This window comes from Nonlabens sp. (assembly GCF_965657255.1).
GTDB lineage: Bacteria > Bacteroidota > Bacteroidia > Flavobacteriales > Flavobacteriaceae > Nonlabens.
In genome coordinates, this window is the sequence record NZ_CBFHNM010000004.1 from 230,686 (window position 1) to 285,633 (window position 54,948).

Here is a 54,948-nt window from a genome sequence, read left to right on the forward strand (position 1 = left end):
GAAGGTGAAAATGTTACTATGCTGGTAATGCCAGTAATGCTTAATCAGTAACAGAATTATTCATTAAGGTTTCAAAAAAAATGCTCGCTTAAAGCGAGCATTTTTTTTTATAAGCACAATAACTAAGCATGCTGTTTTTCATGCTTTCCTTCCATTACTTCTTCTACTAATTTTGCATTAAACACTTCAAGATCTTCTGGTAACCTACTAGTTGTGAATCCTTCATCAACGACAACTTCTTTATTTACCCATTTTCCACCAGAATTTTCAACATCCTTACGTAAAGACGGAAATGATGTCAACTTTCTTCCTTTTAATACTTCTGCATCAATTAAAGGTTGTATTCCATGGTAAATAGCGCTTACTGGTTTCTTTTGTTTAAAAAAGCTTTTAATAAATTTTATAGAGTTCTCATCTTGTCTTAATTTATCAGGATTCATAACTCATCCAGGCAACATTAAATCTTGATAATCAGTTGACTGAACATCACTTATATGTTTATCTACCTGATATGAATCTGACCAATTATTATTATTCCAGGCTTTAATAGAATGTTTATTTGGACTTATGATATGAACCTCTATTCCTGCATCTTCTAATGCCTTCTTTGAACTAGTTAATTCAATTTCTTCAAATCCGTCTGTGGCTAATATTGCTAGTTTCTTTTTCATATCTATGTATTAACTATTTCGAATTAATGTAAAGATGTTACATTGACATGGACATAAATAATAAAAGCCTACTAAAGAATTCTTTGTAGGCTCTTATTATTGTAATTTAATTCAAAAATTAACTTAAATAACGTTGCATAATAACATTTTCATGATGCATATTATGACCAGCAATTATAAAAGGAATCACTCTAGCCGTCATCGTTTTATTGCTAGCATTACCTTTAAAAATTAATGATGCATCGTTTACGTTTCTAAACAATCCTATGGTAGCTAATCTTATTGTTTTTAAAGATTTTAGAAGATCCGCTTTCGCGAAAGCGTAACCTTTCATACTATCTACAAAAACATCTTGATCAAAACCTGATAAAGCTGTAGAATCTCCCCTCATGAATCTTAACGCACGATATGCAAATACACGTTCTGTATCAATATTATGTTGTATAACCTCACCTATTGTCCATTTATTAATGGCATAAGAATAATCCATAGGTTTTTCTATAGAATCAATAAAATGTAGTGATGAATCGAGAGACTGTTCTAAAACTGTCATTAAATCGATTTTTGAATCTACAAGATTTAAGTACGGAGTGTAATAAGAAGGATATTCATCTTTTTTAATATCATCAAATGTAATCATCTATAAATCTTGAAAAACTTTGTGTAACAACCTCTTCTTATCATTAATACTTTCTTCAAGGCTTATCATAGTCTCTGTGCGACTTACACCGTCAATATCATCTAACATAAAAATGATCTTCTTTGCATGCGTAGTGTCTTTAGCACGTATTTTACAGAAAATATTGAATTTCCCTGTAGTAATGTGAGCAACGGTTACAAATGGGATTTCCTTTATTCTACTCAACACAAATTGTGTAGTACTTGTTTTCTCAAGGAACACACCTATATAAGCAATAAAAGTATAACCTAATTTGTAATAATCAACAGTTAATGAAGAACCATGTATAATACCAGCTTCTTCCATTTTTTTTACTCTTACATGAACAGTTCCAGCACTAATATTAAGCCTTTTTGCTATATCTGTAAACGGCGTTCTTGTATTCTCTATAAGAACATCGAGAATTTGCTTATCTATTTCATCAATTCTTGCCATAACCTTATCTTTTTCTAACTATTTTTTGCAAAATAAAGACAAAAGCTAACAATAAACTAACAAAACAGGTGATTTTACAATTAATTAGCAAATATTTTAATATTTAGAGATGTAGATGAAATCTGTAAATTACTATCTATTACAATATCATTTTTAAAATTAGCTACCTTATTTAAATCCACAACTCGATGTCCATTCAAAACATCAGATCTATTGACTCCTACAAGAATGGGAACAAAATACAGAACTTCATCTTCTATTTGTTCATGATACTGTATACACAAAGATTGCTTTCCAGCAGCAGATGAATAATTTTTAATTAAAATATCCGTATAACATGTTGACATTTGGGGTATTTTCAAATAATTTGATAAAATGAGTTCCTTGTCTGACTTCTCAATATTAACAGATTTTAATGCAATTCTAATAGCTTTAATCATGATTTCTGTAACCTCATTTCTTGAATAGTCATCACCAGCATGACCTGCTTCAAACAATACTGTTGGCACCTCTTTACTCATCATAAAATCACCAACACAATTGATATTGAAATCATCATTATACCTACCTATAATTCCTGAAACGTCGTTCTTAAGATATTGATACATTTCATTTATAACATTCATGGATCTTAAACGTGCATCAGTAACTTCTTTGTTAAGATCTCCAGCTGGAGCTAGAAATGAAATCTGAGCAGGAACACTACCATCCTGTGAACCATAAATCGTTCTTTGACCATGAAGATTAAAACAATAATCAGGTTGAAATTCTTCAAATATCCTATGCAACACTAGACTTTCTGGCTGCGATAAAGAAATAGAATCTCTATTCAAATCAATATTATTTACATTTACCCTTGTCCAATTTTCAGCACCATCAGGATTCAATACGGGAATTATATACAATTCAATATCCTTAAGAAGACTATCCATATTTTCAAGTTCTAATAGATCACAAATTGCTCTTGTAGTAGTTGATTCATTACCGTGCATTTGAGACCAAGCTAATACTTTTGTTTTGCCTTCACCGATCCTGATTCCGTAAATAGATTTATTAAGAACTGATTTACCGATTTCCATTTCATGCAATGGAACAGGAGTAAAGGTTTTAATAAGCGACCGCAAATGGTCTTCAAATTGAGAATAAGTATAATATCTGGAGAGCATAACAATAAGGTTTAGACTTAGTCTAAAAACTGATTTAAAAACAGTTTTTCTATAGCTGTACAAATGTAAACTCTTTAAGGTTAACAAACGTAAACAACATTCTTGTTACAATTGTAAATATGTCAATATCCTAACTAGTTTACAATTGTAACGAATTAAAATAACGTATTAAACAAGAATTAACATAATCCGCATAATATTTTTATACGTGAGCTCTATGACAACCTTTGTACACTTAATATCAAGTATATAATTATTTTTATATAAACTATTAATTCATCATAAATCGCCTATATAAGCAACTATTATTAACTATATTTTATCAATGTTTACATTTATAAACATATTTATGAGCTTTAAATTGTTTACTTTTGTAACCTATGGTAGATTCAGCAGATTTTTCAAAAAGGTTGCAAAAAATTATGGATAGAAACGATTTAAACGCTTCTTCATTTGCAGAGCGCATCCATGTAACTCGCAGTTCTATATCTCATATTCTTTCTGGTCGCAACAAGCCTAGTCTTGATTTTGTAATCAATACGGTAAAGGAGTTTCCAGAAGTAGACCTATACTGGTTACTAAATGGTAAAGGAACTTATCCAAAAACTGAGGTTACTACCACTGGTCCTACTCATGCAAATAGCGTTCCTTCACCAATTATAAAAACCCATGTCAACCCAGTTTCAACTGCTATAAATGAGAATGAAAAACCAGTTTCAAATGATCTGTTTTCAACCGTTGAAAATGATGTAGAAACTACTTTAAAAAATATAAATAAGGGGAAAAATATACAAAAGGTAATTTTACTTTATGATGATGGAAGTTTTGAATATTTTATACCTTAAATAAATGATCGTGAAGTAACTTTGTGAAAAAGTTAAAGATGAAATACTCCATCCTATTTATAGTTATCCTACTCTTCACAACTAGTTGTTATGAAAACAAAAGAGAGTGCCAAGATTTTCAAGAAGGCACTTTTATCTGGAAACAAGAAAGTGGTGGTAAACTTTTAAAAACAGAATTTACGCGTACTAAAGATTTACAAATCGAACGTTTTGAAAGTAAAGTGGATACTTCACGCATTGAATGGGTCAATGATTGTGAATGGAGAGTAATTCCTATTGATCCAGAAACTAATTCAGAAAGTCGCGCCTATTTATTTAAAATTTTGAGAACAGAAGAAGATTCCTATACTTTTGAATTTAAACAATCTGGTCGAGATCAAATTTATATAGGCACTGCATATAGAAAATAAAAAAGTGTCAGTATAGTCCTAACTATAACTTTGTATGTTTCCTCTTAAGAAAATTTAACGTAAGAATAAGTTCCCTAGTGAATTAAATTATTTCTACGGTTTTATTTAGCCTTTAACAATGCATTTTGCTCTTGCATTAACTCTTTGAGGTCATTCAACAATTCAATATCCTTAGGCGTCACTACTTCTTTGTTTTTTGGGTCTTGTGCATTATTACGCAGTTTATTCATAAGTTTAATAACTATAAATACTACAAAACCAATTACTAGAAAGTCTATAGTCACATTGATTAATTCACCATAACTTATAGCTATTTCCTTTGAACGATCTCCTGTAGCGCCCTTTATCGCTTCTCTCAGAATATACTTTTTATCTTCAAAATTCACACCATTAGTAAGGTATGAAAGAGGTGGAAGAACGATTTTCTTCACTAGCGTTTGTACTACATTATTAAAAGCTGTACCGATTATAATACCTACAGCCATATCAATCATATTACCTTTTACCGCAAATTCTTTAAACTCTTTTAATAATACCATAGTGGGGAAATCTTATTTATAGTTTGTGTTGTTTTCGCTTTCGCAGAAGCGATATTAAAATTAAAAAAGCGATAAATATAAAATTTATCGCTCTTATTGTTTTTGTAATAGTAGTTTAAAATAAACTGGACTGTCCTGTATCGTCAATTTCTGGATCTGGCAAATCTGGGTCTATCTTTTCACTAGTAGCTTTTACTGAATTTAGCGATTCATTATCATTTTTAGTAATGGTTTCTTCATGGTTTACTTCTAAGTCTTGAGCAGGAACTGTTTCTTCAGGTTGATAAGGTAAAGGCTCTAACAGATTGATTTGCTTAATCTTACTCTTAGTAAGCATGTTACCTTGCGCTGTAATGCCTTTTACGGCGATAAATTCTTCTAGTAAAATTTGTTCATTATCTGGCTGTTCTTTGCCACGAGGTTTTACATGAACAAGCTCTGCAACTGGCTTATAGTCTGTGGATATTACTTCAAGATATGATTTTTCATGTTCTGGAACAAAATCCTCTTCACGTTCTTCATTTTCGATTAAAAAACGTTTTACATAAAATAATTCACGTTCTCCATTAAAATAAATTGCCGTAATAGGTTTATTAGGTATCCATTTCTCGAGAACAATCATATCATCATCAAAACGGGCAGTTACTTCTGGTATAATGGTTTTAATAATACCTTTTTGAGTGGCAACTAAAAGGCGGTCTTCACCTCTAAATTCTCCAAGTAATTCTCCTCTTCCATCCACATTAAGTCTTTGCACGGTATCATCAAACCAAATTTTACGTGGCTTTAAAGTTGAAACTCCTTCTTCTTTTAGCTCTACTTTTTTAATGTTGTATTTAGTAACCTGGTTTCCTCTAGAGGTTCTACTCTTGATGAGAATGTCTGAAAAATCAATGTCCCATTTAAGCTTTTTAATGCTTCCTTGCTGGCGCAAATTAACCGTTACAATCTCTGCCTCACCATTAGGATTAGAGCTGAAATAATGTATTTGCGAGCCTTTTTCGGCCTTGCCCATAGGATATTCTCGATCTCTAGTCACACTTGTTACCGCAAATCTTTTGATATAACTAGGTCCTGTTTTACCATCGCGATAAATGACATTATAGATGGTGCGTTTATCTTTTTTCTTAAAAACAGCAACATGTACGATGTTTTTACCAATAAATGTCTTTGCATCTACTTTAGTTACCATCATGGTACCTTCTTTGGTAAAACAAATAATATCATCAATATCAGAAACGTCGCCTACATATTCATCACGTTTTAAAGCAGTTCCTACAAAGCCTTCTTCTCTATTTACATAAAGTTTTGTGTTACGTATTACTACTTTAGAAGCAACTATATCTTCAAAGTTTTTTAATTCTGTTTTACGCTCGCGATCTTTTCCGTAGTCTTTCAATAACTTAGTAAAATAATCAATCGCAAACTGGATCAAGTTTTCTAAGTTATGTTTTAGCTCTGCAATGCGGTCTTCTAGAGCATCAATTTTTTGTTGCGCCTTATCAATATCAAATTTTGAAATACGTTTGATACGTATTTCAGTTAATCTTACGATATCTTCTTCGGTAATGGTTCTTTTTAAATGCTTTATATGAGGTTGTAGCCCTTTATCGATGGCACTTATAACGCCTTCCCAAGTTTCTTCTTCTTCTATATCACGATAGATACGATTCTCGATAAAAATACGCTCAAGAGACGCAAAGTGCCACTGCTCTTCTACCTCGTGTAATAAAATTTCTAACTCTGCTCTTAGTAATTCTACTGTGTGATCTGCACTACGGCGCAACATTTCAGAAACGCCTACAAAAAGAGGTTTGTTATCTTCAATTACACAACCTAACGGTGAAATACTTACCTCACAATTCGTAAATGCATATAATGCATCTATGGTTTTATCAGGTGATAATCCAGATGGCAAATGGATCATGATCTCCACATTTGCTGCTGTATTATCTTCTATTTTCTTGATCTTAATCTTTCCTTTCTCATTAGCTTTGAGAATAGAGTCAATCAATGTACTGGTTGTAGTAGAAAATGGAATCTCTGTAATAACTATCGTACTCTTGTCTGGCGAGTGCATTTTTGCTCGCACTCGCACTTTCCCGCCACGCATTCCATCATTGTAATTAGAAATGTCTGCAGCACCACCAGTTGGAAAATCTGGATATAGCTTGAAACGTTTGCCTTGTAAATGTTTTATAGAAGCTTCAATCAACTCTACAAAATTATGTGGCAATACTTTTGTAGAAAGTCCTACGGCAATACCTTCTGCACCTTGAGCAAGGAGTAAAGGGAATTTGACTGGTAAATTAATAGGTTCTTTACGACGACCATCATAACTGGATTGCCACTCGGTAATTTTTGGGTTAAAGAGAACCTCTAGACCAAATTTTGAAATACGGGCTTCAATATAACGAGAAGCCGCAGCAGGATCACCAGTGAGAATATTACCCCAGTTTCCTTGCATATCGATTAATAAATCCTTCTGGCCTATTTGCACCATAGCGTCACCTATACTGGCATCACCATGAGGATGATACTGCATCGCATGACCAACGATGTTAGCCACTTTATTATAACGCCCATCGTCTAGATCTTTCATAGACTGCATGATACGACGTTGTACTGGTTTAAAACCATCTTCAATCGCAGGTACGGCACGCTCCAGAATTACATAACTCGCATAATCAAGAAACCACTCCTTGTACATTCCTGTAACACGAGTTATGGTTTCTGTTGTTTGCTCCTCAACGCCTTCTCCTAAATTCTCTAATTCTTCGTTTTCTTCACTCATTTGTCAATTGACAGTTGTCGGTTAACGGCTTTCAGTTATCAAATAACTGTTTATTTTGTGTTTGTTCCGCTTTCGCGAAAGCGAGATCATTATAAATTTCAATAAATGTTTACTGTTCTTCAATTACATCCAGTTCCACCTTCAAATTATCGATAATAAATTCCTGTCTGTCTGGAGTGTTTTTTCCCATATAGAATTTCAATAAATCCTCAATGCTCATCCCATCATCTAACATGATAGGATCCAGACGAATATCTTCTCCTATAAAATGAACAAACTCGTCTGGACTGATTTCTCCAAGACCTTTAAATCGAGTTATTTCAGGATTCTTGCCCAGCTCTGCCATAGCATCAGATTTTTCTTCTGGTGTGTAACAGTATCTGGTTTCTTTCTTATTTCTTACTCTAAAAAGTGGTGTTTGAAGAATATATAAATGCCCTTTTTTAATCAATTCTGGAAAGAATTGCAGAAAAAAAGTAATTAATAGAAGACGTATGTGCATTCCATCTACATCGGCATCTGTTGCGATAACGATTTTATTATATCGCAAATCTTCCATGCTGTCCTCGATATTTAGAGCAGCTTGTAAAAGGTTGAATTCTTCGTTTTCATAAACAATTTTCTTGCTCATATTATAAGAATTCAAAGGTTTACCACGTAAGGAAAACACAGCTTGCGTATTTACATTTCTTGATTTAGTAATCGATCCACTAGCAGAATCTCCCTCGGTAATAAATAAAGTACTATCTAGGTTATTATCCTTTTTAGTGTCTCCTAAATGAACACGACAATCACGTAACTTCTTATTATGAAGATTAGATTTTTTGGCACGGTCTCGAGCTAATTTTCGAATCCCTGAAAGTTCTTTACGCTCGCGCTCTGCTTGAATAATCTTCTTTTGAAGCGCTTCTGCAACAGGCGGATTCTTGTGCAAATAATTATCTAATTGCGTTTTTACAAAATCATTGATAAAGGTCCTTACCGTAGGCAGATCACCACCCATTTCTGTAGAACCTAATTTTGTTTTAGTTTGAGATTCAAAAACCGGTTCCATGACCTTAATGGCTATTGCACTTACTATAGATTTGCGTATGTCGCTAGCCTCATAATTTTTTCCGTAAAATTCTCTTATGGTCTTTACAACACTTTCTCTGAAGGCTGCTTGATGCGTTCCACCTTGAGTTGTATTCTGTCCGTTTGCAAAGGAGTGGTATTCCTCACTGTATTGCGTTCTACTGTGAGTCATAGCAATCTCAATATCATCAGATCTTAGATGTATAATAGGGTACAATCTATCCGTATCTGTAATGGTTTCTCCTAAGAGATCCTTTAATCCGTGCTCTGAGAAGAATTTCTCTCCATTAAACATGATGGTAAGACCAGGATTTAAATAAACGTAGTATTTCAACATACGTACTACATACTCAGGTCGGTATTTAAAATTTTTAAAGATATCTGCATCTGGAATAAAGGTGATTTTAGTTCCTTTACGACGCGTGGTTTCTTCTAAAAAATCTTTTCCAGTTAATTCACCACGAGCAAACTCTGCACTAGCACTTTTACTATCTCTTGAAGATTCTACTCTAAAATATGAGGATAAAGCGTTTACTGCCTTGGTTCCTACTCCGTTTAATCCTACCGATTTTTTGAATGCTTTAGAATCATACTTACCACCAGTATTCATTTTTGAAACTACGTCTACCACTTTTCCTAATGGTATCCCACGACCATAATCACGTACAATGACACGTTCACCTTGAATAGAAACTTCAATGGTTTTTCCAGCACCCATAACATACTCATCAATAGAGTTATCAATAACTTCTTTAAGTAAGATATAGATACCATCATCAGAACTAGAACCATCTCCTAGCTTACCGATGTACATTCCAGGACGCATTCTTATGTGTTCTTTCCAGTCTAACGACCGGATATTATCCTCAGTATATTGTGTAGTTCCGTCCATTAAAATAAAATCTGTGCTAAACCGAAATATAACAATTGTAACGTCTTATTTACAATGCTAAAATGTATTTTAATTAACATATTTCAATCTATTTATGTGAATAAATTTAATCCTTTAATAATAAGCTCTTTAAAACTGCTATTGAAGTGTGCTTAACTGCTTTAATAAATAACCAAATTAAATAACCCAAATTCATTTTTTTAGGGAATTAAAAAAGATATTTCACTACTTTTTCATTGTTTTGATTCTTTTAAGATCACCATAACCTAATTTCAAAAGTCATAAAATCTATGAAATACAATAGTTCAAAATAAAAATATTAAACTTTCATTTTCAATAAATCAGGATTTAAAATTTAACAAATGTGTGACTAAAAAGTTATAGTTATGAATTTAACAAATTGATAATAAATCCATTAGCCTACTAAACTTGTATGGTTTAATAATTTAGAATTTTATCTATACTATCTTTAATAAAAAGGAATAAACTCTAATTATTCATTCCACAACTATTTATTCTCGTTACATTATTATCAAGTTCTTCTATTTATAATATCTCAAAGGTTAACTAAATCAGAATGCGATGAAAACAACTTAACAAAAATCATATTGCTCTGTGCTATTCTTTGTTCTACATTTTCTTTTGCACAACAAAGAGAATGTTCGACACACACACAGATTTGCAACTGGCCATGTCACAAGATCCTGAACTTGCGATAAATGTTACTAAAGTAGAACGATACACACTACAAAAAGCAAGCGAGTTACTATTTCAAAAATCTATTAATGGAAGTGTCATCACTATTCCTGTAGTCGTTCATGTTTTATACGCAAATGCAACTCAAAATATAAGTGGGGCTCAAATTCAATCACAAATTGATGTTGTAAATGAAGATTTTAGAAGAACCAATAGCGATGCAGATAATGTATGGTCTAAAACGGAAGTTATGTAGATAGAATTTTGTCTGGCTCAAGTAGACCCTAATGAGAATGCTACCAATGGAATTACTAGAAAAGCATCTAATGTTACTTCTTGGAATACCATACAAAACAGAATGAAAAATAGTGCTACAGGTGGAACAAGTCCATGGGATACCTCTCAATACCTTAACATGTGGACAGTTTCTGCGCTTAATAGTAATGGTCGTGCAGGTATTTTAGGTTACACACAATTTCCTAGTGGTGATCGTGCCACTGATGGTGTTGTTATGGCATACAATTATTTGGCCATACAGGAGCAGTTTCAGCACCATTTAATGTTGGTAGAACCACAACGTATAAAGTAGGGTATTTATTTGGTCTACGTCACATTTGGGGTGATGGACCTTATGATGCAGGTGATTTTGTAAGCGATACTGCAGAGTCTGACGCTTTTAACGGTGGTTGTCAGATTGGTACGGTTTCTTGTGGATCTGTAAATATGGTTCATAATTATATGGATTACTCTAACGATTCCTGTATGAATCTTTTTACTGTAGGCCAAAAAGCAAGGATGAGAGCTAACTTATTAAGTGGCGGATTTCATAATGCATTAGCAAATTCCAATAAATGTACGCCACCATCTGGAGGTGTCGATACTGGATGTAATGGAAATATAAATAATTTCCCATACTCCAATGGATTTGAAAACGGTCTAGGCGGCTGGACACAAGATAATGGAGATTCATTAGACTGGACACGTCAGTCAGGCAGAACGCCTTCTGGTAGCACTGGACCTACAAGAGCTGACCAAGGTTCTTTCTATGTGTATGTAGAAGCTTTTAATCCTAATTTTAATAAAACCGCTATTCTAAATTCTCCATGTCTAGATTTTGCAAATGGTACAACTCCAACAGCGACTTTCAGATATCAAATGACTGGTAATGCGGGAGGAACATTAAGATTACAAGCTAGTACTGGTGGCGCTTATACAACTATTTTTACTCAATCTGGTGATCAAGGTGCTGCTTGGAGAACGGCTAACGTTGACCTATCTGCATATAGTGGTAATGATTTACAATTAAGGTTAGTGGTAAATACCTCAACTTCATGGCAAGGTGATATTGCTATAGATGATTTAAAAATCTCCAATGCATCTGCAGATAAATGTGATGGAATACCAGCTTACAACGTAAATAACAATTAATCAGTAGGAGATCAAGTTGTTTTTCAAAACACATTATTTGAATTAGAACCAGGTGCATGGGCTAATTTAGGAACTTGTGGAACAACAAGAGAATCAGTTGCAAGTGTGGCAAGAATTCCAGCAGAAATTTCTATCAATCCTAATCCAGTAATTGGTGCTGACTTATTTACGACCGCTCGAGGCAAAAATGTAAACTATACCATTTACAACCTTAGTGAACAAACTGTTGCAAAGGGAACAGTAAACGAAAGTGTTATTAATGTAGCTAATCTTAAAGCTAATGTTTATCTCATTCAAATTAATGATGGTGAACAGAAAGTAACCAAAAAGTTTATTAAAAAGTAAAAACCTACCAACCATAAAACAACTAAGCCTGTTACTACAAAGTAACAGGCTTTTTTATGGGATGATTTTAGATGTTCCGCTTTCGCGAAAGTGGAAATGGTAAAAAAACTCTCTACAATTTGATTTGTCTAAAGAAGATGAGTTTCGCTTTCCTTTCAAATTTATTAAGCAATCACAACGGTTTTAATGTTCACAAATTCTCTAATCCCAAAATGTGATAATTCTCTCCCAAAACCAGAGATTCCTGTACCACCAAATGGCAACGCTGGATGACTTGCTACTTTATGATTAATAAAAACGGCGCCATCTTTTATTTGTGATGAAAGTTCTTCCATTCTTTTCAAGTCTTTGGAGAACAAACTTGCGCCCAGTCCAAATTTTGAATTATTGACCAATTGTATTGCTTCTTTTTCTGTTTTAAAAGTAGTTACGGCCATTAAAGGACCAAAAGTTTCGTCTTTAAAAACAGGCATATCAGGAGTCACGTTAGTAAGAATAGTCGGTTCAAAATAGGCTTTATCACGAGTACCGCCATAATGAAGCTCTGCTCCTTTTTCTAGTGATGTATTCATTAAATCTTCCAGTTCTTCAGCGAGATCTTCTCTAGCCATCACACCTATATATGTGTCATCATCTGCAGGATCACCAGAATTTAATGCTTTTACTTTCTCTGTGAATTTTTCTAGAAACTCATCTGCAATAGCTTCATGTAGCAATAATCTTTTACCTGCAATACAGCTTTGTCCGGTATTTTGAAACCTTGCATCTACACATTTTTGAACGGTATCGTCTATATCTACATTTTTAAAAACCACTAATGCATTGTTACCACCTAATTCTAAAACTGATTTTTTAATCTGGCTGGCAGCTGTAGATGCCACTGCAGCACCTGCAGGTTTTGAACCGGTAAGTGTAACCGCCTTTATAATTTTGTTTTCAATTATTGCCTCAACTGCATCACTTTTAATGACTAGATTTTGGAAACATCCTTCTGGAAATCCGGCTTCTTGAAAGATTTTATCGATCAATTCTGCACAACCCATTACACTACTAGCGTGTTTTAAAACACCTACATTTCCTGCCATTAATGCTGGTACGATAAAACGGAACACCTGCCAAAACGGATAATTCCATGGCATTACGGCAAGAATTACACCTAATGGCTCATAGCTTACGTAAGATTTGAAATGATCGGTATCGACATGTTCTTTGGCTAGATATCCTTCAGCTTTATCGGCATAAAAATCACATAGCCAGGCACATTTTTCTAACTCACCACGAGATTGAGAGATGGGTTTTCCCATTTCGGTGGTCATTAATTTTGCGTATTGATCGGTATTTTTTCTTAGCAACTCACCTACCTTACGGATGTGTTGAGAACGATGCTCAAAACTGGTTGTTTTCCAGTCTTCAAAAGCTGTCTGAGCGGTTTCAAGTTTGGTTTTAATTTCTTTTTTGGTCAGCTCTTCGTACGATTGAAGTTCTTTACCGTTATATGGATTTATGGTGGTGATCATGTTTGTTTTTATTTAAAAATACAATAAGAAAAGTAATTGAAAAGAATAGTTTACAATGGTTTAACGCTGTAAAAAACTTATGGTTTATTATTATGAAAGTGTTCTCGCTTTCGCGAAAGCGGAAACAACATCGTTACTTCTTTAAAAAGGATAGCCTATCGCAAAATTGAAAACAGGATTTGCTACATCAAAATTCCAACGCTCATTTTCTGGCAGAGAAGGATCATGCCACGGCGCTGCGAGATCAAATCGAATAACAAAACCTTGAACATCTACACGCATTCCTAATCCTGCACCTATTCCTAGTTCATTATAAAAATTACTACCAAACTCGCCGCCTTCTAATCCATTACCAGCTGTAGTCCACACATTACCAGCATCTACAAACAAGGCGCCTTTAAAGTAACTGTAAATAGGAAAACGGTACTCTATATTTGCCTCTAATCTAACGTTACCAGACTGATCAAAAAAGGAACGGTCGTCTGTATTCTCTGGCGAGTAAGTTCCAGGACCTAATGATCTGGTTCTAAAAGCACGAACACTGTAAGCTCCACCAGAAAAGTACTGCTTACTAAAAGGCAAGACATCACTATTTCCATAAGGCAAACCATAACCAGCAAAAAAACGAGTGGCTATTCTGGATTCGTTACCAAAGAGATAATGAAATCTTAAATCAACATCTGCTTTTGCGTACTGGGCATATTCTAGTCCTAGAAACTCGCTTTGACCTAAGTCATTTTCACTGCTCAATAAACTGATGCTATTTCCTGCTACATCAACCGTACTGTTAACATAGAACAACCCTTTTCTACTTTGACTCAACATTCCATTATAAGTAAATGAATATGTCAGACCTGATATAAATTGCTGTTCAAAACTACTTTCTAAAAAGGCATTATCTTCTTTTATTTGCTCAAACTCAGTCGATGTGTTGAGTAGATTTACATAATCAATAATAGCATTTTTTAAAGTCAATAGCTCTACATCTACTATCATCTGACCCAGATCAATCTCGTTCATTTGAAGGTAGAGTTCTTCAAAATTTGCGCTAGCATCCATTTCATATAATTGATCTTGATAAAGAATATCAAAATTAGTAAGGCTGATCTCTCCTATCTTGATTTGCATAGGATCGCTAGTGGTTGTGGTGTCTGGAGCAGTGGCAAACGCATCCATCAAAAACTGGTAGTTAAAACCACTGGTTGTATCAGCACGTTTTATTTTAGCGGTTAATCCATCCCATTCTACATCGTCTATTTCAAAACCGCTATTATTAATCAGTGGCATGATCGCGATATTTGCCTCAAGGCTTTTTGAATATACTAGGGTGTCATTTTTTGTATCGGCTAGGTAAAGTCCTTCTATTTTTATATCACCATCAAAGGTGATGAAAGCACTCTCTAATTGAACTTCTGTACCAGTTTTGTCCTTTACATAAGAAACTGCATAATCTATAATGATACTTTGTCCCCATGGACTGCGTATAAATAAAAGTAATAGGATTAAAAAAATAAGAATACCCAAAAGCATGCGTGCTATCCTGCGCAACCATCTAAATTTTCTCTTTTTATGGGGTGGATTCTCGTTTTCTTCGTTCAATTTGTATGGTAAGATTTTAATTACTTACTTTCTTTGCAAATTGATATAAAACCAATGAATTAACAGAATTATACTAGGTAAACTTGTGTTAAGATTATATTACCCTTATTCTTATTAATTTCTTAAGATTTTAACGGTTTTTAAGTTGATGTATTTAAAAAGTTCTCAATTACCATCAAATTAGACGATTTAAAAAAAACAATAAAAACTTCTTTCAACAGAAAAAAGTTCTCAATTACGCTCGATCTTACAATTTATAGATTAGTTGTTTTCCATCCATTGCAACACATTTTTTTCAATACGATTCATGATGTCTGAAGTATTTGCTTTTTCAAAAGAGTTTCCTGTGATATTCTCATAGAGTTCTACATATCTATCGCTTACCGATTGTATGTATTCATCGCTCATTTGAGGAACAGTCTGACCTTCTAGACCTTGAAAATTATTTGAAATCAACCACTGGCGTACAAATTCTTTACTCAGTTGTTTTTGTGCTTCACCTCTATCCTGACGTTCTTGATATCCTTCTGCATAGAAATACCTAGAAGAATCTGGTGTGTGGATCTCATCAATTAAGACGATTTTACCATCTTTAGTTTTACCAAATTCATATTTAGTATCTACTAATATTAAACCTCGTTTTGCAGCTAATTCTGTACCACGTTTAAATAATGCTTGTGTATATTTTTCTAGAACTAGATAATCTTCTTCAGAAACGATATTTTTTGCGATGATGTCTTCTCTTGAAATATCTTCATCATGGTCGCCCATTTCTGCTTTAGTAGCTGGTGTGATGAAAGGAGTTGGGAATTTATCGTTTTCCCTCATTCCTTCTGGCATAGAAACACCACATAGCATTCTTCTACCAGCTTTATATTCTCTTGCCGCATGGCCAGACATATAACCACGTATAACCATTTCTACTTTAAACGGCTCACACAAATGACCTATTGCGACATTAGGATCTGGAGTCGCGATTAACCAGTTAGGAACCAAATCTTCTGTTGCTGCCATCATTTGGGTAGCAATTTGATTTAAAATCTGTCCTTTAAAAGGAATTCCCTTAGGCATTACCACATCAAACGCACTTAACCTATCACTAGCGATCATGACTAATAAATCATCATTGATATTGTAAACTTCTCTTACTTTCCCTTTATAAACACTCTTCTGATTAGGGAAATTAAAATTGGTATCTGTAATTGTAGCTGCCATAATTCTAGATTTTGCTTATGCAAATTTCTACAATTAGATCGATTTTAAGGTATTCTTGATTATTTATTTAATGAAGTTATCTACTAGTTGTGAGCAGTGATTATTTGGATTCTCGCTTTCGCAAAAGCGTAATCATTAAAAGTATTCTGTCCTTAAAGGTTCTCTTTGAGTAGAATAACTTCAAATAATTTATTCTACATCTAAAATCTTAAAAGAACCTGGAGCACTTATTAAATTACTAGTACCATATTTAACTACACTACTACAGGAGCTGCTGATTAAATAGCGTTTAAAGACTTTTTGTGGTTGTTTAAAAAATCATCAAATGAACTAATTAGTCTACTGGGTAATAATTTTAGTGTTTAAATTGGTTATTTTTAAAATATTAAAATCCTTAGACCTTAATAACGATTATAGATAAAGAAACAATTTCCTGTTGTAACAGGATATCAAGCTTTAAGTTTTAAGAAACAGTACTTTTCCTATTATCATAATACCGAATATGATACCATACGCCACGTGTTATCTTTCCAAATAATTTTTTAATTTCATAAATGTGATCACTTTATCAACTGGTTTTGTAATAATATCATTGCAACCAGCAGCAAAGGCTCTCTTTTTATCTTTAGTTAAGCTATATGCTGTTAACGCTATAATAGGCAAATTTGGAAAATCCTCACGAATTGTACTGGTTGCCTCAAAACCATCCATTACTGGCATTTTCAAATCCATAAGGATCATATCAATATCTGGATTAGCTTTTAACGCTTCAACTGCTTGTAACCCATTTGTAGCTTCAATTATAGTACAACTAGAAGGTTTTAGTATATTAATTATCATTTTTAATCCTATGGTGTCATCTTCAGCAATCAGCACTTTACTGCCAGAAAAATCAGGCATGATAAAAATGTCAGAATTTTTGTTAGACTCTATGGTTTTATTTTCAGAGAATTTTATGGGGAAAGAATATGAAAACTCTGAACCAAAGTCTGGCACTGACTTTACTTTAATTTTGCCGCCCATCGCTGTGGCTATTTTTTGTGAGATGGCTAATCCTATTCCTACGCCACCATATTCTCGAGTATGAGAATCATCCACCTGTCTAAAAAAATCAAAGATTATATCGATTTTATTTTCAGGAATACCTATTCCTGTGTCCTTAATATTAAGAGATAAATACGAATTTTGCTCCAGTGTGAGAGATAGAGCGATACGTCCTTTTTCCGTATACTTGACCGCATTTTTTATAATATTGGTCATCACCTGCATTACTTTGGGCTTATCAGTAATAATCCTTTTTGTAGCAAGGGTACTATCAAACCTATAATCTAACTGGATACTTTCATTTTTATCAGATTCAAATAATATTTCCTGTAACTGATTTTTTAATTCAAGATAAATATCACGGATTAAAACTTCTTGCTGGCGTATTTTGATGGTAGACTGTTCTACCATTGCAAGGTCAAAGATATCTTCAATAATATTGAGTAAGTTAGAACCACTTTGATTTATCAATTTTGAAAACTCCATTATGGATTCATCATCTGTCATATCAGGTATCAAATTGCTAAATCCAATAACATGATTAAGCGGTGTGCGCAGTTCATGACTCATTGTGGCTAGAAACGCTAATTTTAAACGGTCACTTTCTTCAGCTTTTTCTTTAGCTTGAATTAATTCGCGTTTATTTTTAACACTTTCTGTAATGTCGCTGGCAATAGTAAGGTTGTATTTACTATCAAGTATTTGAATGATAGAAGAGGAAAGAAGAACATTTAAAGGTTTACCGTGTTTAGTGTAAATTACGGTTTCCATATTTTGAAGAGAACCTTTTTCTTTGAGTTCTGTTTCTATTTTATCTTTAATATTCTTTTCCATTTTAAGCAGCGTGTAAGCTTGCTTACCTATTACTTCATCAGGAGAAAATCCTAGTTTAGAATAAAACGCAGAGTTAACTTCCAGACATTCTCCAGTGTCCAGATTACTTAATCCTGTTATTTCAGGACTATTGTGGAATATTTTTGAGAATTTTTCTTCTGATAATTTTAACTCAGAGATATCCTTACTTATTACAAAAACTGCTGGCTTTCCATCCCATAAACCTTTTTTTGCGGTGGTTTCTACCAGTATTCTTTTTCCATTATTTGCTATAATAGGCATCGGAGATTTTTTTCTCTCGTTATCCAGTATTTCACCTATTACCGTTGCTGCATCTTTTTCTTCTTTTGAAGGATGGAGTAATAGAACGGACTTTCCGACTACATCATCTTCTTCATAGCCTAGTGTATCTATGACTTGTTGATTTACCTTAATGATTTCTGCCTGGTCATTTAAAATGACTACAAAATCAGAATTTAAATCAAAGTAATTGCGTAAGTTTTTAAAACTATTCGTCAATTCTTCTTCATTCAATTTTCTGATAATGGCATTAGAAAGAATATCTGCCAGCAGATAAAGCATTTGACTATCCTGCTGAGTCCAAAAAACAGTGCTCATTACATTATCAAATCCTACAAAACCAATTAATTTTGATCCTGAATGTACCGGTAGGACGAGTAAAGATTTAATGTTTTGGCTTTCTAATATTTCTTGCTCTGCTTTTGCTTCAATGGGCATTTGAGAAACATCAGAAATATTAATGATCTCTTTTTTATAAAGCTTATCCATCCACCAGGGAAAAATACTCAAGGGTAGATTTTGCAACTCATCTTTTTCTGCTGATACTCCTTCAGCACACCACTCATGTGTGTTGCTCATGGTTTCTTTTTTAGCATCAATCATGAATAAATAAACTCTTGATGCTTCTACAAAAGAGCATAGTTTTTCAAATACACTAATTATGGAATCGTCTATGTTAGAAGAGTTAACAAAATCAGATGAGATTTCTCTTATTAGCTTTTCTTGTTTAAGTTTATGATAAAGTTGTAATTCGGCTTGTTTCTGTTCATCAATTTCTTGATGAATACCTGACATCATCAAGGGATTACCGTCCACAGTCCACTGGCTCACTTTACCAGTATCAAGCACCCAAACCCAATTCCCATTTTTATGAAGCATTCTTACCTCACAACTATATCTTTTAGTTTTTCCTTCAAAATGTGCATTTAGCAATTCTTTTGATTTCAGAAGGTCATCTGGATGAATTAAACTTACCCAAGTATCTATGCTGACAGGAGATAACTCTGCAACAGTGTAACCAACTATTGTGGCCCATCTATCATTGATTTTTGTTTCGCCCGTTAAGATATTCCACTGCCACGTGCCCAAATTTGCATTTTCAACTATTTGAGATAGTTCCTCAATTTCATCTATCATAAAAGACTGTTATTTTTGGATTTACAAAAATAATAATTCTATTTCAACATCATTTTAAATAGCTAAATAACTTATCAATAGAGCTAATATAACCAAAGTGTCTTTTTACTGACTACAACCTCTCAAAAGTTTAGTTGATATAATAACCCATATAAAAGATCAACACATTTTTGAAAAGGTGACTTCTTTGATGAAAATCTATAAAATCGATCTATACAGGTTTAAATATACCGCTTTCGCGAAAGCGAGTACAAAACCATCATCTTATAAACTATACACTGCTCTAAAAGTTATAAAACGCGGTTGTATAAAAGTCTCTGAAGTGAAAACAGAAATGTTGTTAGCACTGTTTCTTACTTGAGAACTGATATCTAACAAGTTAGTGGCGTTGATCTCGTATTCCCATTTTGCATCGCGACCTTTTCTATAAGAGAGTCTTGCATCCCAAGTTTGAAAAGACTGTGTTTGCCCACCACCTACTTCTTGTCTTGTGTAAGAATAATTAGATCTAAAGGTGATAGCTTTAAATATATAAGCGTCCACATCAATAGATGGAGATGTCGTTATGAACTGTGTTTTACGACCACCTTGATTATTATCGGTTACGCTGTAACGATAGCTTAAGGTCACATTAGGTGCCACTTTAAAATTAGTTCTTATACTCGGTGTGTAAGATTGCGTAAAACCTTCATTAACAGATTGCTGCTCCTGAATGAATTGATTAATTTTACTATAATTAATTCCTGCTCTCAAACTCGCTCTTATTTTACCAAAAGTACGTTGTACTCTTCCAGAGAGACTTGCGTTCTCGTCAGCAAAGTTAGAGTTGAAAAAGGTACTGGTTCTAATAACATTATCAAAACTAGTCAAACTTCTAATTTGATCAATATTACTAGAGTATGCTGCTCTAGCAAAAACATTAGTGTAATTAAATAAATTGAAACTAGAGTAAATCAAATTCACATTGTGCGATAATGCATTTTGTAAATCTGGTGCTCCAAACTGAATGCTGTTCAAATTGTTCAACACGAGACCTTGAGCCAGTCTGGTAACGTCAGTAAATTGATTGCGTATTTCATATCTAAGGGTAAGAGATTCACTTTTCTTAAACTGGATACGTGTTTCAAAGTCTGGTAGGATCCTAAGAAAATTGTCTTCAAAAGTTTCACCAAATTGTACATTTTTATTTCCATAAGCATGAACAGAGAAACCTGGTGTGATAGTAAATTTTCCAGTTTTTAAACGGTAATGAGCACCTATATAAATATCTGAAAAATTGTATTGTGTATCGTTTGTTGCAAGGCCATCATTTATAGTTGGTGTAGGATTAAAAGTAGATCCATTCTCTAAAAATTGAAAAATATTTGAATTAAAGTTTTGAGTACTTAAAATGGTTCCCAAAGTGATATTGATATTACTACGCGGATTCAAAATATGGAAATAATCTAATTTTGCATCTAACTGGTTGGACTCTATTCTTCTATTCTGACCTATATTATATTGAGCTAAATTTTGAAGACCTAATTCATCTGCAGTATTATCAAAAGCATCTGGTCCATTAGGATCATTTCCTAAAATAGCGTTGTAAAAGGGATCTTCATTTTTAAGCAAATGCTGTGCTTCTAATGAGAAAATATTATTCTCGTCCAGTGTGTAGTAGTAATTAAGGTTTTGATTGATACTATAAGGTGTTACCTCTTCAATTTGATTGGTAGTGCCTATTACAGAAGAAAATAAATTTTGTCTTTGCTTATCATTTGAAATGCGACCTAGGATATCATAATCTAATTGGTTATTAAAATTAGGCTGATAAGAAGCGCTTAATTTAACTAAGGCTTGATTAGATCTTTCATTATTATTTTGTTCTGTTGCTTCATCTGGAATATTAAGATCTTCATTAGTATATCTAACAAAGCTCGTTTCTCTAGATGCGATCTCACTACTATTAATAATAGCAAAGCCACTTAAGTCTAAAGACGGATTAACCGCGTAACTAAAATTTGCAGATGCCAATTGACTCTCAATTTCAACGGCATTATTTTGATTGGTCAAAAAGTTTAAACTATTGTCACCTAAGTTAATGCTGGTACCACTACTTCTACTAGGTGATCTAAAACCACCGCCAAAGTTTCTTATATCTCTTCTTGTTAAAGCAACTTCACCTGTATTATTTAAATCTCCTATAAAATTGATACTATACTTAGGAGTATAGTAAAACAATTTAGGTTGTAATACATACAATTCGTTATCTGGTGAGATTCCTGCACCTACGGTGATATCGCCAAACCAAAAATTCTCCTTTCCTTCTTTTAATTTGATATTAAGCGCTACATTATCTTGATTATTAGTTACACCACGCAACTGGTTTACCTCAGAATAATTGCGCAATACTTGAATCTTATCTACCGCTTTTGATGGGATATTTTTAGTCCCCAATTTAGTATCGCCATCAAAAAAGTCCTTACCATTAACCATAAGTTTGTTTACCACCTTTCCTTCTACCTCGACCTGACCGTCTTCATTTATCTCGACTCCTGGTAAATTCTTTAAAACATCTTCCAGCTTGCGCTCTGATCCATTTTTAAAAGAATCTGCATTATAGGTAACTGTATCTCCTTTTATGGTAACTGGCATTTCATAGACCAATTCTATAGCGTCCAAGGTATTTTCTGGCATTAAGGAAAAGTTTTTTGTAATATCCTCTTCTTTAACTGCAATGGACTCTTCTAACGTTTTCATTGCTATATAACTTACCTGTATTTTATAAGTGATATTTTTTTTTAGGGTAAGAGAAAATTTACCTTGCTCATTAGTGCTTCCATAAGATTCTAAGGCATTTGTTGACTGATTAAAGGCAACAACACTTGCTAGTTCTAATGGTTGTTTTAAGCTATCAGTTACAACTCCTTGAAGTTTAATTTGGGCAAAGGAAAGATTTGCTGCTACAAATAGCAGTATTAATAATAATTTTTTCATGATATGGGTAGATTGGGAAGAAGTTAAATAGTAGGTTTTGTTTAACCTCTTCTTCTACCTCTATTATTTCTCATTTCAGTCATTTTACTGACAATAGTAGCTTTGTAATCTGTTTTATTAATTTCTTTTCCTTTATCAGGTGCTTCTATTTGTACTTTCTCCTGTGGATTCATAACGATTTTGGTACATAACATAGTCGTCTGTCCTGCGCTCACCTCTAAAATAAGTCCTGGTAGACCCCAATACTCTGCAGGACCATGACTTACAGGAATTTGTAACGTATACCATGCTTCTACTAGTGTCATAGGAACTTCTGGCTCTTCACCTTCTTTAGTTTCTTGGTCTCTTAATTCGCTCCAATCAAAATTATACCAAGAAAGGCTGGATGTAGGAATGGTAGCCATTGCCTTAAAACAAGTATATTTCCCTATTTGTTTAGTTTCTGTGCCTGTTTTCCAATCGATTGCTAATAACTCATCCTTTACGAGGAATTTTTTACCATAAAACTCTTGGCTTTGTTTCAATTCATTTTTTTTCACATTTTTATACTGATCACCTGCGGTAAAATTATTACCCCAAGAATCAGTTGCACCAGACATGGCATCTAACTTTTCTTTTTCCTCAAATGTAGATTCTGTTTTATTAAAATTTAGGGTATAAGTTTTTTCTAATCTATTTTTAAGTCTGGCATAAGCTGCTTTTTTTTGGGCTTCTGAAAAACGAGCTCCCCAATTTCCTAAGTCCATTCTGGTTTTTGAAATGTAAGTTGCTTGACCTTGAAACTCTTGTGTTTCAGTTTCAACCGGTAAGAATAAAAAAGATGCAATAACACCACAAAGAAGGATAAAAGTTTTCATAAGGTATAGAACGAGTTAAAATTGTTCAACTAAATTATTCAAACTCTAAACATAAAAAAGCTAATTTTTAAAACATTAACATAGATCACACAAAATTGTAGATAATGGTTACATGAAAACGGTTGTTAATCGTTTTTCATCAACTAAATAATAAAATCTTGTACAAGTTCCGCTTTCGCGAAAGCGAAATTGCAAAAAGTACAAAAGTTCTAATTCCTGTTTTCTATATCTTTATATGCAGCGATTACTTTCTTCACAAGTCTATGTCTTACCACATCATTATCATCTAAGTGCATGATACCTACGCCATCCACATCTTTGAGAATCAATAGTGCTTCTTTAAGACCAGAAATGACACGACGCGGTAAATCGATCTGTCCTGGATCACCAGTGATAAAGAATTTGGCATCTTTTCCCATACGCGTTAAGAACATCTTCATTTGTGCGTGTGTAGTGTTTTGAGATTCGTCTAGAATCACATAGGCTTGATCAAGGGTTCTACCTCTCATAAAAGCAAGTGGTGCAATTTGAATCGTTCCTTTCTCTATATATGTAGCAAGACGTTCTGCAGGTATCATATCTCTTAATGCATCATAAATAGGTTGCATATAAGGATCTAATTTTTCTTTAAGGTCTCCAGGAAGAAAACCTAGGTTCTCTCCTGCTTCTACCGCTGGACGAGTTATTATAATACGTTTAATGCGTTTTTCTTTCAATGCTTTTACTGCCAAGGCAACACCTATATAGGTTTTACCAGTTCCAGCTGGTCCGACTGCAAAAACCATATCGTTTTTTCTAGCCAGTTCCACGAGCTTGCGCTGGTTGGGCGTTTTAGGTCGAATCAACATTCCTGAATTACCATGAACAAGTACATCTTCATTTCCTTTGCCCATGTCTGCATGGCTGCTCTCGCTAGTTAGCAAACGTTCCATTACATTTTCATCCATCTTATTGTATTTACCAAAATGGGTTAAAAGCATCTGTATGCGTTTATCAAATTCTCCCAATTGCTCTTCATCACCATATACTTTCATAGTACTACCGCGAGCTACTATTTTAAGTTTAGGATAATGAGATTTTAAGAAAGCTAAGTTGACATTTTTAACTCCAAAAAATTCTCTTGGATTGGATTCTGAGAGGTCAATGATAAGTTCGTTCAAAAGCGGTAAATTAAGTAAGTAATTGAGTGTTTAATTTTATAATTTTGTGTATCGATGATAGACGACTTGAAAGTAGTAAAAAATGTATCGTGAAGTAGGTTTTTACCTCATAATTTAACCCTAATTTAATTAACAATTTTAAAAAGTCTTATGCCCATTATTACTCTTACTACCGATTTTGGCTGGAAAGATCCTTATGTAGGAGCGGTAAAGGGCGCGATCTATAAAGAGTTGGAACAAATCAACATTGTTGATATATCTCACGAGGTAAGTCCTTTTAATATTGCAGAGGCAGCTTACATCATTAGAAATGCTTATCACTCTTTTCCTGACGGCACGATTCACATTATAGGTGTCGATGCAGAGCATACTCCAGAAAATATTCATATTGCCGTATTACTTAATAATCATTATTTTATTTGTGCAGATAATGGTGTACTGGCTCTTATTATGAACAAACTGCGTCCTGAAAAACTGGTGGAAATTAATATTCATGATCGCATATCTTCTAATTTTACAACTCTAGATGCTTTTGTAAAAACCGCTTGTCATATAGCACGTGGTGGAACACTAGAGATTATAGGTAAACCTATTACTCGCATTAGAGCAATTTCTGGCATGACACCTAAAATTTCTGACAATAAAAATGTAATTCACGGTCAGGTCATTTATATAGACAACTATGGTAATTCTGTAGCAAACGTAACAGAAGAGATTTTTGAAACGATAGGAAAAGGAAGGGAATTTGAAATTTCTGCTCGCAATGAGCGTTTTAATAAGGTTTTTAAACGATACAGTGATATCATTAACTTTGATGATGAAGAAAATAAAAGAGACGTAGACGGTAAAGGTCTCGTTTTATTCAATAGTGCAGGCTATTTAGAGCTAGCAACGTATAAATCAAATCCGCTAACGGTGGGCAGTGCGAGTACTTTGTTTGGACTACAAATCAATGCGCCTGTAATTATAACATTTGAAGAATCATGATTGTAAGAATAGTTAATATGCATTTTAAAGAAACTGCCGTAGGTAAGTTTCAAAATATGTTTGATGCTTATAAAGAACAAATAAGAAACCAACCTGGATGTAGTTTTCTAGAACTGTATCAAGATATCGATGACGAGCAGCGTTTCTACACCTATAGTTACTGGGAAGATGAAGAAGCACTAAATAAATACAGAAATAGTACGTTATTTTCTGAAGTATGGCCGCAAACCAAAGCGATGTTTGACGAAAAACCTCAAGCTAACTCAGTTGCAAAAATTCACAGCCTTTTATGAAAGCTATTTTCCTCAAAGAACTTACTGGCTTCTTTTCTAGCCTGACCGGTTATTTAGTGATCGGTATTTTCTTAATCATTAGCAGTCTATTTGTTTTTGCATTTAAAGGAGAGTACAATGTTCTCAATTATGGTTTTGCAGATTTGACACCATTTTTTTTAATCATCCCATGGTTATTTATGTTTTTAATCCCTGCGGTAACCATGCGCAGCTTTACAATAGAACGCAATCTTGGAACATTGGAAATGCTTTTCACACGACCTATTTCCATCAGGAAATTAATTGCTGGTAAATATCTAGCTGCTTTAGTTTTAATAATTATCGCTTTGATCCCTACACTTATTTATGTTTATAGCATCGGTCAATTGGGTGAAACGACCAATAACCTAGATTATGGAAGTACTTTTGGTAGTTATCTAGGAGCAGTTTTACTGGCTATAAGTTATACAGCGATAGGTGTTTTTAGTTCTACGGTCACTTCTAATCAAATCGTTGCTTTTTTGATTGCAGCAGTTCTTTGTTTTATTATTTATTTCGGTTTTGATGGTCTTTCTAGTTATTTGTCAGACAATGACCTTCTTGCTTCATTTGGCTTAAAGTATCATTATGAAAGCATGGCAAGAGGTGTTATTGACACTCGTGATGTGATCTATTTTCTTAGTGTCGCTGTTTTCTTTTTCGCTTTAAGCGAAATTTCACTAAAATCCATCTTCTCAAAACGATAACTATGAAGAAAACCTATACAGGCATTATCGTTATCATCATCGCATTGATACTGATCAATTATGGATCTAGTAAAATATTTGAGCGTTTTGATCTTACCAAAGACAGCCGTTATACAGTAAGTGAAGAAACTGAAAACCTATTAAAACAAGCTTACCAACCTATTGTAATCGATGTTTTTCTAGATGGAGAACTTCCTGGAGAATTTAGAAAGCTTAAATTAGAAACCGGCCAATTTCTAGAAGAACTAGCTGCCATTCATCCTAATTTAAAATACGACTTTCTTAACCCTATTGAAGACGCATCACCACAAGAAATAGAACAAATTACAGCACAGCTAGCTAATAACGGTGTAAAAGGTGCCGTCGCTACGATTCAAGAAGGAGGAAAAAGTAGTAATGTTACTATATTTCCATACGCACTGATTTTGTATGATGGAAAAACTACTGCAGTGCCATTGCTAAAAACAGTTGCCCGTGCAACGACTGAAGAACGTGTTAATTCTAGTATCCAGCAACTAGAATATCAATTTGCAGATGGATTGCGTAAAGCTTCTATAGAAAAGACTAAGACTGTCGCTTTTCTAAGAGATAGCAACTCTTTACCAGATGTGCAAATGGGAAGTTTCATCACCAGCATAAATGAATACTACAACACTAGAAGATTTGGTATTGAATTTTTGAATACTAACGATACCATCCAGCCACAAGAAGTTCTCGATGTATTGAATAAATTTGATCTGGTCATTGATCCAAAACCAACAGCACCATACAGCGAAACAAAAAAATATTTAATGGACCAGTACTTGATGCAAGGTGGTAAATTGCTTCTTGCTGTAGATCCTATCGTAATGGAAAATGACAGTCTTGCTAATGAAGAACGCAAAGCATATCCATTACCTAGAAAGCTTAATCTGGATGAGATGCTTTTTAAATATGGATTAAGGTTAAATAATGGATTAGTTAAAGATATGAACCACGCACCTATTGCCTTAGCAACTGGACAAGGTCGTAATACTCAGTATGAGGCTTTTGCATGGCCGTACTTCCCTATTTCAAAGTCTACTCAAGACACTAGCGCTACTGCTCAATTCATTACTAAGAACCTAGAAGATGTCAAATTTGAATATACAGGAACTATTGATACCTTAAAAAATGGTGTGAAGAAAACTATTTTATTGAGTACATCTCAAAAGACACAGGTGATGACTTTGCCTGCGGTAGTCTCTTTTAATGAAATAGGACAAGAAATTAACCCAGATTTCTACAATAAATCCAACTTACCACTAGCCGTTCTCGCAGAAGGCTCTTTTACCAGCGCATACAAAAATCGTGTGAAGCCAGTCAACTTAAAAAGTAATATCGATCAAGGTAAGAATAGCGCAGCCATAGTTCTGATAGCAGATGGTGATGTACTTAAAAATCAAGTTCTTAAAGGAGAAGCCCAAGATCTAGGTTTTGACATAAGAACTGGCCAACTTTATGGTAACAAGGAATTCCTTATGAACACCGTAAATTACTTACTAGATGATACTGGATTGATCAAACTGCGCAACAAGAATATTCAAGTTCCTTTTCTTGATTCTAAAAAAATAACAGATGAAAAGTTCAAGTGGCAGTTTATCAATGTGGTATTGCCACTATTATTAGTTGCCGGATTTGGTTTTGTATTTATGTGGTTGAGGAAGAAGAAGTATGCTTAAAGCTACAACAATCCTCAATTACTAAAAAGTGCCAAATTAATACTGTCCTTTAAAGAATAAAAAACAAAAGCTCCCTTTTCAAAATGAAAAAGGAGCTTTTTTATACTAATCAGTGAGCAAAGCGAACGAGCAAATCCTCATCCCACATACCTCATACCCAATTACACATTAAACAAGAAATGCATCACATCTCCATCTTGTACGATATACTCTTTACCTTCTACTTTTAGTTTACCAGCTTCTTTTACTTTTGCTTCAGAACCAAATTCTACGTAAGTATCGTATTTGATAACCTCTGCACGTATAAAACCTTTCTCAAAATCGGTATGGATAACTCCTGCCGCTTGTGGCGCAGTAGATCCTTTATTAATAGTCCATGCTCTTACTTCTTTTACACCAGCAGTAAAGTAAGTTTGCTGATTCAATAGCTGGTAAGCACTGCGTATCAATTTTGCACTACCAGGCTCTTCAAGTCCCATATCTGCAAGAAACTCTTTGCGCTCTTCATAATCTTCTAGTTCTGTAATATCTGCTTCTGTTCCTACAGCTAGTACAAGAACCTCAGCATTTTCATCTTTTACAGCTTCTTTTACTTGATCCACATATTTATTTCCAGAAACCGCTGCATCATCATCAACATTACATAAATACATTACTGGCTTATCTGTGATGAACTGTAACGGTTTTACAAATTCTGCTCTAGCCTCATCGCTCAACTCTACTGCGCGAACTGAAATACCAGATTCCAGCGCATCTTTTATCTTCAATAACGTTTCTTCTTCTTTAATCGCTTCTTTGTTTCCTGTTCTAGCGGCTCTTTTTACTTTTTCAAGCTTCTTGTCTACGGTCTCAAGATCCTTCAATTGAAGCTCGATATCAATCGTTTCTTTATCACGTATTGGGTTGACATTGCCATCTACATGAACAATATTCTCGTTATCAAAACAACGCAATACATGAATAATAGCGTCGGTCTCACGTATGTTTCCTAAAAACTGATTTCCTAATCCTTCTCCTTTACTAGCTCCTTTAACAAGACCTGCTATATCAACAATTTCAACCGTTGCTGGGATCACTCGCTCTGGATTTACCAGTTCTTCTAATTTTTTAATACGTGGATCTGGCACATTAACCACACCTACGTTAGGTTCTATGGTACAAAAAGGAAAGTTAGCACTTTGCGCTTTTGCATTTGATAAACAGTTAAAAAGAGTTGATTTACCTACATTAGGTAGTCCTACGATTCCAGCTTTCATGTGTAATAGTGTTTGTTATTATTCCGCTTTCGCGAAAGCGTGCAAAGATACATTATTGAGCAAGATTTTTATCGTTTGAAATTTAAGTCTTGCGCATAAAAAAACTGCATCAATTTGATGCAGATTTAAATACTAGATAATTTAAAAGATTATTCTTTATTGAAAGCTTCCATTTCAGAGGTATCAATTCCTTTAGATTCCATGATGGCTCGCACAGCGTCCTTATCTACTTCTCCATCACCTTTCTCTAGATCAATTCCCATTCCTTTAAGCATATCAAACACTTTTGTAGGGTCTGCATCATTTTGATCAAACTCTTTCATCATTTTCATAATACTAGAAATATTCATGTCATCGCCTAAAATTCGAGCAACACCCATCATACCTGCTTTGTCTGCCATACCAAAAACGATGATTTCATCAATAGAGTCTTTATCACCTTCATAAAGAAACTTTGCTTTCATTCCATCTTGATTGTGAGACATCAAAGTTTTGTATTGATCTCCTTTAAGAATATTATTCAAGGTCTCGCTTTCTTTTTCAAAACTAGCCTCGTTAGAATCTGTTTTAGGGTAAACAAGAAAGTTAATTTTTTCAACTGAATTAAAAGCAGTTCTAGCATCTTCTGACATGTTACTATCATCAATCCCTAAAATGGATAAAGGTATAGAAGTACTAATAAAACCTTCTTTCTCACTGCTATCTACAATATAGCTTTGTAGAGTTGGGTCATTATCACATGAAGCAAGTGTTGCTATTGCAGCAATAGAAAGAAAAATTATTTTTAAAATGAGCTTATTCATGGTTTGTGTTTTTAAGGTTAGTGAAGGTCTTTATAAGAGAGTGTTTACTCTTTAGTAGCCTTTTCAATTTGTTCTTGTCCAGGCACATTGATCATTTTTGTGATCTTTGAAATCTGTGCTAGATCAATATCTCCAGAAATTTTCATAACAAGAGCCTCTGGATTGCCAGCATTCATAGTCTCATCAATAACCATGACTAGTGTCCGTACCTTTTTAGAATTAGAACCTCTTTCTACGTGAAAAGAAAATACCTGATCGTCTTCTTTTACACTCATTAATTTTACTAATCCATTGCTTTTGATATAAGCGTTTGCCATTGCAATCATTTTCGTTGCACTGTCTGAATTTGAAGTGGAGTAAAAACGAGCATCTTTCAAACTGTCTAGAAGACCTTTTCCAGCTTTCACACCTTCATCTTCAATATCCATATTTATTTCTGCAAGAAGCTCAAAAGCATCTTTTGTGACTACTGTTTCTGATATATTTTTAAGATTACCCATTTTTTCAAAGGCATCTTGTGCAAATAAAGGCGTTGCCATTGCTGCAAGTACTAGGGTTAAGATTAACTTTTTCATGTTGACTTTTATTTAATTGTGATTGAGAATTCTGTTGTTATTTTAAATTAAAAACCGCTGTGGTTTTATGATCTAAAGTATTTATAGGTGCCATATTACGACGTCCTTTATTTAATTTTGCGCTTACTAATTCTAGCATATCCATTGCTGCAGCTCTGGCTTCTTCTGGCGTTTCATAAGTTCCTAAATCTGGCTGCGTTTGATCTTGATAATAACCAGCACCTACCGTCATAAGAAGTGCAAATCCTGCTGCTACAGCAAGTCCTTTCCATGTTTTTTTGTGCGCTTTATTTTCTAAAGATTGTTTTTGTTTCACTTTCGCGAAAGCGTCAAAACTACCTTCTTCTAAAACATCTTCTAACTGAAAAGAATGGAAAATACTGCGATACACCTCATGCTCTGCAGCTACATTTTGAGAATTGAAATAATCTCTGAGTTGCTGTTCTTCTGACAACGTGGTCGTACCATTCCAATATTTTTCTAATAAATCGTTCATGCGATTTCTGTTTTATATTGTTCTTCGATTTTCTCCTTAAGCATTTTTCTTGCTCTGCTCAGCCCTACTCTTACCGCTGTAGCCTTCATGTTCATAATATTTTCTATCGCCTCAAAATCATATCGCTGTATATCTCTTAACTGGATAATCATTTTGTATTGCTCTGGCAACTCATTAATTGCTTTTTGTACTAGTTTTACTTTGCCTATTCTTTCTAACTCATCCTCAATGTTTCGCTCCTCGCTATCATAATTAGTATGAACAATTTTCAAATGACTGGCCTGCTTACTTTTTAAACGGTCGAGCGAGTAATTTTTAACCATTTGCATCGCGTATGCTTCTTTGTTTTTTACCTCTTCTAGTTGAAAACGCTTTTCCCATAATCGCACCATAACCTCTTGCACCGCATCTGCAGCCTCTTCATGCGAGGTAAGCAATCGCTTTGAAAGAAAGTACATTTTTTGCTGTACGTCTTTAAAGGTCTTTACAAATGTTTTTTGGTTCATTGTGCTGGTTATACGATTATGACGATTCTGTACTTTAATTGTTACAAGGGTACTTCATTTTTTTATAATCGAGTTGTAAAATGAGTTTGTATAGCGCTGTTTGCATCACCTAACTTCCTAAAACCAATAAGTTTTAAAACCATGGCACACAAAAAGTCGTAGATTTATCAATAAATAAAGTTATAACTCGTTTATTTCTATATTCTTTTGTGAGACCGTTTCCCTATTTTTGAATAAAAATTACTTTTGATGAAACAAATACTTTTTCTACTCTTTTTTTTATGCTCCATCATTGGTTTTTCACAATATCAAAAAGGAACTTTACTATTTAAAAATAATACTACAAAAGAAGGTTTCATAAAAGTGAGAAGTCATGACGGTATTAAATTTAAAGAAAATGAAGATGATAAACCTATTGTTTACAATCACTTTCAAGTAAATAGTTTTATTATTGATGGCGCAACTTATAGCTATGTTAAAAGAAACGAAAATGACAATGGACCTCAAATTTTAAAAGAAGTTTTAAAAGGTACTATCAATCTTTATGTTATTGATATTCAAGGTGGTGAGTACTTTACCACTTTCGGCGATAGTGAATTACCAATAATGATGACTGCTCCATCGAGTTCTAATTATTACATGGTCATAAATAATAAACTCATTAAAATAGGACGTAAATTGAGAAATAGACATCTTAAAATGCTTAAGGACTGTCCCAGCTTAATTGCTCAAATTAATCAAGAAGAAATTCTTAAAAGAAACGTAGTTACAGCAATAGATTTTTATAATTCCAACTGTGGTAAAATTATTGAAAATTAATAACTACTATTTTACTTACCCAAATGCATAATACAACCTCACAATGAAAACAATTCTTAAATATATTTTAGTTTCTTTAATCGCACTTGCGACCTTATCTAGTTGTTTTGAGGACAATGATGACGTGTTTGCTGGTAAAAGTGAAATCAATAATTTTATTTATAGGGGCATGAATGCTTTTTACCTATACAAACCAGATATTGATGTACTAGCAAATGATCGTTTTGCAAACATAGAAGAGTTAGAGGCTTTTCATGCCCAATTTAGTTCGCCAGAAGAGTTTTTTGAAACACTTGTATTTGATAGGGCTAGAACAGATCGTTTTAGCGTGGTTTTTGATGATTATGTCGCTCTAGAAAATGCTCTTTCGGGCAACACACTAAGTAATGGGATGGAGTTTGGTTTAATCGGTGAAACAGGAAGCGCTACGAATGTTTATGGTTACGTGCGTTATGTAGCTCCTAATTCTAGTGCACAAATTCAGAATGTGCAACGTGGTATGATTTTCAATTCAATAAATGGAACAAGACTAACTAGAGAAAATTTTAGTGCTTTATTAGCTCAAAACACATATACCATCGGATTAGCATCTTTAAATGCTGGAGTTACTACATCAAACGGTATGGAAATAACACTTAATAAAGAAGTTCTTCAAGAAAACCCTATTCTATTAACAGAGGTGATTGATCAAGGCGCACAAAAAGTAGGATACTTAATGTACACCGGTTTTCTTTCACAGTTTGATGAACAATTGAATAGTGTTTTTGGCGACTTTAAAGCACAAGGTGTAACACATCTAGTGTTAGATTTAAGGTACAACGGCGGTGGATCTGTCAACACGGCTGTCATATTAGGAAGTTTAATTTCTGGAAATCCGATTACAGATGTGTATTCTACAGAACAGTGGAATCCAGAAATACAGGCTCAATTTCAAGCTGGCAACCCAGGTAGATTGATTAATTTTTTCAAAAACCAAACAGATTCTGGAACTGCATTAAATACCTTAGATTTAAATAAAGTTCATATCATTACAACGGGAAACACCGCAAGTGCAAGTGAATTAGTAATCAACTCATTAGAACCTTATATTGATGTAGTTCAAGTAGGTGATGACACTAGTGGTAAATTTCAAGCTAGTGTAACCTTATATGATAGCCCTGATTTTAGGAGATCAGGAGCAAATCCTGCACATAGATATGCCATGCAACCGCTAGTTCTTAAAAGTCTAAATGCAAATGGTAATACAGATTACTTTGATGGTTTAGCACCAGATATCGCTCAAACGGAAGATTTTTCTAACCTAGGCATTTTAGGTGATAGTAACGAGCCACTTCTAGCTCTTTGTCTAGAAGATATAAGATTAAACGGTCGCGCATCTCGTTCTTCGTCATCAGTTATGCCTTATGAAGAAATTATGGGTAGTAATGAGTTGAAGCCATTGAGCAATCAGATGTGGAAGGAATTAAATCAATAAATGATGAAAGTTCTATCAGTATTTGTATTCTTTTTCTTTTCTTTTTTGAGTTTTTCACAGGTTGATCTAGATTCTATTACTAGTTTTACTTATAACGATACCAACGGGAAAGAAATAAGTGAAAGTAAATTTGAGAAAAAGAGGAGCACTAATAAGGTGCTAGATATCGTTTTAGACAGTTTAAAAGAGAAAAGACTGATAGAACGATTGAAATAGGGAAATTAAAAAATGTAACTGCTGTATATAAATTTCTTTCTTCAGAACTAAATATTCCTTTAGATACTACACAGTCGCTAGTGATTATTTACTATCCTGGAGTCGACAGATGCAATTCATCTGGAAATGCTACCAAAGAATCAAATAAGAAGTGGCACGAAAGAATGGAAAGAAAATTTAAAACAATCACTTCTAATTCTGTCATGTACATCGTCAAACAAAATGAGCCAATTTTTGAAACCGAAGTACTTCTTCCATGGCAATATGACCCAAAAGGACTCATAGAAAAACAATTTTTTAAATATCATTATCCTTGTGAAAGTTATGTAGTGATAAATCCCTACGGTGTCTATAAAAGTTATTTTGGCGAGTATGGTCCTGATCAAGCTTTTGAAGATTTAAAACTTTTATCTAAGAAGAAATACGGCGAGGATTATAAAGAGTAAAAATAAAACCAATAGGTATATAGCAGTTTTAAAGCATAGGTTTTATCTTTATGCTTTCAACCTAATTTACAATATGAAACGCATTCTCTTACTCGCATTATGCTTGATTACTACTCAAGTATTCTCTCAAAAATTAGATTTAGAACTTGTCAAAAACCTAGAACCTAGAAATATAGGTCCTGGCGGAATGTCTGGTCGTGTGACTTCTATTGATGTAGTTCACGATAATCCAGAAACTATCTATGCAGGAACTGCCAGTGGTGGTTTATGGAAATCGGTTAATGGTGGGATCACTTGGGATCCTATTTTTGATGATCAAGAAACCGCTTCGGTAGGCGCCGTTGCTGTGCAACAATCTAATCCTAGTGTGATTTGGGTAGGAACTGGTGAAGGAAATCCGCGTAATTCATTGAATGGTGGCGAGGGAATTTATAAATCTCTAGATGCTGGAAAATCGTGGAAACGTATGGGATTGGAGAAAACACGAAACATTCATCGTGTAGTAATCGATCCTACAAATCCAGATGTAGTGTACGCCGCAGCAATAGGTTCTCCATGGGGAATTCATCCAGAACGTGGTGTTTTTAAAACCACTGATGGTGGTAAGACATGGAAGAAAATACTATATACTAACGACAAGTCTGGAGCGGCAGATCTTGTCATGGATCCTACTAATCCCAATAAACTCATCGCTGCGATGTGGGAACACAAACGCGATCCTTGGTTTTTTAAATCTGGTGGTGAAGGTTCTGGCTTATATATGACACATGATGGTGGAGAAAATTGGAAAAAAATTACCGAAGAAGATGGATTGCCTAAAGGAGAATTAGGGCGTATAGGTATTGCCATCGCTCCTAGCGAGCCTAACATAGTTTATGCTCTGGTAGAAGCAAAGAAAAACGCGCTGTACAAATCTACCGACGGTGGTTTCAACTGGAAAATGGTAAATGATAAAAGTGACATAGGTAATCGTCCATTTTATTATTCAGAGATTTACGTAGATTCTCAAAATGAAAATCGCATCTATTCAGTTTTTACTTACATCAACGTTTCTGAAGATGGCGGTAAAAACTTTACTCAATTAATGCCAGCTTACGGCGCAGATAATGGTGTACATCCTGATCATCACGCTTGGTACATTCATCCTAAGAATGGTAAATTTATGATCGATGGAAATGATGGCGGATTAAATATTTCTCGCGATCGTGGTAAAACTTGGCGTTTTATAGGAAATCTTCCAGTAGCACAATTTTACCATATTAATGTAGATATGGAAACACCTTATAACGTTTATGGTGGTATGCAAGATAACGGTAGCTGGCGAGGTCCTGCGTACTCGTGGAGAGCGCAAGCCATTAGAAACAGCTACTGGCAAGAAATTAGTTTTGGAGATGGTTTTGATGTAGTGCCTGATCCAGATAACAGCCGTTTTGGTTACTCTATGAGTCAGCAAGGATTTGTAAGTCGTTACGATTGGCAAACAGGTAATAATTATAGTGTACGACCTACGCATCCAGATGCAAATGTACAATTGAGATTTAACTGGAATGCTGCTATTAATATCGATCCTTTTGATAGTTCTACATTATATTTCGGTAGCCAGTTTGTGCACAAGTCTACCGATAAAGGTCTGACTTGGAAAGTAATTTCACCAGACTTAACTACCAACGATCCAGAAAAACAAAAACAATCAGAATCTGGTGGTCTTACCATGGACGCTACTGGAGCAGAAAATCACACCACAATTCTAGTTATTGAACCTAGCGCTGTAGAAAAAGATGTCCTCTATGTAGGAACAGACGATGGTCTCGTTCATATCACAAAAAATGGTGGAGAAAGCTGGGATAATATTACCAAAGGCTTAAAAGGTCTGCCAGAAGGAAGCTGGATCACTCAAATTAAAGCTTCACAAACTAAAAAAGGCCATGCGCTACTCGTTGCAAACGATTACCGCAGGTTCAATTTTGAACCGTATGCTTACCGCACCACTAATTATGGAAAAAGCTGGACACGTATTGTAGATAAAGATGATGTGATTAGTTATGCGCTTTGTATTATCGAGCATCCTAAAGAAAATAACTTAATGTTTTTAGGAACTGACGATGGTCTTTATGTGAGTATAGATGCTGGTGACAATTGGACTAAATATACCAACGGTTTCCCTACTGTTTCTGTGAAAGACTTAGTGATCCATCCACGTGAGGACGACCTTATTATTGGAACCTTCGGTAGAGCTGCTTGGGTACTTGATGATCTGGAACCTCTTACCGCTTTCGCGAAAGCGAAACAGAGAAAAGCCATCGAATTATACGAGCCTCCTACAGCCTATTTTGCCCGCTATCAGCAACCTACAGGAAGTAGATTTGGTGCAGATGCTATGTTTCATGGAGAAAACAGAAGTCGACCTATAGGAAGGTTCAAATACTACTTTGACAAAGAACTAAAGGCAAAAACCGACACCGTAAAATCAGATTCTTTATTTCTTAAAATCTACAAGGGAGAAGAATTGATCAGGACCTTGAGTAGCAAAATACCTAAAGAAAAAGGATTACAAGACTGGTCATGGAGACTGGACGAGAAAGGAATCGAATATCCATCTAGAAGAGTTAGAGATTCTAAGAGAGAACCTGGAGGAAACGATGTTTTACCAGGAACTTATAAAGCGGTGTTGCATTATGGTGAAATGACTAGCGAGCAAATGATTGAGGTGATGGAAGATCCAAGAATAGACGAGTTCTCTATGGCAAATCGCAAAGAACAACGTGCTGCACAAGAAAAGCTGCAAGGCTTGATTATGGAAGTCGAAGCCGTAACGTCGCAACTGGCTATAAACAAAGAAACGGCAGAAAACTTCAAAAAGCTCTTGAAATCTCAAGATAAAGAGGCATTTAAAGAGCAAATTAAAGCGACTGATTCTATTGTGAAGCAACTAGAAAAACACCAGAACAAATATTTCGGTACGCCAGATGAGCGTCAAGGAATCACTCGTAATCCAGAGGTTACAGTTATGAATCGTATTTATGGTGCTTCCAGTTATATAGGAAGTCGTCAAGGACCTCAAACCGCAACTGAGGAGCAATTATACAATCAGGCTGCTGCTCTTGCAAGAGAAGTCAACGCAGAATCAAAATCCTTTCTTGAAAAAGAATGGAAAGCGTTTGTAGCAGAAATGAAAAGCGTAACTATCAATATGTTTGAGGAGTAACAAAGATGATGAGTCTTTGACTTTTAGAACTTCATATTTCTATATGTATACTAGTAAGTAATCAACATGCCAAGAATTTTTCTTGGCATGTTTGGTTTTGGGAATAAAGTTTTAAATTTTACAGCTAGCGATGTAGATACTAGCAGACCCTTTATAAATCTGTAAATAAGTATTTTGAGGATTAGGAAAATCAAAAACTACTCTACAAAAGTCTCCACATACAAATCCTCCACTTTTTTCCTAGCCCAATCAGTTTTACGTAAAAACTTTAAACTGGATTTTATGCCTGGATTAGAGTTAAACGAATTGATTCTTATGCGATCACCTAATTCATTCCAGCCGTAATGATCTACTAACTTCTCTAACATGTATGCCAGTTTAACGCCATGTAATGGATTGTTCACTTGTGTTTTAATTTCCTTTTCTTTGATCGTCACCACTATTATTTCTTCCTGAGAAATTTCCTCAGAAACCGGGAATAACTCTACTTGTGTCGTATTTCCTTTTAAACAAGACTTACTTATAGAAACATGATGGTTTAAATTATCAAAGTCGGCAGTGAGGATGGCCATTTTCTGTTCATCAAGAAAAGTTTGTAATTCTTTTACTTTTTCTTCATTTGGTATTAAAGGCTCCACAAATGACATATGGTAATCACCTGCATAACACATCGCTCCTTGAATGCGTTCTAGATCGTCTTTTTGTTCGACAAGATCTGATTCAAAAAGGTCTGGATTTGCTCCTAGAATCGTTCCATAGACATTCAGATTTCCTAAAGGAGTTTCTATCATTTGACAAACCGCAGAATGATTATCGTATGTTTTTACCTTATTTTTAAAAGGATATTTTGTATAAATACTAACCCTATTCTCTCCTGCTTTATAATCGATACCATCATGGCGCAATGGCATTTCTGTAGAAGCAATTCTTTTGTACGGATCTCCTAAATGAAACTTTATGTGCGTGTTAGTAAGAATAACGACATCTGCATTATGCTCTAGAATATGCTCTTTGCGTTTTTCATTTGATTCATGTTCTAAATCTCCATCATGACGATTTACATTCCAGCTTAATATTTTCATAGGATTGAAGAGAAATAATGTTTTAAACTAATGATTAATTGAATGATATCCATTAATCTACGAAATCAATTTTTTCTTTAACAGCGTTAGAATTACCATCTTTATCCACACGAACTACAAAATAATGATCATAATCTGCATCATTCAATTCTTTGTAAATACTATCATTTTGCAATTCATTTGCATATTTGTTAATCGTATTACTGTGTCCAAATAAAGCTACCGTTTTACCTCTATATTCTTGAAGTAGCGATTTTCCTGTTGCATTTCTTACATCATAAAGTTCAATATCTAATTTCTTTGCTTTGGCAAGAGGTGAAGCCGTTGCTTTAGTTCTTTTAAAGTCAGAAGAAATAACATGATCTACATCTTTTAGAAAAAAGTAATTTACCCAATTCTCAGCTCTTTTCTTTCCTTGTTCTGTTAATTCTGGATCATTACCTTGATCTGTCATTTTCTCTGCATGACGTATAAAATAAAAAGTAGTTAATTGCTCTTTTTGTTTTTCCTCTGGTGTTTTATCTGCATCTGTGTTCATGCAAGAAACGAGAGATAATACGAGTAATAAAATGATATGTTTCATGGAAATTGATTCTAGAAATGTAAAAGTATTGAAACTTATAGAAATGTCTACATTTATTGTAATAATAAGTGTTTGATATACGGCTGTGATAAAAAGGTTTTATTTTTAAAGAAAATCTACCTCATGAATATAGAAAAGATACGTTTTAATAATGCTAATGGATATGAATTAAGTGGTAGACTAGAATTACCGGTAGATCGATTGCCTCACAATTATGCCATTTTTGCACATTGTTTTACCTGTAGTAAAAATTTTAGTGCGACTAAAAATATTTCTAGAGCCTTGACTACCGCTGGATATGGCGTTTTAAGATTTGACTTTACAGGTTTAGGAGATTCTGACGGTGATTTTGCAGACACCAATTTTTCTGGTAACGTAGAAGATCTTTTGGCTGCGGTGGACTATCTAGACGCAAACTATAAAGCTCCTACTCTTCTCATAGGTCATAGTTTAGGTGGTGCTGCTGTTATATTCGCTTCCGCGAAAGCGAATTCTATAAAAGCTGTTGCAACTATAGGAGCACCTAGCGATACAAAACATGTAAGACACTTGTTTGGCGATCAAATAGATGCCATTATAGAAAATGGAGAAGCAACTGTTCAATTGAGTGGTAGACCTTTTAAAATCAAAGAGCAGTTTTTGAGGAATATAAATGAACAACAGGTTACCAAAACACTAAAAAATTTAAGAAAACCTATACTTATAGCGCATTCTCCTCAAGATACAACCGTAGGAATTAATCATGCAGAGAAATTATACCATGCGGCTATTCACCCTAAAAGTTTTGTAAGTCTAGATGGCGCTGATCATCTTTTGATGAATAAAGAGGATGCTATTTATATAGGAGAATTGATAGCCAGTTGGGCATCTAGATATATAAAACAGTCAGAAAAAAACAACCTACGAACAAAGAGCAATGTTGCTGCAGGTTTGAATAACAAGAGTAATTTTACAACGCAAATGGTAGCAGGCAGGCATCATTTTACGGCAGATGAGCCTGAAAGTTTTGGAGGTAACGATTTTGGTCCGACTCCTTATGATCTACTTTCTAGCGGGCTAGCAGCTTGTACAGTGATGACTATACAGATGTACGCCCGAAGGAAGGAATGGAACATTGAAAATGTAGAGTGTCATGTGAATTACAACAAACAGCATGCAGTAGACTGCAAAAACTGTGAAGATAAAATTTCAAAGATTGATACTTTTACTAGAGAAATAAGGTTTACCGGAAATCTTACGGATAAGCAAATGCAAAGAATGCTGCAAATAGCTGACAAATGTCCTGTGCATAAAACGTTACACAGCGAGACGCAAGTCATCACTAAATTGATCAACTAATGGTTTTTGAATTTGATACCAGGCAAGCAACGTAAAATTATATTTATGATTTATAACACGAGTGGATCTTAAAAACGAGTGGATAAAGCTCTTAATGCTATAGAAAATCTAAAAATAGGAAATCACAATCCCATGAAATTTGATAGACTCTTATGACGATTTAAGTATTAAACTTCTTATTTTTAACACAGATTATCAAACTTTAAAAAACTTACAATGAAAAAATTAGTAATTGGAATAATGGCACTGTCTTTATCAATAAGTGTGTCGTCTTGTAAAGAAGGTAAAGAAACAGATTCTTTAACTGATGAGACAGAACAAATGAATGAAGATTCTCATGACCACGAACATACACACGATGGAGAAACTCATAGTCATTCTCATGATGACATGCACCATGATGATGCAAGTAGCTTGATGGTAGGGAAAGAACTTATGGTACCTATGTCAGCCAAAAGCGGTAGTAACGTAAGTGGTACAATTGCATTTGTACAAGGAGAAAAAGAGGTTACCATGAATGTAAATTTACAAGGTTTAACAGAAGGTTCTCACGCTATACATATACATCAAAATGGAGATTGTAGCTCTGAAGATGGTAAAAGTGCTGGTGGACACTGGGATCCAACTAGTGAAGATCATGGAAAATGGGGTGATAACATGCACCATTCTGGTGATATAGGAAATCTAGAAGTGGGAGCAGATGGAAAAGCATCTTTAGAATTCTCAACAGATAAATGGTGTATAGGATGTGATGATGAAAAAAGAAACATAGTCGGTAAAGGAGTAATTGTACACGCCAGTGCAGATGATTTCAAATCTCAACCTAGTGGTGCTGCAGGAGCTCGTGAAGCTTGTGGGGTTATTGAGTAGTTTATCTAATATTAAAAATAAATAAAGTCTGGCTAAATAAATAGTCGGACTTTTTTAATCCATCTTTAAGCAATAAATAGTTTCTTATATATGAGTGCACAACCTGATTTATTAATCGCAAGAATGAAAAGTGGTGATCAGACCGCTTTTACACGTGTTTATGATCGTTATCAAGAAGCTCTTCACGGAGTGATTTTTAATATTGTTAAAAATAAAGATGTCTCAGAAGAAATTTTGCAAGATGTTTTTATTAAAATTTGGAAAAATTCTGATTCTTATGACGCTCAACAAGGACGTTTCTTTACATGGGCATTAAACATCTCACGCAATGCTTCTATTGATTATTTACGATCAAAGAGACATAAAGATGGATTGAAAAACCTTAGCTCTGATAATTTCGTAGATATATTAGAAACCAGTGATGATTTAGACACAGCGACTAATGCTATTTATCTTAAAAAGTGGATTGAAAAATTAGAACCTATGTGTGTTAAAATTATTGATGTAATATTCTTCAAAGGATTTACTTTTCAAGACGGTGCAAAAGAATTAGACATGCCTTCTGGAACCTTGAAAACCAGACATAGAAAATGTATGATGGCATTAAGAAACATGATATTGAACTAATGGATATACAAGAACTTATTAATAGCGGTGATTTAGAACTTTACGTTTGTGGTGTTCTAGATCTAGAACGTTCTATAGAGATTACTAAAGAACTTAAGAATAATATTTCTCTTCAATTAGAAGTACAACAAATTGAAGAAACTTATATGAAGCTAGCTAGTGGACTTGCTCCTAATAAAGATGAGTTAGATCTTTACGATAAACTAGAAGCTATCATAGGCGGTGATAATACCAAAAATAATTCAAATTCTAGAAGTAACTATCTAGGTTGGGCAGCAGCAATTTCTTTGCTTCTGGCTAGCAGTTATTTATATATGAATAACGCTAACTTAACAGAGAGTAATTCAAATCTAGAAGAACAAATAGTTGCAGTTGAACAGGATAAGGAAATCCTGAATAGTGAAATAGAAAACACGATGACTATCAATAACAATTATGAAGAAGCACTTAACTTCATTAAGGATAAAAACACTGTTAAGGTAAATCTAGCCGGTCAAAAAGGCTTTGAAAACTCCTATGCGACAGCTTTTCATAATTCTGTAGAAAACGTCACATACATAGATGTTGCTGGATTACCACAAGCACCACAAGGCAAATCTTATCAATTGTGGTCTTTAACATTAAATCCGCTCACGCCTACAAGTTTGGGCGTTGTAGAAAATAGTGAAAGTCTTCTAAGAATTGAAAATGCAAACGCTTCAGAGGCTTTCGGTATCACATTAGAAGAATATGGTGGTGCAGAAGGTCCAAATTTGGAGCAATTGTATACATTAGGTGTTATTAAATAATCAATTAATCTTCTTTGATATTTAAAATGCGCAGCCTTAAAGCTGCGCATTTTTTTATTGAATAATATAATTATTTGATGAAACAAGCAGCAACCTAATACTTACTTCTTTTTTAATCTACAGAACACTTGTTCCATCCTTACTAGTTAACTTATTTTATAACATATCTGTTCCAAGTTAAGCTATGAATAGAGATGAATACATAGGAGTAGGCAAGGATTCTTCCGATACTGGACCGATAAGTTGTTGTATTAACCACTTTGAACAATTAGAAACTTTAATCGTGCGAGCAAATAATATTATAACGTAGCATTCATATTTACGTAATTCTCGCTTTCGCGAAAGCGTAATGCTAACAAATCAAACAAAAACATCTCTTATGTTCAATTATTAATACCAAATAATCAATACATCAATAAACAAGTTATAGATCTAGAAAAATCTGAATAGACCGTATTTAAATACCTACAACAAAAGATGCCTAGTTCACATAAGAACTAGGCATCCAAACTAACCAACCAAAAATTAAATCTGATTTCCCTTCAGACTTAATGCTTTAATATCTAACACTCATACTTACGTAAAAACAAAGATGATGGTTTTAAATACTTGAAAGTATTTGTTTTATATGATTTAAAGTAACAGGACCTAACTCATATTCTGCTTCTAATAGATCATTACCGTATTCCAAAGCTTTTTGTTTTTTACCATTTTCAATCAAAATCTCCAGTGAATGTAATTGGGCTACTGGTTCAAATGTTTTGTCCATGACATATTTTTGTTGATTTTCTAAAGCCTCATTCATCATACCGTTTTTAAGAAATGCTAGACTTAACAAACTTTGCGTTTCTGGAGTAGATCTGTTTTCAACTTCATTTTTTGCAATGATCAAAGCTTGCTGTTTCTCTTCATTATTGCCATTAACTAATTGCTCTATTTTATATGTATTATACATATTTCCATAAGCCGGATTTGAAACTTCTTCAAGGAACGACTGACGCAATTCTTCTGCAGCTTCAGTTTGTTTTTGAAACTCTTTAATTTCTGCAATGGCAAGGTCATAATCTGGTAGTGGATGACGCTTTTTCAGTGCTGTTAAAATACGTAGAGCTTCATTGGGATTTTTTTCATACGAATAAACAATCCAAGCAATTCCCTTTAACGCATAAGAATCATTAGGGTCTAGTTGTAATGTTTTAAGATAATGTTCATAAGATCTTTCTATCTGTCCATCGTGACCATAGTAGTCTGCGATATTAGAATTGGTCCATAACTGTAAAGATAGGTTACCGCTTTGGTCTGCAAGTGTTTTTGCTTTTTCCATTAATCTAATAGTAGCCGATAGATCTCCTTTATAATCGTTCCACTTTGCTGCTCGAATCAAATAATTATAATCCTGTGAATTTTTAAGTGCATTGAGCATTTTTTCTGCTCGAGAATAATCTCCTAATTCCATAGCAATATCAAAATAAATCATCTGACTTTCTCTCGATAAATCTTGTTTTGCAAAAGAAGACATTAAGCTATCTGCTTTTTTAAATTGATGTAATTTAATGTAGGCCTGTGCAAGTTCTCTTTTTGAATTGTTCGGTTTGATGTACATATTTTCTACAACAGCTTCTTGCATTTCTACCGATCTATTCAAGTTATTGACATCGCCTTTTAAATCATAAAGTGTGTTCAATTTTGAAGACAGACGTCCTAAATCTAAAACACCTATTGGGTTATTTGCTACTACAATTTCTAGACTATCTATATCTAACTGTAGTTGGGTAATTTGTTCATGGTCATCTAATTCTAGATAAGCACTATAATCTGCTGCAGTGGTTACTACTGTAGGTTGTTCTGATTTTTGAGAATCGTTTTTACACGAGATAAAAACAAATAGGAAAAGGAGGAAATAAATATTTTTCATGGTGGTGAGTTATTAAAAATGCCAACTTTCCAGTGGAAAGTTGGCATTAATTCAATTAATATAAAATTAAAATCTAGCTGCAGTTAGATATGGGAAAGATGCAGAACTTACACCTGACTCAAGACCTACGTTATCAGAAACTAAATTAGGCGTACCATTGTTTCCGTCAAAACGTTGTCCAGAAGTACCTCCAAAAAGTACAATTAAAGATACATCAATTACATCATCTTCTAAGTTACGACCAGTTAAGAAACTAGCTGGTGCTGTCAAAGCAGTTGCTCCAGTACCTGGTGTGAAATAAGAAGTAGGTGCGTTAGGAGAAACTTGCAGTACATCTAAAGAAAGTACCGCTGTTGTAAGTGCTTGATCTAATCCTAGGATATTTGTCTCAAACGATGCACCATAAGCATTGTAATATGCACCTAACGTGTTGTTAAATTCTCCAGAAAAAGTGGCAAATTGCGTTGCTGGTGTAGTGATGTTAAAGTTATCCTTGTTTGCATCAGATCCAGAAAGAACTGTGTTAATTCCTGGGCGACCCATTTGATCTTGTGTCGTGAAAGTCCCAGAGAAATCTGTAGTTGCTCCTCCATCTGTAGGCATATCATCATCATTATCACAACTTACTGTGATAGTAGCCATTACTGCTACTGCTAGTATATATTTGAATATTTTCATTGTATTGTCTTTAAAAATTTAAAATTGATTTGTTTGGGACTAGTTTCTTCTTTTAGTTTCTGCCCATACATTGTAGGAAGCAGGTAAACCGTAAACTGGCACACCTAATCCTGCACGAAATTGATCAGCAAGGTGAGTAGGCGCTGTTCCTAATAAAGAATTAGGTACTTCAACAACGATAGCGTTAACATTTGCAGCAGCAAAAGCATTAGTACCAGTAGAGCCAAATCCTTCAGCTGGTGCAGTTCCTATTACTGTATTAAATTGTTGGAAATCAAAATAGAAAGCATCCTGACGTTGTCCAGCGTATGCACGTACACCACCAGTTAATGTCTCACCAGCAGAACCGATAACAACACTACCAATAGCTTCATCTACATTAATACTACCAGAAATAGTTGTAGAATCTGGAGCATAAGGTCCAAAAAAGTACATTCTATCTCCTTGTCTCAATGCTTGAATTACTAGATCTTCAGTTACTCCTACAGATGCTGGGAAAGCGCCAGGAACATCTGCTCCAGTATTATCAATATTGATTTCTATCAATACATTTTCATCAAAGTTTGAAGAAGCACTGCTTGCAGGCAATGTCACAATAAAGGTTGTTGAAGAGGCATTTTCTCCTTCAAACGCATAGAAATCTGCAATATCAGCAGACATATTTCTAACCGCAGGAGCGTCGAGGTGGTCAGCTGCGATTAACGTTCCAGCTATCGCTGTAATCGCAAGTGTGGACCAAAGGGCAATTTTTTTCATCGTAATATGGTTTTAATTAATTTACACCCTACTTACGAGATAAAAACAGTCTCGGTTTTAAATACTATGTTAAAGCGTTCTTAATACTTCAACACAGTAACAATTAAAAGGTAAAATTATTTTTCTAGCCATAACTTAAACTCCTTAACTCGCTCTCTACTAACTATTAAGTCCATTTCCTTAAAAGAATTAATTTTTATTTGAATTCTCGAATTTGTATAAGAAATCATATCATTAATAGCATTTATATTGATAATAGCCTGTCGTGATATTCTAAAAAACTGCTCTGGATCCAGCTCTTCTTTTAAAGACTCTAGCTTTGTATCGATCAAATAATTGCGGCCATTCTCAAGATTCAAATAAGTCCCCTTGTTTTCAGAATAAAATAACTGAACATCGTCCGTATTGAAGAGCTTTAAGTGCTCTCCTACTTTTGCAGTGTATCGTTTTTTATAATTTTGTTCTATGGGATTGCCTAGCAGCTTTGCGATATCATGAAAGTTTATAGTGGCACCTTTGTTGGTATTGTTCTCGCTTTCGCGAAAGCGTACCTTAAATTGATCTACTGCTACTTTTAATTCATCTTCATCAATGGGTTTGAGAAGATAATCAATGCTGTTTAGTTTAAAGGCTTGTAAAGCATACTCATCATAAGCGGTTGTAAAGATAATGGCACTACTCACTTCTACTTGATCAAAAATTTCAAAAGAAAGACCATCACTTAATTGAATGTCTAAGAAAATTAAATCAGGTGCAGGATTATTTAATAAGTAATCTACAGATTCATTTACAGAATGCAGCATGACTTGCGGTTGGATACTCAGTTCTTCTAACAGGCGTTTTAATCTGCGAGCGCTAGGCTTTTCGTCTTCAATGATGATTGCTTTCATATTCATCTTCTTTATCTATAAATTCTTGAATTTTACGTTTTTCCCAGTCCTTACTAGTAAATGGATTCCATTTAAAAACCAGCATCCATTGTATAAACAATCCCATTCCCCAAGGTAAAACAAAGAAATTTATAAAATAATTGATACTTAAATCGATGTATAAAGCTACTGCTAAAAAGATCAAATTCATGATTATAAATATGATCACATGATTATAGAAACCTTTGATATAATGAACTTTCTTTTTTGCTTTTTCTAATTCTTTACTCATGATAATTGTTTTCATCTTCTTTCAAAAATTCCTCAATTTTTTGCTGCTCCCATTTTTTGGTGGTAATTGGATTCCATTTAAAAACGATTAAAGCATGTACCAAGAGACCTATTCCCCAACCTAATAAAGTAAATGTTATGAAAAATTTTAAACTACCGTTGAAATATAATACCGCACCTAATATCATTATGTGTATAATAATAAATACAATAAGGTGATCGTAAAAACCTTTTAGATCCTTAACTCTTTTTTGAGTTCTCTTAAGTATCTCTTCATCTTTTGATAAGTGTTCCATAGTTAATTTTTAAAAGGTTCTTCTCGCAACAGCTCTTGGATCTTACGTTGTTCCCAATCTTTACCAGTGAATGGATTCCATTGGAATGTTTTTATAGCATGAATAAATAAACCAATTCCCCATCCTAAAACACTTACTATAAAGAAGAATAATAGATCTCCTTCTAAAAATAAAACTGCTATAAGAATTAATAGGTTTATAATAGTAAACGTGATCAAATGATTGTAAAAACCTTTAAGCTCTTCTACGCGTTCTTGAGCCTTTTTAAGTGCTTTGTTTTTATTATCTAGTGTCATTCTTAATTATTTAAACGTTCTTTTTCCATTAACTCTTGTACTTTACGTTTTTCCCAATCTTTACCTGTAAATGGGTTAGCACTAAAAGTTCCTAGGGCATGTCCCATCAAACCTATTCCCCAACCTCCTAAAGGAAATAAAAACCAAGGGAAATACCATTCATTTTGATAATAATTAAGTGAGGCAAGTCCTATGTTTACGATAATATAAATAAACAAATGATTATAGAAAGCTCTTATTTCTTCCACACGTGCTTTTGCTCTATTGTAACGCTCTTGATAGGTTTCTTCTTTTTTCATTTTAAAAGTCTTTATTGTTTAATAATTCTTTGATTTTGCGATCTTCCCAACCTTTACCTAGAAAAACATTTTTTTCATATGTGCGCAGGTATTTAAAAAGCAAGCCAATACTCATTCCTATTACTGGGAAAATCACCCAAGGAAAATCTGATGTAAAGAAATTGATAGCGGCTAGAAAGATCATGATCCCAACTGTTTTTACAACGTCGTCATAAAAATCTTTGATACTTTTTACTCGTTCTTTTGCTTTGATCAATTTAATATCTTCTACGGTTGTCATGTCATCATTATTTAAGGTTACTTCTTCTGGTACTTTAGTCAGTATAGGTATTTGTACTTTGAAGTGAGTTTGATCTTCGGCAATACTCATTTTGCGATTAGTAAGCAATTGATATCTAGAAGCTATATTTTGCAGTCCTACTCCACTTCCTGAACCAGCAACTGGCTTCTTTTGAAGATTATTTTCAACAATTAGTTGATTTCCTTCTTCATAAATTCTCAGTTTCAAGGGCTTGCTGTCACTGACTACATTATGCTTTACAGCATTCTCTAATAATAATTGAAGAGAAAGTGGTACAACCTGAGCGTCTATAATGTTGCTTTTTTCTGGGATATCAATTTCTATACTATCTTCAAATCTTGTTTTGAGCAATCCTACATAAGCTCTTGCAAAACTCAATTCTTCATCTACAGAAACCAGTTCCTTGTTGCGCTGTTCTAATACATATCGATACACCTTAGAAAGTGAGGTTGTAAACTTAGTAGCTGCTTTAGGATTCTCTTCTATTAAGGAAACAAGCACATTTAAACTATTGAACAAAAAATGTGGATCTAACTGATTTTTTAATGCATCAAATTGAGCAGTAGCACTTCTCGCAATGACTTTTTGATCTTTTACTTTCTTTGCCTGTAATTCTCGATAGAAATAGAAAGCATGAAAAATGACCGACATGATCATGGTAAATGTAAAACCAAACAAATACCAATCTAACTGCTGTTGCTCAAAAAAATCTTCTATACTTTGCCCGTAATAAAAAACTCTTATAGAGAATAATAATATAAATAAAGTAATCATGGTAAGCACAACACTACCTACAGCGCCTATCAATAATCTTTTCAATCCATTATCTGTCCATGAGTAAAACTTTCCTATGAAGTCAAAATAACTTTGGTTTACTAAAGTGATAAAAACGCTAAAGATAAAATTGATAATATATTCTTCAATTTCTTCTTCTATGGGATCAAAACCACCATCAACAATATAAAATATTACATTGATTAATAAAGCAATCAATGCCGATACCCAAATAAGTTTAAAAAGTCGTTTAAGAATCATGTGGTTTTATTTGATGCTCTAAAATACTTTATTCCTTTAGAACACTGCAAATATCAAAAGAGTAAACGGTTGAATAAATAAAGAATAACTGAATTGTCAAATAACACATCTGAGTTGTAGTTCTTGAGTATTCTTTTAATGGTCCTAATGCTTTTTTATATTAGTCACTTAAATAAAACCAGCTTTCATGCCCATATTTCATTTATTTAGAAAAAAGAAAGAAGAAACACCGTCTACTGAACATTGGGATGAATTACTTATTGATCACGTTCCTTTTTTTAAAAGATTAGAAGCGAGAGATAGACTCTTTTTTAAACTGCGCATGCAGGCTTTTCTAGAAGAAATAGAAATAGAAACCATAGATATGGAACCATCAGAACTAGACGCATTATTAATTGCTGCAAGTGCTATCATACTGGTTTTCCAATTTCCAGACTGGCATTATACTAATCTAAAAACCGTCATCTTATTGCCAGAACATTTTAATGAAAATCTAGAATTTGAAGGTCATGGAAATGGCAGGCGTATTTTTGGAATGGTAGGAACAGGAAAATGGAACAATAAAATGATTCTTTCTAAAGAGGCTCTTTACCACGGATTTAAAAATGATACCGATAAACTAAACACGGCAATTCACGAGTTTGTGCACCTAATTGATAAAATGGATGGTGCAATAGATGGAATACCTAAGGTTCTCATGCAGCAGTCCTGCATGCTGCCATGGATCAACCTAATGCATGAAGAAATGGAACGCATCAATGAGGACAAGTCCGACATAAGAAGTTACGGTGGAACTGGTAAGATCGAGTTTTTTGCTGTTGCCGCAGAGTATTTTTTTACTAGACCTAAACTAATGAAACGTAAACATCCAGACATTTATAAAAAGCTTTCTAAATGTTTTACACCACAAAATACTTAGTTCAAGTCCTTTAAGGAGTGCATTCTATCGCCTTACTTATTCTGTTTTCTACACCTTGAAATAATTAATATAGAGCTAACAATTAAATGCGGTAGCAACCTTAACTTGCACAAAAAATAAAATTATGCGTCACTTAATTATTCTATTGGCCTTACTAATTTCATTCACCTCACAAGCAGACGATTGGGGTAAAACCGGCCATCGTACCACTGGAGCAATAGCAGAACAATATCTAAGTAAAAAAGCTAGAAAAGCTATTGAAAAACTACTAGATGGAGAATCATTAGCACTGGTTTCTACGTTTGCAGATGATATTAAAAGTGACACGCTTTATAGAAAATACGGTCCTAAACATTATGTCAATATACCTTTTGAATCTACGTATGAAGAGCACCCTAAAAGTGAACGTGGTGATATCATCGAGGCAATTGATACTTGTATCGCAACCTTAAAATCAAAAACAGCAACAAAGGAAGAAAAAGCATTTCAATTAAGAATGTTAGTTCACTTTATAGGAGATCTTCACCAGCCACTTCATACTGGATTGAGTGAAGATAAGGGTGGCAATGACTTTCAGGTACAATGGTTTAGAGATGGAACAAACCTTCACCGTGTATGGGATTCTCAAATGATTGACAGTTATGGAATGTCTTATTCAGAACTTGCTGTAAATATGCCTAAACTTTCTAAAAAAGAACGTAAAGCAATGGGTAATGGTACGCACAGAGAATGGTTAGAAGACAGTCGCGTTTTAGTAAAGGATATCTATGCAAATACTAAAAAAGGTGAAAAATTAAGTTACCGTTACATGTATAAATACTTTGATAAATTAAGAGGCCAACTTCAAAAAGGTGGCGTGAGACTTGCTGCTTTATTGAATGAAGTACTTGGGTAAAACCTTATGATTCACAGCACTTTCGCGAAAGCGGAAACTAATAAAAGCTCTAGTGGTAGCTTAAAAATCACTAGGGCTTTTTGACTATCTAGGATAAAGTTATTTAGTTTAAACCCAAAGCTTATTTTAAACTCCTATAGTAAATCAAACTGCTCATACACCTGTTTTAAGAGTATCATAAATAACCATTCATGGAATCAATACAATTAAAAAATATCATTCAAGGAATCCCAAAGGCAGAACTTCATTTACATATAGAGGGCAGCTTTGAACCAGAATTGATGTTTAAAATAGCGCAAAGAAATAACATCACCTTAGATTATGATTCTGTAGCATCGTTGAAAAAGGCTTATAAATTCAATAATCTTCAAGAGTTTTTAGACATTTATTACATAGGTGCACAAGTTTTGATTCATGAACAAGATTTTTTTGATTTAACTTGGGCTTACCTCATAAAAGTTCATGAGCAGAACGTGGTTCATGTTGAGGTTTTCTTTGATCCACAAACACATACCGATAGAGGTATTGCTTTTGAAACCGTGATCACTGGTATCTACAAGGCACTTGAAAAAGCAAAAAGTGAATTAAACATTTCTTACCGATTGATCATGTCTTACTTGAGACATTTAAGTGAAGAAGAAGCCTTTAAAACTTTAGAGTCTTCTTTGCCTTTTAAAGACTGGATTCATGGTGTTGGATTAGATTCTTCAGAAGTTGGCAATCCGCCTAGTAAGTTTGTGAATGTTTTTAAAGCTTCTGCAGCGCAAGGCTATAAACTGGTTGCACACGCAGGAGAAGAAGGTCCAGCAGATTATATATGGGAAGCAATAGATATACTTAACGTAGAACGTATTGATCATGGAAATAGGTGTTTAAGTGACAGCAAATTAGTGAACAGACTGGTAGAAGAACAAATGCCATTGACTTTATGTCCATTGAGTAATTTAGAACTTAAAGTATTAGAAAACCTTGAAGATCATCCGGTGGCAAAGATGCTGGATAAAGGAATTCTTGCAACCATTCATTCTGACGATCCAGCTTACTTTGGTGGATACATGAATGAAAATTATTATGAAACAGCAATCGCTTTAAATTTAAATGTAAGTCAACTAGAACAACTTGCCGCGAATGCTTTTGAAGCCAGCTGGCTTCCTAAAGAGATGAAAGAAAAGCACATTAAATCTGTGCACGATTATTTTCAATCTTTAGAATAGAAGGTAATTTTGTTTGACTCCACTTTTGATTAGGATAATTGAATTTGACAATGCGTTGTTTCCAAAATTTTGGAAATCACCTACATTCTGCGATGAACAGGATTAGTTTTTACTAAAACTAGCTCGTTCTAGATCGATATCACTCAATTTAACCAGTTTTCCATTTTCAAAAAGGTCGTCTAATTTTGATAAATCCGTATCATGTTCTGAAGCTTTGTAATTGTTATAATCTTGAACAATTACACCGTTTAGGTTTCTTCTGTTCTCGCTTTCGCGAAAGCGGTAACCACATTCTTCTTCACAGTAAGAATAAGCTAGATAATCAATAAATGAGTCTTGTGCATTTACCCAATACATGAAAACATCTTCATGATCCTCGCCGCCACCTTCTTCTTTAAAGGTTACTTGAATTTCATGATATGCCTTTTCATTTATGGTATCTAACGCAATGTATTTTAAATTTATAGCCTCACCATCTAAACTGTATGGCAATTGAGCAAAATATATAACCGAATTAACACTGGCAGCGTAACGAGTAGAAAGAGAATCTGGTAAATTTAATTTCTGCCCATTTTTAAGACGAGAAAAACCTTCATTAGATAACTGATCTACAACAGTGTCTGCTCCTATCATTAAATGACGTTTATAGGTGTAGGCACCATTTTTTCTGGCTGCGGTATAGGGAATCCCTCTAAAATCAAAGGACAATTCTCCCTTATCTGTAACATCCGTACCATGAACTTTCATGGCTTGATCCATAATAGTGCGTGGATCTGGTTGATTAGAATCACAAGAAATAGCTAACAAAACGATAGATAAAAGGAGTAAAATATTCTTTTTCATTTCACAAAGATATAAGAGAATCTACTACTGATTCTAGTATATTTGTCCTTTAATTATGGATTTTAAGAACAAAATAGAAATTAAAAATCGTAAGGCTCGTTTTGAATACGAGATCCTCGATACGTACACTGCTGGTATTGTACTTGCTGGAACAGAAATAAAGGCTATACGTTTAGGTAAAGCTAGTATTGCCGAAGGTTTTTGTGAGTTTAATAATAACGAATTGTTTATCGTGAACATGACCGTTCAAGAATATTCTCATGCGACTTACTTCAATCATGCGCCTAAAGCAGTACGTAAATTACTATTGAATCGTAAAGAACTTAAAAAACTAGAAAAAGCGGTAGCCAACTCTGGTAATACTATTATTCCTTTAAAATTGTTTGTCAATAAAAAAGGCCTTGCAAAAATTGATATCGCACTTGCAAAGGGTAAAAAATTATTTGACAAACGTGAGACGCTAAAAGATCGTGATAATAAAAGAAGATTAGATTCTATAAAGAAAGAGTTTAGGTCTTAGAAAAGCGATTTTCTACTAGCTTTTAAATTAATAAATTACGTCGCGTCAAACCCTTTTGGTTAGCAACTAGTTGCTTAACCTGTTTTCCCTTCTTCTGAAGGGAAATGCTTTTATGAGAACAGATTTTACTTTTTAAGTTGAATTTTATGATCTCAATTTCTAGCTTTTCCCTTTTTATATTGCATCCGAAAAGCTTTTTTGCGAGAGGAATGCATAATTTAATTCGTGTACGAATTAAATAAGGAGTTTGGTGGTGTTGGAAATAGTCTAAAACACTAATTTGATTCTCAAAAAAATCATCGCGTCAAACCCTTTTGGTTAGCAACTAGTTGCTTAACCTGTTTTCCCTTCTTCTGAAGGGAAATGCTTTTACTAGAATAATATATTCTTTATTCTATAAAATATATTATTTCAATTGT

55 protein-coding genes and 2 pseudogenes (1 of these 57 only partly in view) are annotated in these 54,948 nt (G+C 34.1%); 26 read left to right on the top strand and 31 right to left on the bottom strand.

Annotated features, from left to right (window positions below):
* A protein-coding gene (dnaN, locus tag ACTF54_RS07085) for a DNA polymerase III subunit beta (protein ID WP_347196588.1) crosses the window boundary here: on the top strand, positions 1-51 show its end. 1,065 nt of this gene lie to the left of the window's left edge; only the last 51 of its 1,116 coding nucleotides appear in the window; its start codon lies off the left edge, out of view; its stop codon occupies positions 49-51.
* Between the two features lie 71 nt (positions 52-122).
* Here dnaN and ACTF54_RS07090 read toward each other — a convergent pair.
* The 4 genes and pseudogenes from ACTF54_RS07090 to ACTF54_RS07105 form a co-directional block, all read right to left on the bottom strand.
* A pseudogene (locus tag ACTF54_RS07090) lies at positions 123-671 on the bottom strand (type 1 glutamine amidotransferase domain-containing protein).
* Between the two features lie 118 nt (positions 672-789).
* Positions 790-1,311: a DinB family protein gene (locus ACTF54_RS07095; protein ID WP_347197165.1), complete on the bottom strand. Its 522-nt coding sequence runs from the start codon at positions 1,309-1,311 to the stop codon at positions 790-792.
* Complete coding sequence (locus tag ACTF54_RS07100; RefSeq protein WP_347197166.1) at positions 1,312-1,785, bottom strand: Lrp/AsnC family transcriptional regulator; 474 nt, start codon at positions 1,783-1,785, stop codon at positions 1,312-1,314.
* Positions 1,786-1,865: 80 nt separating this feature from the next.
* Positions 1,866-2,951, bottom strand: a complete 1,086-nt coding sequence (locus ACTF54_RS07105) for a M14 family zinc carboxypeptidase (protein ID WP_347197167.1) — start codon at positions 2,949-2,951, stop codon at positions 1,866-1,868.
* Between the two features lie 380 nt (positions 2,952-3,331).
* Here ACTF54_RS07105 and ACTF54_RS07110 point away from each other — a divergent pair, with 380 nt between their 5' ends.
* Positions 3,332-3,796: a helix-turn-helix domain-containing protein gene (locus ACTF54_RS07110; protein WP_347197168.1), complete on the top strand. Its 465-nt coding sequence runs from the start codon at positions 3,332-3,334 to the stop codon at positions 3,794-3,796.
* Positions 3,797-3,834: 38 nt separating this feature from the next.
* Positions 3,835-4,206 carry a DNA topoisomerase IV gene (locus tag ACTF54_RS07115; protein ID WP_438969042.1) on the top strand — a complete coding sequence of 124 codons (372 nt, stop codon included), beginning with the start codon at positions 3,835-3,837 and terminating at the stop codon, positions 4,204-4,206.
* A gap of 101 nt (positions 4,207-4,307) precedes the next feature.
* Here ACTF54_RS07115 and mscL read toward each other — a convergent pair whose 3' ends face one another.
* The 3 genes from mscL to ACTF54_RS07130 form a co-directional block, all read right to left on the bottom strand.
* Positions 4,308-4,745, bottom strand: a complete 438-nt coding sequence (gene mscL / locus ACTF54_RS07120; protein WP_347197170.1) for a large conductance mechanosensitive channel protein MscL — start codon at positions 4,743-4,745, stop codon at positions 4,308-4,310.
* 115 nt (positions 4,746-4,860) lie between these two features.
* Entirely contained in the window at positions 4,861-7,539 is a 2,679-nt protein-coding gene (locus ACTF54_RS07125) for a DNA gyrase/topoisomerase IV subunit A (protein ID WP_347197171.1), read from the bottom strand.
* 109 nt (positions 7,540-7,648) lie between these two features.
* Complete coding sequence (locus tag ACTF54_RS07130) at positions 7,649-9,505, bottom strand: DNA topoisomerase IV subunit B (protein WP_347197172.1); 1,857 nt, start codon at positions 9,503-9,505, stop codon at positions 7,649-7,651.
* A gap of 658 nt (positions 9,506-10,163) precedes the next feature.
* Here ACTF54_RS07130 and ACTF54_RS07135 point away from each other — a divergent pair.
* The 5 genes and pseudogenes from ACTF54_RS07135 to ACTF54_RS07155 all read left to right on the top strand — a co-directional run bounded on the left by ACTF54_RS07135 (position 10,164) and on the right by ACTF54_RS07155 (position 11,974).
* Entirely contained in the window at positions 10,164-10,457 is a 294-nt protein-coding gene (locus ACTF54_RS07135; protein WP_438969043.1) for a hypothetical protein, read from the top strand.
* Positions 10,458-10,559: 102 nt separating this feature from the next.
* Positions 10,560-10,790, top strand: a complete 231-nt coding sequence (locus tag ACTF54_RS07140) for a hypothetical protein (RefSeq protein WP_438969044.1) — start codon at positions 10,560-10,562, stop codon at positions 10,788-10,790.
* Positions 10,791-10,813: 23 nt separating this feature from the next.
* Positions 10,814-10,951 (top strand): annotated as a pseudogene (locus ACTF54_RS07145) (zinc metalloprotease); the annotation flags it as partial.
* Positions 10,952-10,963: 12 nt separating this feature from the next.
* Complete coding sequence (locus ACTF54_RS07150; RefSeq protein WP_438969045.1) at positions 10,964-11,629, top strand: hypothetical protein; 666 nt, start codon at positions 10,964-10,966, stop codon at positions 11,627-11,629.
* Positions 11,630-11,734: 105 nt separating this feature from the next.
* A complete protein-coding gene (locus ACTF54_RS07155) occupies positions 11,735-11,974 on the top strand; it encodes a T9SS type A sorting domain-containing protein (protein ID WP_347197175.1) in 240 nt (79 codons plus the stop codon).
* A gap of 164 nt (positions 11,975-12,138) precedes the next feature.
* Here the strand turns inward: ACTF54_RS07155 and ACTF54_RS07160 are convergent, their stop codons facing one another.
* The 7 genes from ACTF54_RS07160 to ACTF54_RS07190 all read right to left on the bottom strand — a co-directional run bounded on the left by ACTF54_RS07160 (position 12,139) and on the right by ACTF54_RS07190 (position 24,613).
* Positions 12,139-13,491: an NAD-dependent succinate-semialdehyde dehydrogenase gene (locus ACTF54_RS07160; protein ID WP_347197176.1), complete on the bottom strand. Its 1,353-nt coding sequence runs from the start codon at positions 13,489-13,491 to the stop codon at positions 12,139-12,141.
* A gap of 141 nt (positions 13,492-13,632) precedes the next feature.
* Positions 13,633-15,090, bottom strand: a complete 1,458-nt coding sequence (locus ACTF54_RS07165) for a BamA/TamA family outer membrane protein (protein ID WP_438969046.1) — start codon at positions 15,088-15,090, stop codon at positions 13,633-13,635.
* Between the two features lie 261 nt (positions 15,091-15,351).
* Positions 15,352-16,305: a phosphoribosylaminoimidazolesuccinocarboxamide synthase gene (locus ACTF54_RS07170; protein ID WP_347197177.1), complete on the bottom strand. Its 954-nt coding sequence runs from the start codon at positions 16,303-16,305 to the stop codon at positions 15,352-15,354.
* A 522-nt stretch (positions 16,306-16,827) separates the two neighbouring features.
* Positions 16,828-19,620 (bottom strand): PAS domain S-box protein, encoded by a 2,793-nt coding sequence (locus ACTF54_RS07175; RefSeq protein ID WP_347197178.1) that lies wholly within the window; start codon positions 19,618-19,620, stop codon positions 16,828-16,830.
* Positions 19,621-19,884: 264 nt separating this feature from the next.
* The gene (locus ACTF54_RS07180) at positions 19,885-22,596 is read right to left on the bottom strand and encodes a carboxypeptidase regulatory-like domain-containing protein (protein ID WP_347197179.1); all 2,712 of its coding nucleotides are present in this window, start codon (positions 22,594-22,596) and stop codon (positions 19,885-19,887) included.
* Between the two features lie 41 nt (positions 22,597-22,637).
* Positions 22,638-23,453 carry a GLPGLI family protein gene (locus tag ACTF54_RS07185; protein WP_347197180.1) on the bottom strand — a complete coding sequence of 272 codons (816 nt, stop codon included), beginning with the start codon at positions 23,451-23,453 and terminating at the stop codon, positions 22,638-22,640.
* Positions 23,454-23,662: 209 nt separating this feature from the next.
* Positions 23,663-24,613, bottom strand: coding sequence for a PhoH family protein (locus tag ACTF54_RS07190; protein WP_347197181.1), 951 nt, complete (start codon positions 24,611-24,613; stop codon positions 23,663-23,665).
* Between the two features lie 150 nt (positions 24,614-24,763).
* Between ACTF54_RS07190 and ACTF54_RS07195 the strand changes: the two genes are divergently transcribed.
* The 4 genes from ACTF54_RS07195 to gldG are packed head-to-tail and all read left to right on the top strand — an operon-like array spanning position 24,764 to position 28,318.
* On the top strand, positions 24,764-25,600 hold the full coding sequence (locus ACTF54_RS07195; RefSeq protein ID WP_347197182.1) for an SAM hydrolase/SAM-dependent halogenase family protein: 837 nt from the start codon (positions 24,764-24,766) through the stop codon (positions 25,598-25,600).
* Between the two features lie 17 nt (positions 25,601-25,617).
* Positions 25,618-25,893 (top strand): putative quinol monooxygenase, encoded by a 276-nt coding sequence (locus tag ACTF54_RS07200; protein ID WP_347197183.1) that lies wholly within the window; start codon positions 25,618-25,620, stop codon positions 25,891-25,893.
* Entirely contained in the window at positions 25,890-26,618 is a 729-nt protein-coding gene (gene gldF / locus ACTF54_RS07205; protein WP_438969047.1) for a gliding motility-associated ABC transporter permease subunit GldF, read from the top strand. Before ACTF54_RS07200 ends, gldF begins: the two co-directional genes overlap by 4 nt.
* A 2-nt stretch (positions 26,619-26,620) precedes the next feature.
* Complete coding sequence (gene gldG, locus ACTF54_RS07210) at positions 26,621-28,318, top strand: gliding motility-associated ABC transporter substrate-binding protein GldG (protein WP_438969048.1); 1,698 nt, start codon at positions 26,621-26,623, stop codon at positions 28,316-28,318.
* Positions 28,319-28,479: 161 nt separating this feature from the next.
* On the opposite strand, the gene ychF is transcribed toward gldG, so the two are convergent.
* The 5 genes from ychF to ACTF54_RS07235 all read right to left on the bottom strand — a co-directional run bounded on the left by ychF (position 28,480) and on the right by ACTF54_RS07235 (position 31,954).
* Complete coding sequence (gene ychF / locus ACTF54_RS07215; protein WP_347197186.1) at positions 28,480-29,574, bottom strand: redox-regulated ATPase YchF; 1,095 nt, start codon at positions 29,572-29,574, stop codon at positions 28,480-28,482.
* A gap of 149 nt (positions 29,575-29,723) precedes the next feature.
* The gene (locus ACTF54_RS07220; protein ID WP_438969049.1) at positions 29,724-30,377 is read right to left on the bottom strand and encodes a DUF4252 domain-containing protein; all 654 of its coding nucleotides are present in this window, start codon (positions 30,375-30,377) and stop codon (positions 29,724-29,726) included.
* A gap of 44 nt (positions 30,378-30,421) precedes the next feature.
* Complete coding sequence (locus ACTF54_RS07225) at positions 30,422-30,952, bottom strand: DUF4252 domain-containing protein (RefSeq protein ID WP_347197188.1); 531 nt, start codon at positions 30,950-30,952, stop codon at positions 30,422-30,424.
* Between the two features lie 37 nt (positions 30,953-30,989).
* On the bottom strand, positions 30,990-31,448 hold the full coding sequence (locus ACTF54_RS07230) for a hypothetical protein (protein ID WP_347197189.1): 459 nt from the start codon (positions 31,446-31,448) through the stop codon (positions 30,990-30,992).
* The gene (locus ACTF54_RS07235; RefSeq protein WP_347197190.1) at positions 31,445-31,954 is read right to left on the bottom strand and encodes an RNA polymerase sigma factor; all 510 of its coding nucleotides are present in this window, start codon (positions 31,952-31,954) and stop codon (positions 31,445-31,447) included. Before ACTF54_RS07235 ends, ACTF54_RS07230 begins: the two co-directional genes overlap by 4 nt.
* Before the next feature lie 249 nt (positions 31,955-32,203).
* On the opposite strand from ACTF54_RS07235, the gene ACTF54_RS07240 reads away from it, so the two are divergent.
* From ACTF54_RS07240 to ACTF54_RS07260, 5 genes are all read left to right on the top strand, one after another.
* On the top strand, positions 32,204-32,773 hold the full coding sequence (locus ACTF54_RS07240) for a hypothetical protein (protein WP_347197191.1): 570 nt from the start codon (positions 32,204-32,206) through the stop codon (positions 32,771-32,773).
* A 43-nt stretch (positions 32,774-32,816) separates the two neighbouring features.
* Positions 32,817-34,247, top strand: coding sequence for a S41 family peptidase (locus ACTF54_RS07245; RefSeq protein ID WP_347197192.1), 1,431 nt, complete (start codon positions 32,817-32,819; stop codon positions 34,245-34,247).
* 3 nt (positions 34,248-34,250) lie between these two features.
* The gene (locus ACTF54_RS07250) at positions 34,251-34,463 is read left to right on the top strand and encodes a hypothetical protein (protein WP_438969050.1); all 213 of its coding nucleotides are present in this window, start codon (positions 34,251-34,253) and stop codon (positions 34,461-34,463) included.
* A 164-nt stretch (positions 34,464-34,627) separates the two neighbouring features.
* Positions 34,628-34,909: a hypothetical protein gene (locus tag ACTF54_RS07255; RefSeq protein ID WP_438969051.1), complete on the top strand. Its 282-nt coding sequence runs from the start codon at positions 34,628-34,630 to the stop codon at positions 34,907-34,909.
* A 73-nt stretch (positions 34,910-34,982) separates the two neighbouring features.
* Complete coding sequence (locus tag ACTF54_RS07260; protein ID WP_438969052.1) at positions 34,983-38,114, top strand: WD40/YVTN/BNR-like repeat-containing protein; 3,132 nt, start codon at positions 34,983-34,985, stop codon at positions 38,112-38,114.
* A gap of 197 nt (positions 38,115-38,311) precedes the next feature.
* Here the strand turns inward: ACTF54_RS07260 and ACTF54_RS07265 are convergent, their stop codons facing one another.
* Both ACTF54_RS07265 and ACTF54_RS07270 read right to left on the bottom strand, forming a co-directional pair.
* Positions 38,312-38,530: a VF530 family DNA-binding protein gene (locus tag ACTF54_RS07265; RefSeq protein WP_438969065.1), complete on the bottom strand. Its 219-nt coding sequence runs from the start codon at positions 38,528-38,530 to the stop codon at positions 38,312-38,314.
* A gap of 718 nt (positions 38,531-39,248) precedes the next feature.
* Complete coding sequence (locus ACTF54_RS07270; RefSeq protein ID WP_347195640.1) at positions 39,249-39,779, bottom strand: SixA phosphatase family protein; 531 nt, start codon at positions 39,777-39,779, stop codon at positions 39,249-39,251.
* Positions 39,780-39,902: 123 nt separating this feature from the next.
* Here ACTF54_RS07270 and ACTF54_RS07275 point away from each other — a divergent pair, with 123 nt between their 5' ends.
* The 5 genes from ACTF54_RS07275 (at position 39,903) to ACTF54_RS07295 (ending at position 43,712) form a co-directional block, all read left to right on the top strand.
* Complete coding sequence (locus ACTF54_RS07275) at positions 39,903-41,117, top strand: bifunctional alpha/beta hydrolase/OsmC family protein (RefSeq protein ID WP_347195641.1); 1,215 nt, start codon at positions 39,903-39,905, stop codon at positions 41,115-41,117.
* A 216-nt stretch (positions 41,118-41,333) separates the two neighbouring features.
* Positions 41,334-41,987 (top strand): superoxide dismutase family protein, encoded by a 654-nt coding sequence (locus tag ACTF54_RS07280; protein ID WP_347195642.1) that lies wholly within the window; start codon positions 41,334-41,336, stop codon positions 41,985-41,987.
* A 90-nt stretch (positions 41,988-42,077) separates the two neighbouring features.
* Positions 42,078-42,614 carry an RNA polymerase sigma factor gene (locus ACTF54_RS07285; RefSeq protein ID WP_347195643.1) on the top strand — a complete coding sequence of 179 codons (537 nt, stop codon included), beginning with the start codon at positions 42,078-42,080 and terminating at the stop codon, positions 42,612-42,614.
* Positions 42,614-43,402, top strand: coding sequence for an anti-sigma factor (locus ACTF54_RS07290; RefSeq protein ID WP_347195644.1), 789 nt, complete (start codon positions 42,614-42,616; stop codon positions 43,400-43,402). Before ACTF54_RS07285 ends, ACTF54_RS07290 begins: the two co-directional genes overlap by 1 nt.
* 184 nt (positions 43,403-43,586) lie before the next feature.
* Positions 43,587-43,712, top strand: a complete 126-nt coding sequence (locus ACTF54_RS07295; RefSeq protein ID WP_438969053.1) for a hypothetical protein — start codon at positions 43,587-43,589, stop codon at positions 43,710-43,712.
* A gap of 291 nt (positions 43,713-44,003) precedes the next feature.
* Here the strand turns inward: ACTF54_RS07295 and ACTF54_RS07300 are convergent, their stop codons facing one another.
* The 9 genes from ACTF54_RS07300 to ACTF54_RS07340 all read right to left on the bottom strand — a co-directional run bounded on the left by ACTF54_RS07300 (position 44,004) and on the right by ACTF54_RS07340 (position 50,138).
* The gene (locus tag ACTF54_RS07300; protein WP_438969054.1) at positions 44,004-45,317 is read right to left on the bottom strand and encodes a tetratricopeptide repeat protein; all 1,314 of its coding nucleotides are present in this window, start codon (positions 45,315-45,317) and stop codon (positions 44,004-44,006) included.
* A 66-nt stretch (positions 45,318-45,383) separates the two neighbouring features.
* Positions 45,384-45,995 carry a DUF4331 family protein gene (locus ACTF54_RS07305; protein ID WP_347195646.1) on the bottom strand — a complete coding sequence of 204 codons (612 nt, stop codon included), beginning with the start codon at positions 45,993-45,995 and terminating at the stop codon, positions 45,384-45,386.
* Between the two features lie 39 nt (positions 45,996-46,034).
* Positions 46,035-46,751, bottom strand: a complete 717-nt coding sequence (locus ACTF54_RS07310) for a DUF4331 family protein (RefSeq protein WP_347195647.1) — start codon at positions 46,749-46,751, stop codon at positions 46,035-46,037.
* Positions 46,752-46,867: 116 nt separating this feature from the next.
* Positions 46,868-47,641, bottom strand: a complete 774-nt coding sequence (locus ACTF54_RS07315; protein WP_438969055.1) for a LytR/AlgR family response regulator transcription factor — start codon at positions 47,639-47,641, stop codon at positions 46,868-46,870.
* Positions 47,622-47,927: a 2TM domain-containing protein gene (locus ACTF54_RS07320; RefSeq protein ID WP_438969056.1), complete on the bottom strand. Its 306-nt coding sequence runs from the start codon at positions 47,925-47,927 to the stop codon at positions 47,622-47,624. Before ACTF54_RS07320 ends, ACTF54_RS07315 begins: the two co-directional genes overlap by 20 nt.
* Positions 47,905-48,207: a 2TM domain-containing protein gene (locus ACTF54_RS07325; RefSeq protein ID WP_438969057.1), complete on the bottom strand. Its 303-nt coding sequence runs from the start codon at positions 48,205-48,207 to the stop codon at positions 47,905-47,907. Before ACTF54_RS07325 ends, ACTF54_RS07320 begins: the two co-directional genes overlap by 23 nt.
* Positions 48,208-48,209: 2 nt before the next feature.
* The gene (locus ACTF54_RS07330; protein ID WP_347195651.1) at positions 48,210-48,503 is read right to left on the bottom strand and encodes a 2TM domain-containing protein; all 294 of its coding nucleotides are present in this window, start codon (positions 48,501-48,503) and stop codon (positions 48,210-48,212) included.
* A gap of 2 nt (positions 48,504-48,505) precedes the next feature.
* Positions 48,506-48,802, bottom strand: coding sequence for a 2TM domain-containing protein (locus ACTF54_RS07335; protein ID WP_347203188.1), 297 nt, complete (start codon positions 48,800-48,802; stop codon positions 48,506-48,508).
* Between the two features lies 1 nt (position 48,803).
* Positions 48,804-50,138 carry a histidine kinase gene (locus tag ACTF54_RS07340; protein WP_347195653.1) on the bottom strand — a complete coding sequence of 445 codons (1,335 nt, stop codon included), beginning with the start codon at positions 50,136-50,138 and terminating at the stop codon, positions 48,804-48,806.
* 187 nt (positions 50,139-50,325) lie between these two features.
* Between ACTF54_RS07340 and ACTF54_RS07345 the strand changes: the two genes are divergently transcribed.
* The 3 genes from ACTF54_RS07345 to ACTF54_RS07355 all read left to right on the top strand — a co-directional run bounded on the left by ACTF54_RS07345 (position 50,326) and on the right by ACTF54_RS07355 (position 53,166).
* Positions 50,326-51,057, top strand: coding sequence for a zinc-dependent peptidase (locus ACTF54_RS07345; protein WP_438969058.1), 732 nt, complete (start codon positions 50,326-50,328; stop codon positions 51,055-51,057).
* 124 nt (positions 51,058-51,181) lie between these two features.
* Positions 51,182-51,952, top strand: coding sequence for a S1/P1 nuclease (locus ACTF54_RS07350; RefSeq protein ID WP_347195654.1), 771 nt, complete (start codon positions 51,182-51,184; stop codon positions 51,950-51,952).
* 191 nt (positions 51,953-52,143) lie between these two features.
* Complete coding sequence (locus tag ACTF54_RS07355; RefSeq protein WP_438969059.1) at positions 52,144-53,166, top strand: adenosine deaminase; 1,023 nt, start codon at positions 52,144-52,146, stop codon at positions 53,164-53,166.
* Between the two features lie 102 nt (positions 53,167-53,268).
* Here the strand turns inward: ACTF54_RS07355 and ACTF54_RS07360 are convergent, their stop codons facing one another.
* On the bottom strand, positions 53,269-54,009 hold the full coding sequence (locus ACTF54_RS07360; RefSeq protein ID WP_438969060.1) for a DUF6503 family protein: 741 nt from the start codon (positions 54,007-54,009) through the stop codon (positions 53,269-53,271).
* 55 nt (positions 54,010-54,064) lie between these two features.
* On the opposite strand from ACTF54_RS07360, the gene smpB reads away from it, so the two are divergent.
* Entirely contained in the window at positions 54,065-54,529 is a 465-nt protein-coding gene (gene smpB / locus ACTF54_RS07365) for an SsrA-binding protein SmpB (RefSeq protein WP_347195657.1), read from the top strand.
* Positions 54,530-54,948 lie beyond the last annotated feature (419 nt).

Coding starts and splice junctions, on each gene's coding strand:
- ACTF54_RS07305 (WP_347195646.1), bottom strand. CDS start 45,995: ATGAAAATATTCAAATATATACTAGCAGTAGCAGTAATGGCTACTATC.
- ACTF54_RS07240 (WP_347197191.1), top strand. CDS start 32,204: ATGAAACAAATACTTTTTCTACTCTTTTTTTTATGCTCCATCATTGGT.
- ACTF54_RS07225 (WP_347197188.1), bottom strand. CDS start 30,952: ATGAAAAAGTTAATCTTAACCCTAGTACTTGCAGCAATGGCAACGCCT.
- ychF (WP_347197186.1), bottom strand. CDS start 29,574: ATGAAAGCTGGAATCGTAGGACTACCTAATGTAGGTAAATCAACTCTT.
- ACTF54_RS07140 (WP_438969044.1), top strand. CDS start 10,560: ATGAAAAATAGTGCTACAGGTGGAACAAGTCCATGGGATACCTCTCAA.
- ACTF54_RS07275 (WP_347195641.1), top strand. CDS start 39,903: ATGAATATAGAAAAGATACGTTTTAATAATGCTAATGGATATGAATTA.
- ACTF54_RS07340 (WP_347195653.1), bottom strand. CDS start 50,138: ATGATTCTTAAACGACTTTTTAAACTTATTTGGGTATCGGCATTGATT.
- ACTF54_RS07360 (WP_438969060.1), bottom strand. CDS start 54,009: ATGAAAAAGAATATTTTACTCCTTTTATCTATCGTTTTGTTAGCTATT.
- ACTF54_RS07350 (WP_347195654.1), top strand. CDS start 51,182: ATGCGTCACTTAATTATTCTATTGGCCTTACTAATTTCATTCACCTCA.
- ACTF54_RS07095 (WP_347197165.1), bottom strand. CDS start 1,311: ATGATTACATTTGATGATATTAAAAAAGATGAATATCCTTCTTATTAC.
- ACTF54_RS07255 (WP_438969051.1), top strand. CDS start 34,628: ATGGAAAGAAAATTTAAAACAATCACTTCTAATTCTGTCATGTACATC.
- ACTF54_RS07175 (WP_347197178.1), bottom strand. CDS start 19,620: ATGATAGATGAAATTGAGGAACTATCTCAAATAGTTGAAAATGCAAAT.
- gldF (WP_438969047.1), top strand. CDS start 25,890: ATGAAAGCTATTTTCCTCAAAGAACTTACTGGCTTCTTTTCTAGCCTG.
- ACTF54_RS07315 (WP_438969055.1), bottom strand. CDS start 47,641: ATGAAAGCAATCATCATTGAAGACGAAAAGCCTAGCGCTCGCAGATTA.
- ACTF54_RS07280 (WP_347195642.1), top strand. CDS start 41,334: ATGAAAAAATTAGTAATTGGAATAATGGCACTGTCTTTATCAATAAGT.
- ACTF54_RS07345 (WP_438969058.1), top strand. CDS start 50,326: ATGCCCATATTTCATTTATTTAGAAAAAAGAAAGAAGAAACACCGTCT.
- ACTF54_RS07290 (WP_347195644.1), top strand. CDS start 42,614: ATGGATATACAAGAACTTATTAATAGCGGTGATTTAGAACTTTACGTT.
- smpB (WP_347195657.1), top strand. CDS start 54,065: ATGGATTTTAAGAACAAAATAGAAATTAAAAATCGTAAGGCTCGTTTT.
- ACTF54_RS07170 (WP_347197177.1), bottom strand. CDS start 16,305: ATGGCAGCTACAATTACAGATACCAATTTTAATTTCCCTAATCAGAAG.
- ACTF54_RS07250 (WP_438969050.1), top strand. CDS start 34,251: ATGAAAGTTCTATCAGTATTTGTATTCTTTTTCTTTTCTTTTTTGAGT.
- ACTF54_RS07235 (WP_347197190.1), bottom strand. CDS start 31,954: ATGAACCAAAAAACATTTGTAAAGACCTTTAAAGACGTACAGCAAAAA.
- ACTF54_RS07245 (WP_347197192.1), top strand. CDS start 32,817: ATGAAAACAATTCTTAAATATATTTTAGTTTCTTTAATCGCACTTGCG.
- ACTF54_RS07285 (WP_347195643.1), top strand. CDS start 42,078: ATGAGTGCACAACCTGATTTATTAATCGCAAGAATGAAAAGTGGTGAT.
- ACTF54_RS07335 (WP_347203188.1), bottom strand. CDS start 48,802: ATGAAAAAAGAAGAAACCTATCAAGAGCGTTACAATAGAGCAAAAGCA.
- ACTF54_RS07115 (WP_438969042.1), top strand. CDS start 3,835: ATGAAATACTCCATCCTATTTATAGTTATCCTACTCTTCACAACTAGT.
- ACTF54_RS07320 (WP_438969056.1), bottom strand. CDS start 47,927: ATGAAAACAATTATCATGAGTAAAGAATTAGAAAAAGCAAAAAAGAAA.
- ACTF54_RS07355 (WP_438969059.1), top strand. CDS start 52,144: ATGGAATCAATACAATTAAAAAATATCATTCAAGGAATCCCAAAGGCA.
- ACTF54_RS07150 (WP_438969045.1), top strand. CDS start 10,964: ATGAATCTTTTTACTGTAGGCCAAAAAGCAAGGATGAGAGCTAACTTA.
- ACTF54_RS07180 (WP_347197179.1), bottom strand. CDS start 22,596: ATGAAAAAATTATTATTAATACTGCTATTTGTAGCAGCAAATCTTTCC.
- ACTF54_RS07195 (WP_347197182.1), top strand. CDS start 24,764: ATGCCCATTATTACTCTTACTACCGATTTTGGCTGGAAAGATCCTTAT.
- ACTF54_RS07220 (WP_438969049.1), bottom strand. CDS start 30,377: ATGAATAAGCTCATTTTAAAAATAATTTTTCTTTCTATTGCTGCAATA.
- ACTF54_RS07135 (WP_438969043.1), top strand. CDS start 10,164: ATGTTCGACACACACACAGATTTGCAACTGGCCATGTCACAAGATCCT.
- ACTF54_RS07295 (WP_438969053.1), top strand. CDS start 43,587: ATGAATAGAGATGAATACATAGGAGTAGGCAAGGATTCTTCCGATACT.
- ACTF54_RS07200 (WP_347197183.1), top strand. CDS start 25,618: ATGCATTTTAAAGAAACTGCCGTAGGTAAGTTTCAAAATATGTTTGAT.
- ACTF54_RS07330 (WP_347195651.1), bottom strand. CDS start 48,503: ATGACACTAGATAATAAAAACAAAGCACTTAAAAAGGCTCAAGAACGC.
- ACTF54_RS07300 (WP_438969054.1), bottom strand. CDS start 45,317: ATGAAAAATATTTATTTCCTCCTTTTCCTATTTGTTTTTATCTCGTGT.
- ACTF54_RS07105 (WP_347197167.1), bottom strand. CDS start 2,951: ATGCTCTCCAGATATTATACTTATTCTCAATTTGAAGACCATTTGCGG.
- gldG (WP_438969048.1), top strand. CDS start 26,621: ATGAAGAAAACCTATACAGGCATTATCGTTATCATCATCGCATTGATA.
- ACTF54_RS07310 (WP_347195647.1), bottom strand. CDS start 46,751: ATGAAAAAAATTGCCCTTTGGTCCACACTTGCGATTACAGCGATAGCT.
- mscL (WP_347197170.1), bottom strand. CDS start 4,745: ATGGTATTATTAAAAGAGTTTAAAGAATTTGCGGTAAAAGGTAATATG.
- ACTF54_RS07325 (WP_438969057.1), bottom strand. CDS start 48,207: ATGGAACACTTATCAAAAGATGAAGAGATACTTAAGAGAACTCAAAAA.
- ACTF54_RS07130 (WP_347197172.1), bottom strand. CDS start 9,505: ATGGACGGAACTACACAATATACTGAGGATAATATCCGGTCGTTAGAC.
- ACTF54_RS07185 (WP_347197180.1), bottom strand. CDS start 23,453: ATGAAAACTTTTATCCTTCTTTGTGGTGTTATTGCATCTTTTTTATTC.
- ACTF54_RS07110 (WP_347197168.1), top strand. CDS start 3,332: ATGGTAGATTCAGCAGATTTTTCAAAAAGGTTGCAAAAAATTATGGAT.
- ACTF54_RS07125 (WP_347197171.1), bottom strand. CDS start 7,539: ATGAGTGAAGAAAACGAAGAATTAGAGAATTTAGGAGAAGGCGTTGAG.
- ACTF54_RS07100 (WP_347197166.1), bottom strand. CDS start 1,785: ATGGCAAGAATTGATGAAATAGATAAGCAAATTCTCGATGTTCTTATA.
- ACTF54_RS07270 (WP_347195640.1), bottom strand. CDS start 39,779: ATGAAACATATCATTTTATTACTCGTATTATCTCTCGTTTCTTGCATG.
- ACTF54_RS07260 (WP_438969052.1), top strand. CDS start 34,983: ATGAAACGCATTCTCTTACTCGCATTATGCTTGATTACTACTCAAGTA.
- ACTF54_RS07230 (WP_347197189.1), bottom strand. CDS start 31,448: ATGAACGATTTATTAGAAAAATATTGGAATGGTACGACCACGTTGTCA.
- ACTF54_RS07160 (WP_347197176.1), bottom strand. CDS start 13,491: ATGATCACCACCATAAATCCATATAACGGTAAAGAACTTCAATCGTAC.